Origin of the sequence: Streptomyces sp. NPDC047841 (genome assembly GCF_040704085.1) — a bacterium.
GTDB lineage: Bacteria > Actinomycetota > Actinomycetes > Streptomycetales > Streptomycetaceae > Streptomyces > Streptomyces argyrophylli.
Map to the genome: position 1 here is coordinate 240,686 of NZ_JBEYRP010000011.1, position 54,864 is coordinate 295,549.

Sequence of the window (54,864 nt, forward strand, 5' to 3'; positions counted from 1 at the left end):
GGCTGCTGAAACCCGCCGAGCAGCGGGAGTTGCTGTCGTACGGCCTCGGCATCACCAACGTGGTGGCGCGGGCGACGGCGCGGGCCGACGAGCTGACCGCCGAGGAGTACGTCGAGGGCGGGCGGCTGCTGACCGAGAAGGTGACGCGGCTGCGGCCGGGGTGGCTGGCCGTGGTCGGCGTGACCGCCTACCGGGCCGCCTTCGGTGACCGCACGGCCCGGGTCGGTCCGCAGGAGCGGACGATCGGGGACACCCGGGTGTGGGTGCTGCCCAACCCCAGCGGACTGAACGCGCACTGGACGGCGGCCACGATGGCGGAGGAGTTCGCCCGGCTGCGGGAGGCGGCGGGCGCGCCCGGTCACGGCGGGTCGGTCTCCGTCACTATCCCGAGCAGCTGAAACGGCAGCTCCCTGTCCCACTGGGACACACCGAGGGCGATCCAGCGGCCCGTCTCCGGCGCCCGCCACAGGTGGACGTCGGGGACGTGGCCGCTGAGCCCGGCCCAAGGCTCCGCGATGTCCTCGCCCGCCACCGTCCGTTCGAGCACGCTGTACAGGCTGAACCGCTGTGGCCGGCCCCAGCGCTCCCCCAGCCGCTGCGCGAGGCCGTCCCGGTCGGCCTCGTACTGCGCCTCCGTCTCCTCCCGTGCGCTGCCGTCGCCCTCCCAGAACTCCTCGCTCGTCCGTAAAGCGGCTATGTGGTAGCCGGGCCCGCTCTCACCGTGCTCCGTCCTGCCGTGCGCCGACGGGAACGCCCGGGCGCACAGCAGGTCGATGAGGGTCAGGCACTTCGCGATGTCCATGGGATCCAGTAAAGCGGGGGGCACTGACAATTGGCGGTGCGTCAGTCAGGCGTCCCTGCGCCGCACGCACCACCCGCCCGCCACCAGGGCGGTCACCGCCCACAGCGCGCTCACCGCGAGCCCGCTCCAGGGGCCGAGGGTGCCGTCCCAGGTGCTGTGCAGGGCGACTTGACCGGCCCGGTCGGGGAGGAAGTCCGCGGCGGAGCCGGACAGATCGCCGACGACGAAGGAGACGATCAGCAGGAACGGGATCAGCACGGAGAGGGTCGCGACGGCGCTGCGCAGCACGGCCGCGAGTCCGGCGGCGAACAGGGCCATCAGGGTCAGGTGCAGGCCGCAGCCGACGGCGCCGCGCACGCCCTCGCTCCAGCCGGGAGCGGACGCGCCGAGCACCGCCCGGCCCACCAGGAGCGTGACGAATCCGGTGAGCAGCCCGACGGCCAGCGCCGGCAGCGCGATCGCCACCGCCTTCGCGGCGAACCAGCGCCCCCGGTCGGGCACCGCCGAGAGCGTCAGCCGCAGCGCGTCGCCCCGGAACTCCGACGCGACAGCCGTCGTACCGAAGGCGATGGCGGCGATCTGCCCGAAGTTGACGCCGAAGAACACCGAGAACAGCGGGTCGGCGTCGTCGGTGTCGGTCGCGGCCAGCGCCGAGAACGCGACGGTGGCCACGAGGACCGCGGCGAGGGCCCCCAGCAGCGAGCGCAGGGTACGGATCTTGATCCACTCGGCGTGGAGCGCGGGTACGAAGGACATGCTCAGGTCTCCTGGCGCTGGGCGGTGAACTCGGCCTCGGCCGCCGTCAGATCGAGGTAGGCCTCCTCCAAGGTGGCCTCGTGGGCGGACAGTTCCAGGACGGGGACGCCTGCCTCGGACATCAGCCGGCCCAGGTCGTCCACGCGCGCGTGCCGTACCGTCCAGGTCCCGTGCTCGTCCCTGGAGGCGTCGTGGCCGTGCCGGGCGAGGAGGTCGCCGAGGGCGGCGGGGTCGGTGGTGCGGACGCGGACATGGGGCCGTACGCGCGCGTGGATGAACTCCCGCACCGGTGTGTCGGCGAGCAGGCGGCCCCGGCCGAGGATCAGCAGGTGGTCGGCGAAGGCGGCGGTCTCGCCCATGAGATGGCTGGAGACCAGGACCGTACGGCCCTCGGCGGCGAGCCGGCGCAGCAGCGTGCGGATCCAGACGATGCCCTCGGGGTCGAGTCCGTTGGCGGGCTCGTCGAGCAGGACGACCTCGGGGTCGCCGAGCAGAGCGGCGGCGATGCCGAGCCGCTGGCGCATGCCGAGGGAGTACGTCCGTACCCTGCGCCGCGCCACGGTGGCCAGGCCGGTCTCCTCCAGGACCGCGTCGACCCGGCGGGCCGGGAGGCGGTTGCTCGCGGCGAGGGCCAGCAGGTGGTCACGGGCGCTGCGGGAGCCGTGCGCGGCACCCGCGTCGAGCAGGGCGCCCACCCGGCGCAGGGGTTCACGCAGCCGGGGGTAGGGGTGGCCGCCGATCGTGGCGGTGCCGGCGGTGGGCCGTTCGAGGCCCAGGACGAGGCGGAGGGTGGTGGATTTTCCGGCGCCGTTGGGGCCGAGGAAGCCGGTGACCCGGCCGGGACGCACACGGAAGGTGAGGCGGTCCACCGCCCGCCGGCCGCCGTGCTCCTTGGTGAGGTCCCGTACGTCGATGCTGGTCATGGCAACAGCCTGGCCCGGAGCGGCGATCGGCTCCTCCCCCGCCGGTGGAGACCGTCTCCCCCGTGCGGGGGAGGTCCGTTGTCGGTGCCGCCTGCCACGATGGGGCCATGGTCCGCCTTCTGCGCCCGCTGCTGCGCGGGACGACGTACACGCGCCTGCTGCACCTGTGGGTGCCGATGCTGGTGGTCAGCGTCTGGCTCTTCGTCGTCCCGTCGGCCCCCTGGGTGCCCGCGCTGTTCCTCCTCCCGCTCGGTCTGGTGCCGGCGGTGCGCCGGGGCGAGGGTGTGCAGGCGCGGCTGCTGCTCACGCCCGGCGAGGCGGAGCCGGGCATCTCCGAGGCGCCGGCCGCGACCTGGCGGGACCGGCTGCGCACGGTGCTGTGGCTGGAGCTGCGGATGCTCCTCGGCGCCGTGACCGTGTTCGCCTCGGTGTGGCTGCCCGTCCTCAGCTTCGAACTGGCGCGGTGTGCCTGGGGCGGGGTGCCGGCCGGGGTGCCGCTGCTGGACCGGTTGCCGGCGCACCGCGCCTGGGCGCTGCTGGCGCCGCTGCCGCTGCTCGCCCTGTACGGGCTGGTCGTCGGGTTCGGGAAGCTGGTCACCGCCGGTGCGCGCCGGCTGCTCGGACCGTCGTCGGCCGAGCGGCTGGCCGCGCTGGAGGAGCGCACCGAGCAGTTGCTGGAACGCGCGCGGATCGCGCGGGAGTTGCACGACTCGATCGGGCACGCCCTGACGGTGGCCGTGGTGCAGGCGGGCGCGGCGCGCGCGGCGCGCGATCCGGAGTTCACCGACCGGGCGCTGGGGGCCATCGAGGAGACCGGCCGGGCGGCGCTGGAGGATCTGGAGCGGGTGCTGGGCGTGCTGCGGGAGGCCGAGCGGCCGGTGAGCGCGCGGCCCACGCTGGCCGACGCGGGCCGGCTGCTGGAGTCGGCGCGGGCCTCGGGGGCGAAGGTCGACGCCGAGGTGACGGGTCCGGTGGAGGCCGTGCCGGGCCCGGTCTCCCGCGAGGGCTACCGCATCCTCCAGGAGGCGCTCACCAACGTGCTGCGGCACGCGGGGGCCGTGCCGGTGCGGGTCCGGGTCGCGGTCGGCGACGGGACGCTCGCCCTGGAGGTCCGCAATCCGCTGCCGGGAGCGGTACCCGGCCCCGGCCGGGGCAGCGGCCTGCGGGGCATACGGGAGCGGGCCGCGCTGCTCGGCGGCACCGCCCGGACCGGCCCGGACGAGGGCGACTGGCAGGTTCGCGCGGAGCTGCCGGCCGGCTGATCTACGCTGGCCGGATGCCGGTCACCGTACTCCTCGTCGACGACGAACCCCTGGTCCGCGCGGGTCTGCGGGCCGTGCTGGAGGCGCAGCCCGACATCGAGGTGGTGGGCGAGGCGGCGGACGGCGCGGCCGTCATCCCGCTCGTGCGGCGACTGCGGCCGGACGTGGTCGCCATGGACGTACGGATGCCCCTGATGGACGGTATCGAGGCCACGCGCGCGGTGCTGCGCACCGTTGCGGAGCCACCGAAGATCCTGGTGGTGACCACCTTCGAGGACGACGAGTACGTGTACGAGGCGCTGCGCGCGGGCGCCGACGGGTTCCTGCTGAAGCGGGCCCGCCCGGCCGAGATCGCGCACGCGGTGCGGCTGGTCGCGGAGGGCGAGTCGCTGCTGTTCCCGGCGTCCGTACGACGCCTCGCCGCCCGGTACGGCGACGGCGCCCGGCCGGCGCGGACCGTGCTGGAGCGTGCCCGGCTCACCGAGCGGGAGGCCGAGGTGCTGCGGCTGATGGCCCGGGGGCTGTCGAACGGGGAGATCGCCGCCCGGCTCGTGGTGGGCGCGGAGACGGTGAAGTCTCATGTGAGCGCCGTGCTGGCCAAGCTCGGCGCGCGCGACCGCACCCAGGCGGTGATCGCGGCCTACGAGTCCGGGTTCGTGGAACCGGGGTGACCTGGGGCCTCCGTTTTGGATCACGCCGGGCTCGCGGGCGGGACCGGGCACTCGCCGGGGCGGACCGGGCCGAGTACGATCCGCCCAACACGCCCGCGAGCTGGGAGGACGGACGGTGGGGCAGCTGACCGGTGGCGATCCCTCGCTGCTGCGAAGGATCAATTCCGCGGTGGTGCTGCACGCGCTGCGCGCCACGGACTGCGCGACGCTCACCGAGATCACCCGCGTCACCGGACTGTCCCGGCCGACCGTGGAGGGCGTCGTGGAGGGCCTCATCGAGGGCGGCCTCGTCGTGGAGGCGGCGGCCGAGGACGGCGCGCGGCGACAGGGCCGGCCCGCCCGGCGGTTCCGGTTCCGGGCCGAGGCGGGACACCTGCTGGGCCTGGAGATCGGTCCGCACCGGGTCGCCGCGCTCCTGTCCGACCTGGACGGGCGGGTGCTGGGCGCCCAGGCCAAGGAGGTCGACGAGACGGCCCCGGCGGACGAGCGACTGGACCGGCTGCGCGGCGCGGTCGCGGAGCTGCTGCGCCGGGCCGGTGTCGCGCGCAGCTCGCTGCGCGCGGTGGGCGTGGGCACGCCGGGCATCGTGGAGGCGGGCGGCACGGTCCGGCTGAGCACGGCCCTGCCGCAGTGGACGGGCCTGAAGCTCGGCGAGCGGCTGAGCCGTTCCTTCCGGTGTCCGGTGCTGGTGGAGAACGACGCCAACGCGGCGGCGGTCGCCGAGCACTGGAAGGGCGCGGCGAGCGAGACGGACGACGTGGTGTTCGTGCTGGCGGGGCTGAGCCCGGGGGCCGGTTCGCTGATCGGCGGGCGGCTGCACCGGGGCTACGGCGGGGCGGCCGGGGAGATCGGCGCGCTGCACCTGCTGGGCCGGGAGGCGAAGCCGGAGGCGCTGCTGTCCACCACCGACGAGCCGCTGCACCCGCTGGACGAGCAGGCGGTCGCCGAGGTGTTCGCGCTGGCGCGCAAGGGCGACCAGCGGGCGCGGGCGGCCGTGGAGCGGTTCATCCAGCGGCTGGTGCACGACGTGGCCGCGCTGGTGCTGGCGCTCGATCCGGAGCTGGTCGTGATCGGGGGGTGGGCGGCCGGTCTGGACGGGGTCCTGGAGCCGCTGCGGTGCGAGTTGGCCCGTTACTGCCTGCGGCCGCCCCGGGTCGCGCTCTCCATGCTGGGCGAGGCGGCCGTGGCCACGGGGGCGCTGCGCCTGGCTCTTGACCATGTGGAGGAGCAGCTGTTCGCGGTCGACGGCACGGTGACCGCACGCCGGTGAGCGGAGCGTCCGGTGGGGCGCGCTTGCCCGGTACGGCGGGTGCCGCGCGGCGGTCGTACCGAGTGTGGCGCTCGTGCCGAGTGTGGCTGTCGTACCGGGTGCGGCCCTCGTGCCAAGTGCGGCGGTCGTCCGGGCGCGGCCCTCGTGCCGAGTACAGCGGCCCTGCCGCGTGAGGCGGTCGTGCCGCGTACAGCGGTCGTGTGGCAGCCCTGCCGGATACCGCGGTCCTGCCGCTCCAGCGGTCGCGGTCCTGTCAGGTACGCCGCGGGGCCGCATCTCACCGCGGCCTCCGCCCTCGGGCCGGACGCCCGCCCGGCGTCAGGACGCTCGCTTCTCCGGGTCGTGGTGTATTTCCACCCCGGCCGACTCACCGAAGGTCAGCCGGCAGGTGTCGGCGCGGTAGGTCGCGACCGAGAGCGCCGCGGTACGGCCCTGGACGAAGAAGCGGGTGGTGACGACGAGGACGGGTGAGCCGGGGAGCCGGTCGAGTTCCTTGGCGTCGTCCGCGCGCGCGGAGCCGAGCTCGACGGCGCGGTCCTCCCCCTCCAGCGGCAGGTGCTGGAGCTCGCGCAGCACCGCACGCGCGCGTGCCGCGCCGGACGGGGCGTCGATCGCGGTCAGGCCGGGCACGGAGGCCGCCGGAATGTAGAGCAGTTCGGTGGCGACCTGCTGGCCGTGGGACATGCGGGAGCGGCGCACGGTGTGGACGGGCTCGTCCGCGCCGGTCTCCAGGGCCGCGGCGACGGCGGCGGGCGGTGACGCCTGGACGCTGTCGACGGGCTGCCAGGCGTCTCCGGCGGCGCCGGGCCAGGTGTGCTGCTCGGTGCCGACGGCCACGCCCACGCGCGGGGGCGCGACGGTCGTGCCGACCCCGCGGCGGCGCTGGAGCCGGCCCTCCAGCTCAAGCTGTTCGAGTGCCTGGCGGAGCGTGGCGCGGGCCACGCCGAAGCGGGCCGCGAGATCACGCTCGTTGGGCAGGATCTCGCCGACCGAGAACTCGGAGTCCAGTGCCTCGGTGAGCACGGTCTTCAGATGCCAGTACTTCGGTTCCGGTACCGATTCCAGCTGCGTGGTCCCCACCCTGTCCTCCGCAAGAGCCGTGGTCCGGCGGTTTTTAGCGCCCTTGTTTATTAAAGGTTGTTGCACTTCTCTGCGACGATAGGGCGGCCGTCACCCTTGGTCAAGACCAATCCTCGGTCCCCGCGTGAACAGTCGGGTGGCCCGCACGCGCAGCGTTCACGCGGCGTTCGCGTGCGGCGGTGCGTGTGACATCGCGGCAAAGCTTCCGTCGCACGACGGAGCCCCCGCCGGACGGACGACGGGGGCTCGGGCGCGCGGCGGGCGGTGGCTCAGCCGGTGAGGTGCCGCAGCTTGTCGGGGTTGCGGACGACGTAGACGGCGGTGATGCGGCCGTCGGCGACGTCCACCTGGAGGAGGCTGTCGGGCTTGTCGCCGGTCAGGAGGAGGAGGGCCGGACCGCCGTTGGCCTCCAGGAGGCGGTAGGAGATGTCCGCGGGGGCCGAGCGCGCGGCGCCGACGAGGAAGCGGCCGACCTTGTCGGCGGTGTGCAGGACGCGCACCGGCGCCTTGGCCTTGCCGCCGCTGTCGCCGACCAGCCGGACGTCCGGGGCGAGCAGGGACATCAGCCCCGCCAGGTCGCCCTCGGAGGCGGCGGCGAGGAAACGTTCGGTCAGGTCCCGGCGCCGGACGGGGTCGACCTCGTACCGGGGGCGCCGTTCCGCCACGTGCCGACGGGCGCGCCCGGCGAGCTGCCGTACCGCCGGCTCGGCGCGGTCGAGCAGCTCGGCGATCTCGGCGTACGGGTAGCCGAACGCCTCCCGGAGCACGAACACGGCCCGTTCCAGCGGGGACAGCGACTCCAGGACGACCAGGACGGCCAGGGAGACCGTGTCGGCGAGCACCGCGCGGTCCGCGGTGTCCGGTGCCGTGCCGGCGAACTCGGTGAGGTACGGCTCCGGCAGCCACGGCCCGACGTACGCCTCGCCGCGCGACCGCACCTGGCGCAGCCGGTCGATGGCCAGCCGGGTGGTGACGCGCACCAGGTAGGCGCGCGGTTCGCGGACCGTCGCGCGGTCGGCCTGGTACCAGCGCAGCCACGCCTCCTGAACCACGTCCTCGGCGTCGGCGACCCGGCCGAGCATGCGGTACGCGACCCCCGTGAGCAGGGGCCGGTGCTCTTCGAACACATCGGTCGCGAGGTCGGCGGTCACGGGTTCATCCCAGCCGACACGTCGTGCCCTGTCCACCCGGAATGCCCGGCTCCAGGAGCGGTCCGGATCACAATGACCGCGGGCGCCGGCGGGCGGCGGCCGGTGACCGTGAGGTGGGCGATGCGGTACGGGGTGCTGGGCACGGGCGAGGTGGGCCGCACGCTGGCCGGCCGGCTGCTGGAGCTGGGGCACGAGGTGACCCTCGGGTCCCGCTCCCGGGACAACCCGGTGGCGGCGCAGTGGGCGACGGCCGAGGCCGGCCGGGCGCACGCGGGGACGTTCGCGGACGCCGCCGCGGCGGGCGAGGTGGTCGTCAACGCGGTGGGCGGCCGGGTGGCGCTGGACGCGCTGCGGGCGGCGGGTGCGGAGCACCTGGAGGGCAAGGTGCTGGTGGACGTCTCGAATCCGCTGGCGTTCGAGGACGGTCAGCCACGGCTGGACCCGGTGGAGTCGGACAGCGTGGCCGAGCGGATCCAGCGGGCGTTCCCGCACGCGCGCGTGGTCAAGACGCTGAACACGGTCAACTGCCAGGTGATGGTGGACCCGCGGCGGGTCCCGGGCGACCACCACGTGTTCGTGTGCGGGGCGGACTCCGACGCCAAACAGCAGGTGACGGCGCTGCTCGGGGAGTTCGGCTGGCCGGCCGGGCGGGTGCTGGACCTGGGCGGCATCCGCTCGGCACGCGCGGTGGAGATGTACCTGCCGCTGTGGCTCGCGCTCTTCGGCCGTTTCGGCAGCGCCGACTTCAACGTCGAGGTCCGCCGGACGCGTTGAGGACCGCACGACAGGGCCGTACGACGAGGCCGTAGGGCGAAGGCCGTAGGGCGAAGGCCGTAGGGCGAAGGCCGTACGACAGGGCCGTGCGACGCGTACGAGCCTGGGGGCTACCGGTCGGTAGTAATTGCTGACAAGCTGTCTACGGCGTCTGTCAGCAGCCCAGCCGAGGAGCACCCCCATGTCCGCCACCGTCTCCTTCAAGGTCCCCACTCCGCACGGCACGCGCGATGTGAGCGTCTCCTACGCGCGCGTGGGCCGCGGCGAACCCCTGGTCCTGCTGCACGGGATCGGCCATCACCGGCAGGCCTGGGACCCGGTCGTGGACATCCTGGCCACCGAGCGGGAGGTGGTCGCCGTCGACCTGCCGGGCTTCGGCGCGTCCCCGGGACTCCCGGACGGCCTGGCCTACGACCTGCCCACCACCAACTCCGTGCTCGGCGCCCTGTTCGAGGCGCTGGAGCTGGAGCGTCCGCACGTCGCCGGCAACTCGCTGGGCGGCCTGCTCGCGCTGGAACTCGGCCGGGAGAAGCTCGTACGGTCCGTCACCGCCCTCTCCCCCGCCGGGTTCTGGTCGGAGGCCGAGCGGCGGTACGCCTTCACGGTGCTGCTCGCGATGCGGGGCATCGCCCAGCGGCTCCCGCTCCCGCTGGTGGAGCAGCTGTCCCGCACGGCGGCCGGCCGTACCGCGCTGACCAGCACCATCTACGCCCGCCCCGCGCGCCGTTCGCCGGAGGCGGTGGTCGCCGAGACACTCGCGCTCGTCGGCGCCACCGGCTTCGAGGAGACCCTGCGCGCCGGTGCCGCCGTCCGGTTCACCGACGACCTGTCGGGCCTGCCGGTCACCGTGGCCTGGGGCACCCGGGACCGGATCCTCGTGCGCCGCCAGGGCGTCCGCGCCAAGCAGCTCATCCCGCACGCCCGGCTGGTGCGGCTGCCCGGCTGCGGCCACTGCCCGATGAACGACGACCCGGCGCTGGTCGCGCGGGTCATCCTGGACGGCAGCCGCTGAGCACGGCTGACCTCCCTCCGGCCGGCTGGAGTTCACTTCCGGTTCGTGTGCGCGCCGCGGCGCACCAGTAGGTGTGGCTCTGCACACTGGCCGGATCCCGTCCCTGGAGGCGCAGCCATGTCCCACCATCCGCTCCCCGGTCGCCGCAGCGTTCTGCGCGGCTCCCTCGCCGCGTCCGCGGCCCTGACCCTGCCCGTGGGCCTCGGCGCCGCCCCGGCCTTCGCCCGCTCCGGACGGCCCGCGGCGGGCTGGGGCGTGCAGACCGGTGACGTGACCGCCGACTCCGGTCTGGTGTGGGTGCGTTCGGACCGCCCCGCCCGGATGATCGTGGAGACCTCGGCCACCGAGTCGTTCCGCAGCCCGCGCCGGTGGCACGGCCCGCTGCTGGGCGCCGGCACGGACTTCACCGGCACCACCCGGCTGCACGGCCTGCCCTCCGGGGAGCAGATCCACTACCGGGTGCTGCTCGCCGACCCGGACGACCCGCGCCGCACCGGCGAGCCCGTGACCGGCACCTTCCGCACAGTCTCCCGGCGCCGCCGGGACGGCGTGCGCTTCCTGTGGTCGGGCGACCTGGCCGGCCAGGGCTGGGGCATCAACCCCGACCTCGGCGGCTACCGCATCTACGACGCGATGGCGAAGCTGGACCCGGACTTCTTCCTGTGCAGCGGCGACAACATCTACGCCGACGGCCCCATCACCGCCACCCAGGCGCTGCCCGACGGCAGCACCTGGCGCAACATCACCACCGAGGAGAAGTCCAAGGTCGCCGAGACCCTCGCCGAGTACCGGGGCAACTTCCGCTACAACCTGCTCGACGCCAACCTGCGCCGCTTCAACGCCCAGGTGCCCTCGATCATCCAGTGGGACGACCACGAGGTGCGCAACAACTGGTACCCGGGCGAGGTCATCGCCTCCTCCGACACCCGCTACACCGAGAAGAGCATCGACGTCCTGGCCGCGCGCGCCCGGCGGGCGTTCAGCGAGTACTTCCCCCTGTCCACGCTGCGTCCCGGCGCGAAGGAGGGCCGTGTCCACCGCGTGCTGCGCCAGGGCCCGCTGCTGGACGTGTTCGTGCTCGACATGCGGACCTACCGCAACGCCAACTCCCCCGACGACCAGACCGTGGACCCGCAGGGCATCCTCGGCCGGGAGCAGCTGGAGTGGCTCAAGCGGGAGCTGGCCCGGTCACGCGCGGTGTGGAAGGTGATCGCCGCCGACATGCCGCTCGGCCTCGTCGTCCCCGACCCGGTGGAGAACAGGCCGAACTTCGAGGCGGTGGCCCAGGGCGACCCGGGCGCCCCGCTCGGGCGTGAGCTGCAGATCGCCGAGCTGCTGCGGTTCATCAAGCACCGGCGGATCACCGGGACGCTGTGGCTGACGGCGGACGTGCACCACACCTCCGCCCAGCACTACCAGCCGTCCCGGGCCGCGTTCACCGACTTCGAGCCGTTCTGGGAGTTCGTCTCGGGACCGCTGAACGCCGGGGCGTTCCCGGCCAGCGCGCTGGACGGCACGTTCGGTCCGGAGCGGGTGTTCGTGAAGGCGCCGACCGCGTCGAACGTCTCGCCCGCGGGCGGCTACCAGTTCTTCGGCGAGGTCGACATCGACGGGGACAGCGGCGAGCTGACGGTGCGGCTGCGGGAGCAGGACGGCACCGTCCTGTTCACCCAGACGCTCCAGCCGGGCCGGGTCGGTCAGTAACCGGCGGCATCGGCGGGGCCGCCGCCAGTGGCCGAAATCCGGCAAAGAGGACGGAAGCATGCTTTACCCATAGGTCACAATCAGTTCGTGATCGCGCAACACCCTTCCTTCACAGTGGCTGCATGACTCCAGACATGCCTGATGTGACCCGGGCGAGGCACGGGCGGCCCGTGCACCACTGGCGGCGGGACGTCGTCGAACTCGCCGCGCTGTTCACCGCCGTGGCCGTCGCGGACGCGGTGGCCAACCTGATCGGGCACGGGCCCGACGGCCCGGCCCTGCTGATGATCTCGGCCATCGTGCTGGCCTCGACGGCGGGCTTCCACGTGTGGTGGTCACGCCGCCACGGACACGCCCCGCCGGTGAGCGATACCGGTGCCCGGCCGGCCGCTGGAACGCGGCCGGCCGGGCCTTCCGAGCAGCCCGCCGCCGACGAGGTCGCGGGCGTGCTGTGGCGGATGCGGACGACGGTGAAGGACGAGCCGGGCTCCCTGGCCGCCCTGTGCACGGCGCTCGCCGAGTGGCGGGTGGACATCCTCAGCCTGCAGACGCACCCGCTGGCCGACGGCACCGTGGACGAGTTCCTGCTGCGGGCGCCGGGCGCGCTCGCGGCGGCCGGGATCACCCGGGCGGTCGCCCTGGCCGGCGGCACGGCCACGTGGATCGAGCGGGCCGACGCCCATGATCTGGTCGACGCGCCCACCCGGGTGCTCGGGCTGGCCGCCCGCACCGCCCTGGACTCCGCCGAACTGCCGCTCGCGCTGCGTCAGTTGCTGGGCCGCTGCACGATCCGGACGCTGCCCGGCGCACCGGCCGGGGGCGGCCGGGGCCCCGAGCCGGTGCCGGCCGGAGGGGTCCTGGAGGACACCGTGATGCGGCTGCCGGCGCCCGAGGGCGGGGTGCTCACCGTGGAGCGGCCGCATCTGCCGTTCACCCCGACCGAGTTCGCGCGCGCCCGGGCGCTCGTGGAGCTGGACACCCGGCTCGGGCCTCGGATCCCGCGCGGTCACGATGTGCTGACCCTGCCCGAGGGCGACCACATCACCGTGCGCCGGGTCGACACCGGGGACCTGGCGGCGGCCCGGGCGATGCACGACCGGTGCTCGCCGCACACCCTCGGCCTGCGCTACCACGGCCCCGTCGGCGACGCGGACCGCTATCTGAACCACCTGCTCAGCCCCCGCTTCGGCCGGACGCTGGCCGCGCAGACCGCGTCCGGCCGGATCGTCGGCCTCGGGCATCTGCTGTGGGACGGCGACGAGACCGAGGTCGCGCTGCTGGTCGAGGACGCCTGGCAGCAGCGCGGCGTCGGCGGCGAGCTGCTCGGCCGGCTGGTGGCGATGGCGGCGGAGGCCGGCTGCGAGAGCGTGTACGCCGTGACGAAGGCGTCCAACACCGGCATGGTCGCCGCGATGCGCGGCCTGGGCCTGCCGCTGGACTACCAGGTCGAGGAGGGCACCCTGGTCATCACGGCCCGCCTGGACCCCACTCCCGTCGGCACCGCGCCCGGCCCCCAGCCGCCCCGCCTCGGCTGACGGCCCCCGTCAGGGAGCCGGCTTCAGCGCACCGCCTCCCGCAGCGGCGTCACCCGGTGTGCGGTGGGGGCGCCCAGGGCCTGGTCCAGGTCGGACCACAGGTCGTCGACGTCCTCCAGGCCCACCGACAACCGCAGGAGCCGGTCGCTGACCCCGGCCCCGCGGCGGTCGTCGGCGTCCACGATGCGGTGGCTGATGGAGGCGGGGTGCTGGATGAGCGTGTCGACGCTGCCCAGGCTGACCGCGGGGGTGACGAGCCGGACCCGGGAGATGACCTCGTGCGGGTCGCCGTGCACCTCGAAGGCGATCATCGCGCCGCCGAGCCGTGGATAGCGGACCCGGGCCACGCGCGGGTCGGCGGCGAGCCGGCGGGCCAGTTCGGCGGCGTTCGCGGAGGCGGCCCGCACCCGCACCGGGAGCGTGGACAGCCCCCGCAGCAGCAGGTAGCCCGCGAGCGGATGCAGGACTCCCCCGGTGGCGAACCGTATCTGCCGTAGCCGGCCCGCGAACTCCTCGTCGCAGGCGACCACCCCGGCCAGCACGTCGCCGTGGCCGCCCAGGTACTTGGTGGCGCTGTGCAGCACCAGCCGGGCTCCCTGCTCGGCCGGGCGTTGCAGCACGGGCGTGGCGAAGGTGTTGTCGGCGAGCAGCGGCACCGAACCGCACGCGTGCGCGATGGCCCGCAGGTCGAGTTCGGCGAGGGTCGGATTGGCCGGGGACTCGACCATCACCAGACCGGTGTCCGGGCGCAGCGCGTCCTCGATGCCGGCCGGGTCGGTCCAGGTGACCTCCGTGCCGAGCAGCCCGGCGGTGAGCAGGTGGTCGCTGCAGCCGTACAGGGGCCGTACCGCGACGACGTGGCGCAGGCCCGTGGCGGACCGCGCGAGCAGGACCGCGCTGAGCGCGGCCATGCCGCTGGCGAAGGCGACGGCGGACCCGGTGCCCTCCAGCCGCGCGAGGGCGGTCTCGAAGCGGGTGACGGTCGGGTTGCCGAGGCGGCCGTAGACGGGCGGTCCGACCGGGTCGGCGCCGTCGGCGGCGAAGGCGTCGATGCGGGCGGCCTCGGCACGGCTGTCGTAGGAGGGGTAGGTGGTGGACAGGTCGATCGGCGGGGCGTGCAGGCCCTGGCGGGCGAGGTCGTCGCGGCCGGCGTGCACGGCCTCGGTGGCCAGCGCTCTCGATGCGGTGCGTACGTCGTCGTAGGCACTCGTGCTCGATGTGTCCATGACCGGAAGGGTGAACAGGGAACGGTTCCTGAGAGCCGGACGCCGTGCTACGTTCGGCCGATGGCCGAATCTGTCGTACTGGATCCGGTCGATCTGCATCTGCTGCGGCTGTTGCAGAACGACGCCCGGACCACCTACCGGGACCTCGCCGCGCAGGTGGGCGTGGCGCCGTCGACCTGCCTGGACCGGGTGACCCGGCTGCGCCGCTCGGGTGTGATCCTCGGGCACCGGCTGCGGCTCGACCCGGCGAAGCTCGGGCGCGGCCTCCAGGCACTGCTGTCGGTGCAGGTGCGGCCGCACCGGCGGGAGCTGGTGGGACCGTTCGTGGAGCGGATCCGGGCGCTGCCGGAAGCGCGGTCGGTGTTCCACCTGACGGGGCCCGACGACTACCTGGTGCACGTGGCCGTCGCCGACATGGCCGATCTCCAGCGGCTGGTGCTCGACGAGTTCACGGCGCGGCGCGAGGTGGCCCGGGTGGAGACGCGGCTGATCTTCCAGCAGTGGGAGTGCGGGCCGCTGCTGCCGCCCGGCCACGCCCAGAGCTGAATCCGGGCGAACCCGGATGACGCGGCGATCGTCCTCGTACGAGGATGGACCGCATGTCTGATACCCAGAGCCCGCTGCCCCGTCAGGTCGCCGACGCCTATGTGGACGACCTCGTCTCCCTCGACCCGGTCACCGGTACGTACCTCGGTGTGAAGGAGAGTTCGAGCAGGCTGCCCGACTACTCGCCGGCCGGCCGGGAGGCCCTGGCCGAGCTGGCACGGACCACCCTGGCGAAGCTGGACGAGGCCGAGCGGCGGCCCGGCGCGGACAGAGACGCCGAGCGGCGCTGCGCGCGGCTGCTGCGGGAGCGGCTGACCGCCGAGATCGCCGTGCACGAGGCGGACGAACACCTGCGGGCGATCGGCAACATGAGCACGCCGGGCCACTCGGTGCGGGACATCTTCACGGTCACCCCGGCGGACACGGAGGAGGACTGGGCGGCGATAGCGGAGCGCCTGCGCGCGGTGCCCGGCGCGCTCGCGGGCTACCGCGCATCGCTCGAACTGGGCCTGGAGCGCAAGCTGTTCGCCGCTCCCCGGCCGACCGCCACCCACATCGGCCAGCTCACCGAGTGGACGGACACGGACGGCACGGGCCGCGGCTGGTACGAGGACTTCGCCGCCGCGGGTCCGCAGGCGCTGCGCGCGGAGCTGGACGAGGCCGCGCGTGCGGCGACCGGCGCCCTGGCGGAGCTGCGGGACTGGCTGCGGGACGTGTACGCGCCGGCGATCGAGGGCGCCCCGAACGTGGTCGGCCGGGAGCGGTACGCGCGCATGGCCCGCTACTTCAACGGCACGGACCTGGACCTGGACGAGGCGTACGCCTACGGCTGGGCGGAGTTCCACCGCATCCTCGGCGAGATGAAGGCGGAGGCGGAGAAGATCCTGCCCGGTGCGCGGACGCCCTGGGTGGCGCTCGCGCACCTGGACGAGCACGGCCGGCACATCGAGGGCGTGGACGAGGTCCGGGAGTGGCTCCAGGGCCTGATGGACAGGGCGATCGAGGAGCTGGACGGCACCCACTTCGAACTGGCCGAGCGGGTGCGGAAGGTGGAGTCGCGCATCGCCCCGCCCGGCGGTGCGGCGGCGCCGTACTACACGGCCCCGTCCGAGGACTTCTCTCGCCCCGGCCGCACCTGGCTGCCCACGATGGGCCAGACCCGCTTCCCGGTCTACGACCTGGTCTCGACCTGGTACCACGAGGGCGTGCCCGGCCACCACCTCCAGCTCGCGCAGTGGGCGCACGTGGCCGAGAACCTCTCCCGCTACCAGGCGACGGTCGGCGGGGTCAGCGCCAACGTGGAGGGCTGGGCGCTGTACGCGGAGCGGCTCATGGACGAGCTCGGGTACCTGACGGGCCCGGAGGAGCGGCTCGGCTACCTGGACGCGCAGATGATGCGGGCGGCCCGGGTGATCGTGGACATCGGCATGCACCTGGAGCTCCGGATCCCGGCGGACTCGCCGTTCCACCCCGGGGAGCGGTGGACGCCGGAGCTGGCCGAGGAGTTCTTCGGCGCGCACAGCAGCCGTCCGGCGGACTTCGTGGAGAGCGAGCTGACCCGGTACCTGACGATCCCGGGCCAGGCGATCGGCTACAAGCTCGGGGAGCGGGCGTGGCTGCTGGGCCGGGAGAAGGCGCGCGAGCGGCACGGCGACGCGTTCGACCTGAAGGCCTGGCACATGGCGGCACTGTCGCAGGGCTCCCTCGGCCTGGACGACCTGGTGGACGAACTGTCTCAGCTGTGACGGCCCGGGCCGTCCGGCCGTGACCGCTCGCGTCAGTGCCGGAAGCCGCCTTCCGAGGTGATGACCTGCCCCGTGATCCAGTCCGCCTCGTCCGTGGCCAGCCAGGCGATGAGGCGGGCCGGGTCGTCGGGTGCGCCCCAGCGTCCGGCGGGGAACCGCGCGGCCACGGCCGCGTGGACCTCGCCGGTGGCGTACCCGGTGTCGACCGGGCCGGGGTTCACGGCGTTCACCGTGATCCCCCGTGCCGCGAGCGTCGTGGACAGGGAGCGGGTGACGGAGGCGAGGGCGCCCTTCTGGAGGGCGTAGGCGATCTCGCCCGGCATGCCGCCGCCGAGGTCCTGTCCGGACGTCATCAGCACCACGCGTCCCCCGGGCGTGCCCGGCGGCAGGGCGGCGCGCGAACGGGCGTACGCCTGGACGAGCAGCAGCACGGAGCGGGTGTCCACGGCCCAGTGGGCGTCGAGCATCGCGGCGTCGATGTCGTCCAGGGTGCCGTCGGAGCCGCTGAGGGCGTGGTTGGCGACGAGGATGTCGAGGCGGCCGAACTCCTCGATCACGGTGTCGACCAGCCGGGCCGGTTCCGTCCGGTCCGCCAGGTCGCCGGGACCCCGCACGACCCTCGCCCCGGGGTCGCCGAGCGCCTCGCGCACGGAGGCGGCGACGGCGTCGGGGTCGTCCGCGCCCCAGGGCATCGCGGCGTCGTGCGGCACGTGGTGGTGCAGGTACACACTGGCGCCGTGGGCGGCCAGCCGCCGGGCCACCGCGTGCCCGATCCCGGCCCGCCGGCTCGCGCCGGTGACGAGTGCGGTACGGCCGCGCAGGGGCAGGGGGTCGCGGCGGAGTCCGGCGGGGGCCGGCTGCGGGGGCGTGGTCACGGACGCCGACCCTAGGGAGGGCGGCGCGCACGGCGCGAGTGGTTTTCCGCTCGGCCGTACGGCCGCGTCCCGGGTGGCGCCGGCGGCACCCGGACGGCTAGCTGGTGCCGGGGGCCGACGCGGAAGGCGGGCCGGGCATGCAGGAGATCGGGCCGGGGCAGCGGGTGCTGCGGACACCGCGCTCCGCGGGGCTGGCCGGGGTCGGTTTCGCGCTGCTCCTGGCGGCGGCGATCGTCCTGGTCAGGCTGGGGATCCCGGAAGGGGCCGACGCGGTGACCGCGCCCGGCTTCGCGGACTCCGCGCAGCGCCGGGCGTTGCGGGCGGCCCTCGCGCTGGTGCCGTTCGCCGGCATCTTCTTCCTGTGGTTCATCGGCGTGATCCGCGCGCACGTCGGCGCGGGCGAGGACAAGTTCCTCGCGACGGTCTTCCTCGGCAGCGGACTGGTCTTCACCGCCACGCTGTTCGGCGCGGCAGCGGCGGCGAGTGCCGTGCTCGTGCTGGCCCGGCCGGCCGGCCTGTCACCGCTGCCGGCCACCTGGGACTTCGGCCGCCACCTCGCGTACACGCTGATGACGGAGTACGCGATGCGGATGGCGGCCGTCTTCGTGTCCTCCATGTCGGTCATCGGCCACCGGCTGGGTGTGCTGCCGCGCTGGCTCACCCTCCTCGGCCTCCTCACCGTGATCACGCTGCTGTTCGTGTCGTCCAACGTGCCGTGGGCGGAACTCGCCTTCCCGGCCTGGTCGCTGCTGCTCGGCGTGCACATCCTCATGGCCGGCCGCCGTGAGGGTCCCCGGCCCGCCGTCGCCGGATGACGCCGGGACCGCCGGCCGCTCACTCGATCGGCGTGCCCGGCGCGCGGCCACCCCGCCCGGGCTCGCATGCTGGCGGGCGGGGGACGACCGCCGTCCGGAGCCGCCCGCGCTCGCCGCGCGGTGCGTCCGGGCCTGGCCATGGGAAGGGCGGAGCGTCGATGAGGATCGTCGTCGATCTCAACAAGTGTCAGGGGTACGCCCAGTGCGCGTTCCTCGCGCCCGACGTCTTCGCCATGCACGGCGAGGAGGCGCTGATCTACGACCCGCGCGCGGACGAGGAGCAGCGCGAGCGGGTGGCGCGTGCCGTGGCCGCGTGCCCGGTGCAGGCGATCACGGCCGACGGACTGGAGCGCACGGGTGAGGCGCGGGGGGCGTCCGATGGCCGCTGACTACGTGGAGTGGCTCAGGCGCGAGGGCCGGATCGTGATCGTGGGTGCCTCGCTGGCCGGTCTGCGGGCCGCCGAGACGCTGCGCGCGGAGGGTTTCGCCGGTGAGCTGACCCTGATCGGTGACGAGCCCCACGAGCCGTACGACCGGCCGCCGCTGTCGAAGTCCGTGCTGCTGGGCAGGGCGTCCCCGCACCACACCGAGCTGCCGCACCGCCGGGAGGTCGACGCCACGTGGCGCCTCGGCGTGGCGGCGACCGGCCTGGACCTGACGGCCAAGCGGGTCCGGCTCGCCGACGGTGACGAGGTGGGGTACGACCGGCTGCTGATCGCGACCGGCGTCCGCGCCCGGCCGTGGCCGAAGGAGGAGGAGGCCCGGCTCGACGGGGTCTGCGTGCTGCGCACCCGGGAGGACGCGGCCGACCTGTACCGGCGGCTGAGGGCGGGGCCGCGCCGGGTGTTCGTGCTCGGCGCCGGGTTCGCCGGTTCGGAGGTCGCCTCGGCGTGCCGGGAGATGGATCTCCAGGTGACCGTGGCGGAGCGCGCGGGCGCGCCGCTGGTGGGCGCGCTCGGCGGGGTCGTCGGCGCGGTCGCGGCGGACCTGCAGACCGAGAACGGCGTGGACCTGCGCACCCATGTCACGGTGACCGCGCTGGAGGGCGACGCGGTCGGCAGGGTGCGGGCCGTCCATCTGTCCGACGAGAGCGTGGTCGAGGCGGACGTGGTCGTGGTGTCGCTGGGTTCGCTGCGCAACACCGAGTGGCTGACCGGGTCCGGGCTCGGTGCCGGGCCCCGGGGCATCGCCTGTGACGCGGGCTGCCGTGCCTTCGACTTCCGGGGGATCGTCACGGACGACGTCTTCGTGGCGGGCGACGTGGCGCGGTCCCCGCACGCGCTCTTCGGCTACCAGTTCCTGTCGCTGGAGCACTGGGGCAATGCCGTCGCCCAGGCGGAGACCGCCGCGCACAACATGATCTGCCACGGTGCCGACCGGCGGCCGCACCTGTGGATGCCCGCCTTCTGGTCGTCGATGTTCGGCGTGAACATCAAGTCGGTCGGGGTGCCGCCCATGGGCGACGAGCTCATGATCACGCAGGGCTCGCTGGCCGAGCGCCGGTTCGCCGGCGTCTACGGCCACCAGGGCCGGATCGTGGCCGCCGTGACCTTCGACAACACGCGGTGGCTCGAGTTCTACCAGAGGCAGATCGAGCGGGGGGCGCCGTTCCCGGTGGAGTACCCGACGGTGGACCGGCGTCCCGAGGGCCGGCAGCCGGTGCCGGCCGGGTTCCCGGACCCGTCCCTGCCGACGCACGGCGCCATGGTCACCCTCAGCGGCTACTCGCCTGCCGACCAGCAGCTGGTCTTCCACCCCGCCCGCCACTGACCCCGCCACGGCCCCGACGCCCCGAGGACCCGCCATGCCGCACGCATCGCTCGCACACCGGATCACCGACTACGCCAACCGCGCCGACCCGTACCCCCTCTACGAGGAGCTCCGCAGGACGCCGGTGCTCCACGAGGAGGAGGGAGGGCCGTACCTCATCAGTTCGTACTACGACATCAAAGCCCTCCTCCACGATCCCCGGATCAGCTCCGACGCGGCCAACCTGGCCGCCGCCGGGCGTGACGAGCTGGGCCAGACCGAGGAGACGGGAGGACTGCCGCCGTCGTTCCTGCGTCTGGACCCGCCCGAGCACGACCGGTTGCGGCGCATCGCGAACAGCGCCTTCGGACCGCCGCACCGGCCGCGGCGGATCGAGGACATGCGGGGCGGGATGCGGGAGACCGTCACCGGGCTGATCGACGGTTTCGGCGACGCGCGCCAGGTGGACCTGGTCGACCAGTTCGCCTACCCGTTCCCCGTGACGGTGATCTGCCGGCTGCTCGGGGTGCCCCGGGAGGACGAGCCGCGGTTCCGCGCCTGGGTCGACCCGCTGGTCGCGGGCCTCGATCCGGCGGCCGGCCCGGAGCAGGACGCCGACGCCCAGAGGACGGCGCGGGAGGCCCGGATGCAGCTCGGCATGTACCTGGCCGGACTGGTCGAGGAGCGCACCAAGGAGCCGCGGGACGACCTGCTGTCCGACCTGGTGGCCGGCCGGGGCCCGGACGGCTCCCTGTCGATGATGGAGGTGCTCAGCACCTCGGTGCTGCTGCTGATCGCCGGTCACGAGACGACGGTCAACCTGATCACCAACGGCATGCTCACCCTGCTGCGCCACCCGGAGATCCTGCAGCGGCTGCGGGAGGACCCGGGACTGTCGGTCAGCATCGTGGAGGAGCTGCTGCGGTACGAGCCGCCCGTACAGCTGGTGCCGCAGCGCACCTGCATCGCCGACATCGAGGTGCGCGGGGTCACGATCCCCAAGGGCTCGCGCATCTGGCTGGTGCTCGCCGCGGGCAACCGGGACCCGGAGCGGTTCAAGGACCCGGAGCGGTTCGACCCCGACCGCGGTGACATCCAGCACCTCGGCTTCGGCAGTGGCATCCACAGCTGCTTCGGCGCCCCGCTGGCACGGCTGGAAGCCCAGATCGCGCTGTCCGAGCTGGCCCGGCGGCTGGAGGGACCCCGACTGGTCGAGGACCCGCCGCCGTACCGGCGCAACGCCGTACTGCGCGGCCCCCGGCACCTGGAGGTCGCCTTCGACGCGCTGCGCTGAACACGTCGCCGGCTCAGGTGGGCACCGGGCAGCGGCAGCGGCGACAGGGGGGGCGCGGACTTGGTGACCCGGACCCGGATCGACCCCTCGGCGCGCAGCAGGGCCCGACGCCGTGCCGCGCCGAGCACGTCCCCCCGCTCACCCCGTGACTTCCGCCGGCAGCACCACGCAGACCTCGTAACCACCGTCGCGCGTCGGGCCCGCGGTCATGGTGCCGCCGAGGAGTTCGGCGCGCTGGCGCAGCCCGATCAGGCCGTGGTGGGCACCGGGCAGCGGCAGCGGCGGCTGGGTCGGCGCGGTGTTGGTGACCCGGACCCGGATCGAGCCGTCGGCGTGCAGCAGGTCGATGCGCGCCTTGGCGCCGGGAGCGTGTTTGCGGGTGTTGGTCAGCGCCTCCTGGACCGTGCGGTAGACCGCGCGCTGGACGGTGGCCGGGAGTCCTTCGGGCAGGTCCGTCCTCAGCTCGGTCTCGATGCCGCAGCTGTCGGCCAGCCGCCGGATGTCGGTGAGCGCCGGCTGCGGGGTCAGCTCCGTGGGGTGGCCGCCGGAGGCGCGCAGGACGCCGACCATGTGGCGCAGCTCGTCCAGCGTCTGCACGCTCAGTCGCCGGATCGTCGCCGCGGCCTCCTTGGTGTCCGCGTCCTCCGCGCCGACCTGGAGCGCTCCGGCGCGCACGGCGATCAGGCTGACCTGGTGCGACACGACGTCGTGCATCTCCCGCGCCAGCTGGGCGCGCTCCTTGGCCAGGACGGCCTGGGCCGTCAGCAGCTGCTGGTGGTCGCGCGCCTCGGAGATCTCGGCCAGTCTGAGCGACAGGTCGCGCCGGGTCCGCACGAGCTGCCCGAGGAACACGGCGGCGGCCGCGGTGGCGGCGCTGTAGCCGAACGGGATGAGCTTGCCGAGCTCGGTGAGATTGAAGTTCGGTGACGGCAGGGCCGTCGTGTCGCAGAACGCGAAGGCCAGGACGCACAGGAGGAACAGCGTCCGGGGGCGGCTGAGGGAGGCGAGGGTGTACAGCGCGGCAAGGCAGGCGACGACCGAGTCGGACAGCAGGACGGCCGGGAGGGTCAGCAGGAAGGTGAGCAGCGGCTGGCGCCGGCGCAGCAGCAGGACGACGGCGGCGGCCAGGGCGCACGCCATCCGCAACGGCTCGGCGATGTCCCAGTGGGCCCACACGTCGAGGAGGGCCATGGCGATCGCCACGCCGTCCAGCAGCAGCGGGGACGGGCGCCGCAGCGGGGACGGACGGCGGATCATCCGGTGTCCTCCGTGAGGAGTCCGGCCCGCTGGGCGAAGAGGGCGGCCTGGACCCTGCCGCTGACCTCCAGCTTGGTGAGGATGGCGCTGACGTGGTCCTTGACCGTGCCGGTGCCCAGGTGCATGCGGGCCGCGATCTCGGCGTTCGACAGGCCCTCGGCGACGAGGAGCAGCACCTCGCGCTCCCGGCCGGTGAGCCGTTCGAGGGCCTTGGGCGGGCGCTCCGGCCCTCCGGCGCTCAGATAGCCGTCCACCACCGTGCGCGTGACCTTGGGCGACAGCACCGTGCCGCCGCGGGCCAGGGTCTGCACGGCCAGCGGCAGCGCCTCGGGATCGGTGTCCTTGAGCAGGAATCCGGCGGCGCCCGAGCGCAGTGCCGTCTCCACGTACTCGTCCATGTCGAACGTGGTCAGTATGGCCACCACGGGGGGTTCCCGCAGCCGGCGGATCTCGCCCAGGACGGTGAGCCCGTCCACGTCCGGCATGCGGATGTCCAGCAGGACCACGTCGGGGCGCTGCTCGCGCACCGTCCGCAGCGCCTGGCCGCCGGACACCGCGCCGACGACCTCGATGCCGTCGGCGGCGGCCAGGATGCGCTGGAAGCCCGTGCGTATCAGGGCTTCGTCGTCGACCACCAGTACCCGGATCACGTGCGCTCCAGCCTGTATGGAACCACTGTCCGATTCGTACCACGCCCGGGGCGGCTTCGCCCCTGGGCGCCGTACGGACAGACGTCGACGGCTCCGGTGCCGTGATCAGGTGGTGGCGCGTCCCCCTGCCGGCTCAGGGCCGGCCGGTGAGGCACATGCGGTGTCGCGTGGTGGGCGTGGTCGGCACCGCGACGGTGGGGACGCCGTCGGGCGCCTTGCGGCGCCGGGGGACGGCGATCCGGTCGAACCGGGTGCTCCAGCGGCCCTCGCTCAGCGTCAGCGTGACCGCGGACCCGGGCGGGATGCGGAGGTGAGGGAAGGAGCGGACGGGTACGGACAGGGCGTGCACGAGCGCGGCCCTGATGACGGACACCTCGGTGATGACGAGGACGCGTCCGGTGCCGGCGGGCAGGGCCTCCAGCCAGGCGGCCGTCCGGCGGCACAGCTCGCGGACGGTCTCGCCGCCGTGCGGTGCGGCGTCGGGATCCGTCAGCCAGACGGACAGCCCGTGCGGGTCGACGGCCGCGATGTCCTCGGGGGTACGGCCGTTCCAGGTGCCGTGGTCGAGGTCGCGCAGGCCGGGCTCGGGCACGGCCGCGACGGCGAGGGCCTCGGCGGTCTGCGCGCAGCGGGCGGAGGGCCCGCGCAGGGCCACTGCGTACGGTGGAAGGGTCGCTGTCATGGCTGCCAGTTCACGCCGGCGGCGTTCGCTCACGGCACCGTCCCCGAAGAGCCGGCCGAGGCCGTCTTCCGCGGTGGTCGCGCAGAGCATCGTCAGTCGCACCGTCACTGTCCGACCTCCTTCTCCGATCGGGAGGGCCGCGCGGCCGGCGGACCAGCCGGGGCAGAGCCGTTTCCCTTGGTCACAACGTTCCAGGGAAGGCGCTGCTCCAACCTCCGGCAGGTGGCCGGAACGCCCCCGCCGGTCGGCGGGTCGCGCCGCTGCTTTCCAGGGCCTCTCGGGGGGATCACGCCGGGCTCGCGCCTGATCCCGACGAGAGACCCTGGGCCCGGAGCGTGACCAGGTCGCACTGGTACCAGGTGCCCGGCTTGCCGCCGAGGTCGGCGGGGTCGGCCGGTCCGATCGGGACGAAGCCGGATTTGGTCAGCACCCTGTGGGACGCGACGTTCTGGTGGGAGGTGGCCGCCCGCAGCACGCGCAGTCCGTGCCGGCGGGCGGCCAGGCGGCACAGCTCCCGGACGGTCTCGGTGGCCACGCCGCGGCCGGCGGCGTGCTCGGCGACCCGGTAGCCGAGTTCCGCGGTGCGGTTCTCGATGTTGACCAGGTTGAACCGGCCGAGGACCGACCCGTCCTCGGCGAGGAGCACGTAGAAGGCGCAGCCGCCCGCCTCCTGCTCGGCCAGCAGGGCGTTGTAGCGGTCGGTGAACTGCTCGAAGTAGTCGTCGCCGCGGTCGGAGACGGAGGCGGCGAAGTAGGCGCGGTTCGACAGCTCGAAGTCCAGGACCGCGGGGGCGTGGCTGGCGTGCAGCCGCTTCAGTTCGGGCACCGCCCCGACTGTACCCGGACGGGGCGCCGGGGCCGCCCCGCGCGGGGGCGCGCCGCGTCTCAGCAGCCGCACGCGCCCGCGACGGGTGCCGTCAGCGGATCGGCGTCCCGGCGCGCCGGGCCCTGCCGGGTCTCGTAGGGCAAGCCCTCGCGGGCCCAGTACTCGAAGCCGCCGAGCAGCTCCTTGACCCGGTAGCCGAGTTCGGCGAGGGCGAGTGCGGCGCGGGTGGCGCCGTTGCAGCCGGGGCCCCAGCAGTACGTCACCACCGGCACGTCCGGGTCGAGGAGCTGTGCGGCCTGCCGCGGGACGAGCGCGGTCGGCAGGTGGACGGCGCCGGGGATGTGGCCCTGGTCCCAGGACTCGGTGGAGCGCGAGTCGACGACGACGAAGCCGGGGTCGCCGCCGGCCGCCAGCGCGGCGGCGACGTCGGAGACGTCGGCGTGGAAGGCGAGGTTCGCCCGGAAGTAGGCGGCGGCGTGTGCGGGGGCGGCCGGGGCGACGCGCAGGACGGGGTTTCCGGAAGCGGTGTCGATCATGCGGGAAATCTACGGTCCGGCGGCCGCCTCGCTGAAGGGACGATCCCCGGAGCCGCCCTTGCCGGGCCGGGGATTCCCCTGCTATCCATCCGGGATGACCGCGCATTCCCCGGACGCCACCGACTGGCGCATCCTCGACGTCCTCCAGCGCGACGGACGGGCCAGCTACGCCGAGCTGGCGCGGGCGGTTTCCATGTCACCGAGCGCCGTCACCGAGCGGGTACGGCGGCTGGAGGAGGCCGGCGTGATCCAGGGGTACGCGGCGGTGGTCGACCCCGAGCGGCTGGGCCTGCCGATCCTGGCGTTCGTACGCCTGCGCTATCCGAACGGCAACTACAAGCCGTTCCACGACCTGGTCGCGGTGACGCCGGAGATCCTGGAGGCCCACCACGTCACGGGCGACGACTGCTTCGTCATCAAGGTCGCCGCGCGGTCGATGTCCCATCTGGAGGAGATCTCGGGACGGATCGGCGCGCTGGGCTCCGTGACCACCAGCGTCGTCTACTCCTCCCCGCTGACCCGGCGCCCGCTGGGGGGTCGGGCCGCTCCCTGACGCCCTCCCGTTCACCGGTCGCGTCGTGCGGTTGCGCGGCACCGCCGAGCGAGGTACTTCCCTGCGTCCTACGGTGGAAGTGGGGCCGCTGCCGTGGCCGGCGGGGCCTCGCCCCCCAGTCCGCGCGAACCGCGGGAGACCCGAATGACGTCGGACACCACACCGTTGAACCAGCTGGACCATCTCGTGGTCCTCATGCTGGAGAACCGCTCCTTGGACAACATGCTCGGGTTCCTCTACACCGACCAGGACAACCGCTCGCCCTCCGGTGACGCCTTCGAGGGACTGACCGGCGCGGAGGCCAACCCCGACGGGAACGGCGGCAAGGTCACCGTCTTCCGGATCGACCCGGCCAAACCCGGGGCGTACTTCATGCCGGGCTCCATCCCCGGGGAGGAGTTCGACCGGGTGAACGTCCAGTTGTTCGGCACGGAACATCCGCCCGCACCCGTCCCCGACGCGACCAACGACGGCTTCGTCATCGACTACGCGGAGATCTACCCGACGCGGAGCGGCAACTCCCCGGGCGTCACCGCGAGCGACATCATGGGCTGCTTCACCCCGGAGGGGGTGCCGGTACTGTCCGGACTGGCCCGGGGCTACGCGGTGTGCGACCACTGGTACTGCTCGGTTCCCACCCAGACCCTGCCCAACCGGGCCTTCGCCCTTGCCGGGACGAGCCTGGGCTGCCTGCTGGACAAGACCAGCCTGAATCTCGCGGAACAGACGAAGCGACCCATGTTCGACACGCCGAGCATTTTCGGCCGACTCGGTGACACCGTCGACTGGATGGTCTACGGGTACAACAAGTGGCCGAAGACCATGGCTGATTTCCCCGACACCCAGCAAGCCGATATGCGCCACTTCGGCCAGTTCATGGACTTCACGAAGGCGGCAGCCGACGGCCGGCTGCCCGCCTTCACCTTCCTGGAGCCCTCCTGGGGAACCACGGGAAACAGCCAGCACCCCAACGACGACGTGGCTTTGGGCGAGCGTCTCGTCTACGACACCTATCGGGCTCTGCGCCGCGGACCGGACTGGGCCGGCACCTTGCTGGTCGTCACCTACGACGAGCACGGCGGCTGTTACGACCACGTACCTCCGCCTGCCGGCGCGACGCCACCCGACGGCATCAAGGGAGTGGAGTTCGACTTCGACTTCACCCGGTTCGGGGTACGCGTGCCCACGGTGCTGGTGTCGCCCCTCGTCAAGCCCGGGACCGTCTTCCGCGTCCCCGGCGACAGCGTGCCGCTGGACCACACGTCGCTGCTCAAGACGATCGAACAGAGATGGGGCCTGGAGCCGCTGACGGGTCGCGATGCGGCCGCCCCCGGCATAGGGGACGTCCTGACCCTGGAACGACCACGCGATGACGACGTGCTGTCCGACGTCCTCGTCCCCGTCTCCAAGGGCAGCAACCCCGCCCGGACCGAGACGTCACACCTGGACGCCGCGTACCACAGCCTCGTCGCCGCGGACCTCATTCCGCGTATGTGAAGGACGGCAGGGACCCGGCGACCGGAAGCCCCGACGCATCATCCGACGCCCCGCTGCCGCAGCGTCGAGCCCGAGCGGTCCTTGACGACCTCCAGCTGGGCGTGGACGCGGCGCCGCAGGTCGGCGACGTGGCTGACGATGCCGACGCTGCGGTCGCGTTCGCGCAGGGAGTCCAGGACGTCCAGGACCTCGTCCAGGGTCTGGTCGTCGAGGCTGCCGAAGCCCTCGTCGATGAAGAGGGTGTCCAGGCGGACGCCGCCGGCCTCGTCGGTGACGACGTCGGCGAGGCCGAGCGCGAGTGCGAGCGAGGCGAAGAAGGTCTCGCCGCCGGACAGGGTGGCGGTGTCCCGTTCCCGTCCGGTCCAGGCGTCGACCACGTGCAGCCCCAGCCCGGAGCGCCCGCGCCCGGTGCGGTCGTCGGAGTGGACGAGGGTGTAGCGGCCCGACGACATGCGCTGGAGGCGGACGGTCGCGGCGGCGGCGACCTGTTCGAGACGGGCCGCCAGGACGTACGACTCCAGGCGCATCCGGCGTTCGTTGTCGGCGGAGGTGCCCGCGGTGAGGGCGGCGAGCCGGGCCACCCGGTCGTACTCCTCGCGCAGCGGGCCGAGCCGGCGCACGGCCTGGCCGGCGCGGGCGGACAGGCGGTCCAGCTGCGCGCAGCAGCGGGCGGCGGCGTCGCGCGCGGAGGCCGCCTCGCGCAGCCGCCGTTCCGCGGCGGCCGCGGTCCGCTCGGCCGTGGCCGGGTCGGCGGGCGGCTGCTGGGCGGCCGCCGCGGTGCCGGGCTCGGCGAGGACCTCGCGGACGGCCGCCTCCTCCTGCTGCCAGGCGTCCAGGCGGTGCTGGAGTTCACGGTGGGCGGCCGGGTCCAGGAGGGCCGCCGCGGCGGCCTGCGGCGTGTCGAAGCCGGCCCGGTAGGCGACGTCGGCGAGGCGCGCGTCGGCGTCCTTCAGCCGCTGGGCGGCGTCCTCGGCGGCGCGCACGGCGTCGGCGGCCTCGGTGAGCAGGGCCGCCCGCCGCTCCAGCTGGGCGGCGCGCGCGGCCACGCTGCCGGCGCTGCCCCGGGCCTGCTCCAGCTCCGCCCGGAGCTGGGCCTGTTCCCGCTCCAGGGTGTCGCGGCGGGTGAGCCGGGAGGCGGCCCGTACGGCGGCCTGCTGGCGGTCGGCGAGCCGCTGCTCGCGCTCCCGCTCGGCGCGGCGCAGCTCCTCCTGGGCGGGGTGCAGGGCGGAGGCCGCGCGGCGGGCGCGGGCGTACTCCTGCTCCAGCCGGTCCGCCTCGGCGGCGAGTCGGTCGGCGGGCGTGTCCCCGGCCTCGGCGGTGGCGGCGGCCAGGGCCTCGCGGACCTCGCCGAGACGCCGCTCGTCCCCGGTGTGCTGCTCCTCGGCCCGCCGGCATGCGGCGAGGGCCTGGTCCTCGGCCTCGCGGTCGACGTGTCCGGCGACCTTGCGGGCGGGGGCGGGGTGTTCGGTGGCTCCGCAGACCGCGCAGGGCTCGCCGTCGGTGAGATGGGCGGCCAGTTCGGCGGCGATGCCGTTCAGCCGCTGTTCCTTGAGGTCGAGCCAGTGGGCGCGGGCGTCGAGGGCGCGCTGCCGCGCGGTCTCCGCGCGCTGCTGGGCCTGTTCGAGGTCGGCGGCGAGCCGGTCGCGGGTGCGGGCCGCGTCGAGCCGGCGCCGCATGGGGTCGCGCTGGACGGCGAGCTGTTCGGCGCGGGTCGCGGCCTCCTGGGCGGAGTCGACGCGGGTCTGGAGGGCCGCGCGGACGCCGTCCCAGTCGGCCAGCCAGGTCTCGGCCTCGCGCAGGACGTCCTCGTCGGCGCGCTCCTGCCGGTCGAGTCCGGCCCGCTCCTCGGCGAGTTCGGCGAGCCTGCGTTCGGCGCGCCGGGCCGCGTCCAGGCCGCCCAGTTCCTCGGCGGCCCGGCGGGCGGCGGCGGCGAGTCCGCTCGCGCCGGCGTCGGCGAAGGAGTCGGGCAGCAGTCCGCGCGCGCGTGCCTCGGCCGCGGTGGCCCGGCGGTGTTCCGCCTCGGCGGCGTCCCGCAGCTCCAGAGCGGGGGCGACCGCCTCCGCCTTGCGGCCGCGCTCCATGCGCTGCTGGTTCTCCCGGTGGGCGCCGGACCGCTCCTGGAGGCGCTCGGCGCGCTGCCGGGCCTCGGCGAACCGGGCCTGGAGGCGGGCGAGTTCGCGTATCCCGTCCAGGGCGCGGCGGGCTTCGGCGTGGGCGGACTCGGCGGCGGAGAGCCGGCAGTGGGCCACGGTGAGGCGTTCCCGGGCGGTGCTGCGGGCCACGGCGGCGGCGCCGAGGACGGCCTCGGCCAGTCCCGGGTCGCCGGGGGCCAGGCCGGGCAGCTCCATGGCGTCGCCGGCCTCCTGCTGCATGCGGTGGGCGTCGGCGAGCAGTGCCGTGTCGCCCTCGCGCACGCGTGCCTCGGTGGCGCGGCGGCGTTCGGCGAGGCGCTTCTCGACGTCGGCGAAGCGCTGGGTGTCGAAGAGGCGGCCGAGGAGTCTGCCGCGGGCCTCGGCGTCGGCGCGCAGGAAGCGGGCGAAGTCGCCCTGGGGCAGCAGGACGACCTGGCAGAACTGCTCCCGGCTCATGCCGAGCAGCTGGGTGATCTCCTCGCCGATCTCCTGGTGGGAGCGGCTGCGGTCCTTCCAGGCGCCGGCCGTGCCGTCGTACTCGCGCAGCCAGGTCTGGGCCTTGTCGACGGTCGTGCCCGTGCCCCGCAGCTTGGGGCGCTCCCACGGGGGCTGCCGGGTGATCTCCAGCCGGCGTCCGGCGACGGTCAGTTCGAGACGGACCTCGGTGCGGGTGCCCGGCCGGGCGTGGTCGCTGCGCAGGGTCATGCCCTGGCCGTTCTGCCGGGCGCCGGGGACGGAGCCGTAGAGGGCGTAGCAGACGGCGTCCAGGACGGACGTCTTGCCGGCGCCGGTGGGGCCGTGCAGCAGGAACAGCCCGGCGGCGGAGAGGGCGTCGAAGTCGACGCTCTGGGCGCTCCCGAAGGGCCCGAAGGCGGTGAGGTCGAGCCGGTGCAGCCTCACCGGGCCACCTCCCGCACGGTGTCGTCGGCGCGTACGGCGTCGAACGCCTCGCGCAGCACGGCCGCCTCGTGCTCGTCGGGTCCGGCACCGCGCACGTGGGCGACGAAGTCCTGGGCGATCTGCTGGTCGCTGCGCCCGGCGAGGCGGCGGGCGTACGACACCTGGGGGTCGTCCGGGGTGCGCTCGGGGGCGAAGACCAGGCTGAGGGTGTGCGGGAACCGCTCGGTGAGCCGGGCCATGGGGTCGGCCGGGCGGACGGGGTCGGTGAGGGTGGCCTCGATCCAGGCGTCCTCGTGGCGGGTCAGCTCCGGGTCGGCGAGGAGGGCGTCCAGGGTGCCGCTGATGCGGGCGAGCGGGCGGGGCACCGGGCAGTCGACGCGTTCGGCGGTGAGGGAGCCGTCCGCGTCCAGGTCGATCAGCCACATGCTCTTGCGGTGGCCGGCCTCGGAGAAGGAGTAGGCGAGCGGCGAGCCGGAGTAGCGCACGCGCTCGGTGATGGCCTGGCAGCCGTGCAGGTGTCCGAGCGCCACGTAGTCGACGCCGTCGAAGACACCGGCCGGCACGGCGGCCACTCCGCCGACGGTGATGTCCCGCTCGCTGTCGCTGGCCTCGCCGCCCGTGACGAAGGCGTGGGCGAGGACGACGGAACGCGTGCCCGGCGCGCGGGTGGCGAGGTCGGCGCGTACGCGGTCCATGGCGGCGCCCAGCACGGTCTCGTGGCCGGCCTTGTCGACGCCGAACTCGTCCTTCACCAGGGCCGGTTCCAGGTACGGCAGGCCGTAGAAGGCGACGTCGCCGTGGGCGTCCGGGAGCACCACGGGGGTGCCGGCGGCGGACGGTTCGGTGCGCAGGTGGATGCCCGCGCGGCCGATGAGTCCGGCGCCGACGCCGAGGCGGCGGGCCGAGTCGTGGTTGCCGGAGATCATCACCGTGGGCACGCCGAGGTCCGCCAGGCGGTGCAGGGCGGTGTCGAACAGCTCGATCGCGGCGAGCGGGGGTACCGCGCGGTCGTACACGTCGCCCGACACGACCACCGCGTCCACCTCGTGCTCACGCACGGTGGTGACGAGGTGACCGATGAACTCGGCCTGGGCGCCGAGCAGGTTCACCCGGTGGAAGGCCCGGCCGAGGTGCCAGTCGGACGTGTGCAGGATCCTCATGATCCCCGAGCGTAACGGCCGGGTCCGACAGCACGGGCGGTTACTTCCGTACCAGCCCGTCATGACCCGCACACCACAAGCCCGTTATGCCCGATTCACCCCACTCATCGGGCGTCTCCGTACGCTTCGCCGCCGAGTTCGAAGCCGGCCGTGCCCGCCGTCGCATCGGCGAGCCAGCCGCGGAAGGCGTCCACGTCGGCGTCGGGCAGGCCGATCTCGATGGTGACGGCCTCGCCGTAGCGGACGTCCCGCACCTCGCGTCCGGTGGCGCGCAGGTCGTTCTGGACCTTGCCGGCGCGCTGGTGGTCGACGGTCACCGTGGCCAGCCGGAAGCGGCGCCGGGTGATCGTGCCGAGCGCGTCCAGGGCCTCGCCGACCGAGCCGCCGTAGGCGCGGATGAGTCCGCCGGCGCCGAGCTTCACGCCGCCGTAGTAGCGGGTGACGACGGCCACCACGTACCGCATGTCGCGGCGCAGCAGCATCTGCAGCATGGGCACGCCGGCGGTGCCGCCCGGTTCACCGTCGTCGCTGGCCTTCTGCACGGAGGCGTCGGCGCCGATGACGTACGCCCAGCAGTTGTGGGTGGCGTCGGCGTGCTCCTTGCGCACGGCGGCGATGAAGTCCTGGGCCTCCTGCTCGGTGGCGGCCGGGGCGAGGGCGCACAGGAAGCGGGAGCGGTTGATCTCGGTCTCGTGCACGCCCGCGCGGGCCACTGTGCGGTACTCGTCCTGCATCCGCCCAGCCTATGCGAGCGCCGGACGCCCCCGGTCAGCCCTTCTTCCCGCGCGGGACCGTGAACGACGTGAGCAGGGCCGTGCCCGGGGCCAGGGCCGGCCAGCCGGTGCCATGCCACGCGAGCACGGCGATGGCACTGGTCGGGAACTTCGCCCGCACCCGGTCCAGGTTGTCGTCGAGGCCGTCCGCGGCCAGCGTCAGCAGCAGGTCCTCCAGGCCGGGGTTGTGGCCGATCAGCAGCAGGGTCCGGACCTCCGGCGGCGCCTCGCGCACGACCTCCAGCAGTTCGGGCACGCCGGCCGCGTACAGCCGCCGGTCGTAGCGCACCGGCGGCGGCGTGGCCCACTCGGCGGAGGCCAGCTCCCAGGTGCGGCGGGCGCGTACGGCGGTAGAGCACAGGGCGAGGTCGGGCAGCGTCGCGGCCGCGAGGGCGCGCCCGGCGGCCGGCGCGTCGCGCAGCCCGCGCGGGGCGAGCGGCCTGCGGTGGTCCCCGACACCCTCGGGCCACGCCGACTTCGCATGCCGCAACACCACGAGCCGCCGCAGCGGCCCGCCTCCTGCGGGGGCGCTCACGCGGGGCTCCCTACGCCACTGGGCGCCGGCAACTCGCGGTTGCCCCCGCAGCACCCGGACACGGCCCACCAGAACACCACCGGCCCCCGCAGCCGACCCACAGCCGGGGCGCTCACGCGAGGCTTCCAAAGCCGCAGGCCCCGCGCGGCCCGCCGCAACACCACCGGCCCCCGCAGCCCACCGGCAACCGCCGACGCGTTCACGCGGACCTCCCGACCTCGCTCGGCGCCAGCGACCCGCCGTGACCCCTGGCACCCCGCACCGCCCCCTGACTCGGGCCACCGGAACCCCACCGGCCCCCACAGCCGACCCGCAACCGCCGTGGCGTTCACGCGAGGCTTCCGAGGTCGCGTGCGAGGTCCAGGGCGAGCAGGCGGTCGGCGTAGGCGTACGTCTCGAAGCGGGCTCCGTCGGTGAGGTCCGGGGTGGACGCCACGTCCCGCAGCACGTCCAGCACCCCCGGCAGGTCGAGGTCGTTCTCCCAGGCGGCCCGCAGCCGTTCGCGCACCGGTTCCGGCACCGGTCGTGAGGGTTGCCGCGCCCAGCCGGCCATGGCCCGCCGCCAGTCCGCGAGCTGCTCCGCGGCCCGGTCCAGGGCGCCGCCGTCCAGCCGCGCCGGCTGGTGCCGGGGGACGGAGAGCAGGGCGAGCCGGAGCGCTGCGGGGTCGGCGAGCAGGACCGGGAGCGACGGCTGCGGCCCGGCCCACTCCACCGGGGCGACGGCGGCCAGCGGGCCTCCACCACTCGATTCCGGCACCGGGTCCCCCGTCGGACCGCCGGCCGGCCGGGCCTCCCCGGCCCGTTCACCCCGTGACCCCGCCGCCGACGGGCCTTCGCCCCGCTCCTCCGGTGACGGGTCAGGCGCCGCTCCCTCAGCCCGCTCCCCCGGCCCCGGGTCCCGTCCGCCCGCCGTGGGCTGCCGGGCCACGTGGATCATCTGGGCCTCGCCCAAGCCGGACGCCAGGTCGCGGTCGTCCTCGAAGGGGCGGATGGCGAGGTGGGTGGCGGCTGTGCGCAGTTCCGGCTGGTCGCGGGGGGCGGTGAGGATCGTCCAGACCGGGGTGCCGCCCAGTTCCAGCGCCCGTACCAGCAGATCCGCGGTGAGCATCACCCGAAGGGCCGTCGGGTCGAGGCCGGAGGCGTGGGTCGCGATGCGGGTCAGGCCGCGCCGGGCGGGCGCGGCGGGGACGGGCTCACTGGTTCGGGCGTCGAGAATGCGCAGCACGGGGCGAGCGTAGGCGGGTGGACGGCCGTATGCAGCGGCTTGCGCCGATTCCGGACAGCGTGGCGGGGTACGGCGGGAATCCACACCCGCCGTGGCGATGTTGCACCGGCGCACAGTTCCCCGCAGCCCGAGGAGGCGGCCGAATGTACGGCGACGACGCGACGATCCGCAGGATACTGACCGAGCTGGGCGACACCTGGGCGGTGGTCGGCCTGTCCTCCAACCAGAACCGGCCCGCCTACGGGGTGGCCCGGGTGCTCCAGCGGTTCGGCAAGCGGATCGTGCCGGTGCACCCCAAGGCCGAGACGGTGCACGGGGAACAGGGCTACGCCTCCCTCGCGGACATCCCCTTCGACGTGGACGTGGTCGACGTCTTCGTGAACAGCGACCTGGCCGGCGCGGTGGCGGACGAGGCCGTGGCGAAGGGCGCGCGGGCGGTGTGGTTCCAGCTCGGCGTCGTCGACGAGGCCGCCTACGAGCGGACGCGGGCGGCGGGCACGGAGATGGTGATGGACCGGTGCCCGGCGATCGAAATTCCCCGCCTGAACTAGCCTGTCTCACCTTCTTCTCACAATTCGACGCTGAATATTGACATTCCCAGACCGCGCTGACCTGGGTGAAGCCTTCACCAAGACACCGGAGATCCCCGGTCAAGACTTGGTTATCGGTCTTCTGCCGGCGCGGAGAGCGTCCCTAATCTGTGGCCCCTTGCTCGTCGATCCCGCGTAAAATATTCGAGAGGCCACGCGACATGCCGAAAGTCGACCATCCTGTGCCGGTAGCCACGACGGACTCCGGCGGTCTGCGCCGGGACGTCGGGCTCATCGGTCTGATGTGGGCCTCGGTGGGCTCCATCATCGGATCCGGCTGGCTCTTCGGCGCCGAGAAGGCGGTCGTCGCGGCGGGCCCGGCCGCGATCATCTCGTGGCTGATCGGCACGGTGGCGATCGTGCTGCTCGCGCTGGTGCACGCCGAACTCGGCGGCATGTTCCCGGTGGCGGGCGGCACGGCCCGCTACCCGCACTACGCGTTCGGCGGTCTGGCCGGCATGTCCTTCGGCTGGTTCTCCTGGCTCCAGGCGGCGACGGTGGCCCCGATCGAGGTCGAGGCCATGATCGGCTACGCCAAGCACTGGCAGTGGGCCGACGGCCTGCAGTACCACGACCAGACGCTGACCCCGAGCGGCTTGGCCGTGGCCGTGGTCCTCATGGCGGTGTTCGTCGGCGTCAACTTCTTCGGCGTCCGCGCCCTCGCGCACACCAACAGCGCCGCCACCTGGTGGAAGATCGCCGTCCCGCTCGCGGCGATCTTCATCATCGCGATCGGCAACTTCCACCCCGGCAACTTCACCTCCGAGGGCTTCGCGCCGTTCGGCGCCAAGGGCGTGCTCAGCGCCATCAGCGACAGCGGCATCATCTTCGCCCTGCTCGGCTTCGAGCAGGCGATCCAGCTGGCCGGCGAGAGCCGCAACCCCCAGCGGGACCTGCCGCGCGCGACCCTCGGCTCGGTGGCGATCGGCGCCGTCATCTACATCCTGCTCCAGATCGTCTTCATCGCCGCGCTGCCGCACACCTCCTTCGCGCACGGCTGGGCCCACCTGGACTTCCCGGGCATCAGCGGCCCCTGGGCCGGTCTGGCCACCCTGGTCGGCCTGGGCTGGCTGAGCGTGGTGCTGTACATCGACGCGGTGATCTCGCCCGGCGGCACGGGCCTGATCTACACGACGGCCACCTCCCGGGTGTCGTACGGCCTCGCGATGAACGGCTACGCGCCGAAGCTGTTCACGAAGACCGACAAGCGCGGCGTGCCGTGGTTCGGCCTGATCGTCTCGTTCGTCACCGGCGTGGTCTGCTTCCTGCCGTTCCCGAGCTGGCAGACGCTGGTCGAGTTCATCACCTCGGCGAGCGTGCTGATGTACGCGGGCGCGCCGCTGGCCTACGGGGTGTTCGCCGACCGGCTGCCGCACCGTGAGCGCCCGTACCGGCTGCCCGGCGGCAAGATCATCTCGCCGCTGTCCTTCGTGGTCGCCGACCTCATCATCTACTGGGCCGGCTGGGGCACCCTGTGGCGCCTGGGCTTCGCGATCCTGCTCGGGTACGTGCTGCTCGGCTCGTACGCCTGGTACGCGATCCGCAAGGGGCTGCCGGACGCGCCGCGCCTGGACTTCAGGGCCGCGCAGTGGCTGCCCGGCTACCTGGTGGGCATGGGCGTGATCTCCTGGCTGGGCGGCTTCGGCGGCGGCCGGGGCACCATCGGCCTGTGGTGGGACCTGCTGATCGTGGCGGCTTTCTCCCTGGTCGTCTATTACTGGGCCAAAGCCACCGCGTCGCGGCCCGAGGCGATCGAGCGGAGCATCGACGAGGTCGTGGTGACGGACGCGCCCGCGCACTGACCGCCTCCGTGCGCCCACGTCCGTGCGCCGGCCGCGTCCGCGCACGGACCGCGCCCACCGCCCCCACGGTGTCCCGTCCGCCGGCCGGCTGACGGGACACCGTCATAATGCCCCGCGTGACGCCTCCTTCCCCCCATCCCGAGTCCCCATCCGCCGCGCACTGCCCGGTCGTCGTCATCGGCGCCGGGCCGGCCGGCCTCACGGTCGGCAACATCCTGCGCGCCGCCGGTGTCGACTGCCTGGTCCTGGAGACCGAGAGCAGAGCGTTTATCGAACAGCGGCCGCGCGCCGGTGTGATCGAGGAATGGGCCGTACGCGGCCTGGAACAGCGCGGCCTGGCCGGCGACCTGCCGAAGCGCGCCGAGCGGCACACCGAGTGCGAGTTCCGCTTCGACGGCCGCGGGCACCGCTTCGCCTACACGGAGCTGACGGGGTACCACCACTGGGTCCACCCGCAGCCGCTGCTCGTGACGGACCTCGTGCGCGAGTACGCCGACGTGCGCGGCGGTGAGATCCGCTTCGGCGTGCGGGACGTACGCCTGCACGACCTGGACTCGGACCGGCCCGCCGTCTCCTACACCGACCCGGACAGCGGTGAACGGCACCTGGTGACCTGCGCGTTCGTGGCCGGCTGCGACGGGGCGCGCGGGGCGAGCCGGGCCGCGCTGCCCTCGTGGGCGCGGATCTCGCGGCACGACTACGGCATCGGCTGGCTGGCGCTGCTGGCCGAGGCGCCGCCGTCCTCGGACCGCGTGCTGTTCGGCATGCACGCGGACGGGTTCGCCGGGCACATGCCGCGCGGCCCCGAGCTGACCCGCTACTACCTCCAGTGCCCGCCCGGCGACGACCCGGACTCCTGGTCCCACGAGCGCGTCTGGGCCGAGCTTCAGCGGCGGCTGCGCGCGGCGGACCGGCCGCCGCTGACGGAGGGGCGGCTGCTGGAGAAGCGGGTGCTGGACATGCACAACTACGTGGTCGAGCCGATGGTGTTCGGCCGGCTGTTCCTGGCCGGAGACGCCGCGCACCTCGTCGCGCCGATCGCCGCGAAGGGCATGAACCTGGCCCTGCACGACGCGTTCCTGCTCGGTGACGGACTCGTCGCCCAGCTGACCGAGGGCGACGCCACGGGGCTGGACGGCTACTCGGACGCGTGCCTGCGGCGGGTGTGGGACTACCAGGAGTTCTCGGAGTGGCTGTCCGGGATCTTCCACGGCACCTCCTCCGGCGACCCCTACGTCGCCGGCACCGCGCTGGCCCGGCTGCGCCGGATATGCACCTCACCGGTCGCGGCGGCGGCCTTCGCCGAGCAGTACCTGGGGACGGCCGGCGCGTTCTGAGCCGGTCAGCGCGCCCCGCCGTCCCGTTCGGCGAGGCGGTGGTCGGCCGTCCTGAGGGCCTCCTCCACCAGGCGCCGCACGTGTCCGTGACGCAGTGAGTAGACCACCCGGCGGCCCTCCTTGCGGGTGTCCACCACGCCGGCCAGCCGCAGCCGGGCCAGGTGCTGGCTGACGGCCGGCCGGGCGGCGCCGCACGCCTCGGTGAGCGTGCCGACATCGGCCTCGCCGGCCGCCAGGGTGTGCAGCAGGGCGAGCCGGGTGCGGTCGCCGAGCAGGGCGAGGAGTTCGGCGGCGAGCGCGAACTGCTCCTCGCCCGGGGTGCGCTCGTGCGCATGGTGCGCAGATGACAGGTGCATGCGTGCGCTCATACGCACATAATGGCTCCGTGGGCGCCGTGGCGTCCACTCCCGCCCACCGGAAGGGATCGACGTGAGCGACCGGCACCCTCCTGAGCACGGCCCCCACGAGCACGGCCCGCACCAGCACGACGGCCCGCACGACCACGGCCCCCACGACACCGGCCCGCATGAGCACGGCCCGCATGAGCACGGCGGTTCGCACGGGCACGCGCACGGCTCCCCCCGCCCGCGCCATCGCCTGGCCCATCTCCTCACCCCGCACTCCCACGAGACCGCCGGGAAAGTGGACGCCGCCCTGGAGTCCTCGGTGCGCGGCACGCGCGCGCTGTGGGTGTCGCTGGCCGTGCTGGGGGCGACCGCGCTGGCCCAGGCGGCCGTGGTGGCCGTGTCCGGGTCGGTGGCGCTGCTCGGGGACACGGTGCACAACGCGGCCGACGCGCTGACCGCCGTACCCCTCGGCATCGCCTTCGTGCTGGGCCGCCGGGCGGCGAACCGCCGGTTCACCTACGGGTACGGCCGCGCCGAGGATCTCGCGGGGCTGGTGATCGTGCTGACCATCGCCGCGTCGGCGGCGTTCGCCGCGTGGGCGGCCGTCGGCAGGCTGCTGGACCCGCGCCCGGTCGCGCAGGTGCCGGCGGTCGCGCTGGCCGCGCTGCTCGGCTTCGCGGGCAACGAGTGGGTGGCCCGGTACCGGATCCGGGTGGGCCGGGAGATCGGCTCGGCCGCGCTCGTCGCCGACGGGCTGCACGCGCGTACCGACGGCTTCACCTCGCTGGCCGTGCTGCTGGGCGCCGGCGGGTCGGCGCTGGGATGGGACCTGGCCGACCCGCTCGTGGGGCTGGCGATCACGGCCGCGATCGTGCTGGTGCTGCGGGACGCGGCGCGGGAGGTGTTCCGGCGGGTGCTGGACGCCGTCGACCCGGCCCTGGTGGACCGGGCCGAACACGCGGCCCGCGCGGTTCCGGGAGTGCGTGGGGTGGGCGAGCTGCGCCTGCGCTGGATCGGGCACCGCCTGCGGGCCGAACTCACGGTGGTGGTGGACGGCGAGGCGACACTGCGCCAGGCCCACGCCGTCGCCGTCGAGACCGAACACGCCCTGCTCCACGCGGTGCCCCGGCTGACGGCCGCCCTGGTCCACGCCGACCCCGCTCCGGCCCCCGGGGAGGCGGACCCCCACCTGGCACTGGCCCACCACGTGACGGCGTGAGCCGCGCCCTGCTGGCACCGGGCGGCTGGACGGCCGGGGGTCAGGCGATGCCCAGGCCGTCCAGCACCACCGCGCCGGGCAGCTCGGCCAGGGCCTTGCCGGGGACGAGGAGCTTGCCGCGGCGGCGGCCGCTGCCCACCAGGACGTAGGGCAGGTCGACGACGGCCGAGTCCAGCAGGACCGGCCAGCCCGTGGGCAGGCCGAGGGGGGTGATGCCGCCGTACTCCATGCCGGTTTCGCCGGTCGCCGTCTCCATCGAGGCGAACGACGCCTTTCGGGCGCCCAGTTGGCGCCGGACGATCCCGTTGACGTCGGCCCGCGTGGTGGAGAGGACGACACAGGCGGCGAGCGTCGTCTCGCCGGCCCGCTTGCCCGCGACGACGACACAGTTCGCCGACCGCTCCAGCAGGTCCCGGCCGTAGTGCTCCACGAACACGGCCGTGTCGGCCCACTCCGGCTCGGTGTCGACGTACAGGATCCGGTCGGCCGGGACCACGCCCTGCCAGCCGCGTACGGCGTCGGCGACCGGGGCGGTCAGCTCGTCCAGGCAGTCCGGGGCGGGGGTCGCGGTGTCGAAGTCACCGATGGGTGCGCGCATGGCCGCACGCTAGCAAGGACCGCCCGCCCGCCGTAGAGGTGTCTCAGGGCACGGGCGGCACGGAGACGGCCATCACCATCTCCATCGGCTCCTCGCCCCGATTGCCGTACCGGTGCGGGACGTTGGCCTCGAAGGAGACACTCGCGCCGGCCGGGACGCGGTACTCCTCGCCCTCGACGGTGAGCGTCAGCTCACCCGCGGTGACGTGGACCAGTTCGATGGTGCCGCCGGGGTGCGGCTCGGAGGGGCTGCTCTCCCCGGGCATCAGCCGCCAGTCCCACATCTCCAGCGGTCCGGGCGCCTCGGTGCCGGCGAGGAGCCGGTTGTAGCTGCCGGCCTCGGTGTGCCACAGCCGTACGGCGCGCTCGGCGGGGACCACCCGGACCCTGGGGCCCTGCTCGTAGTCGAGGAGGGTCGTGATGCTGACGCCCAGGGCGTCGCCGATCTTGACGACCGTGCCGATGCTGGGGTTGGTGCGGGCCTGCTCGATCTGGATGAGCATGCCGCGGCTGACACCGGCCCGGGCGGCGAGCACGTCGAGCGTGAAGCCGCGCACCGAGCGCCAGTGCCTGACGTTGCGCGCCAGGGACTGGGTCAGGAGTTCGAGGTCCGACACGTTGCGTCCAATATCCGGGAAGTCCAGTATTTTCGATGGCCTGGTTCAATGAGTTGAACTACGGTGAGGTGCACCTGATCGTTCACCGAACTGTACTGCGAGGCCGGTCGTGACAGCATTCTTCGCCCTGACCACCAGCCTGCTGTGGGGGCTGGCCGACTTCGGCGGCGGACTGCTGACCCGGCGCACCCCGGCGCTCACGGTCGTGGTGGTCTCGCAGGCCGTCGCGGCGGCCGTCCTGGGCGCGATCGTGCTCGCCACGGGCGGCTGGGCCGAGGCCGGACCCCGGCTGTGGTTCGCGTTCGCGGCGGGCCTGGTGGGGCCGGTGGCCCTGCTCTCCTTCTACCAGGCCCTCGCCCTCGGCCCCATGGGCGTGGTCTCGCCCCTCGCCACCCTCAGCGTCGCGGTCCCCCTCGGCGTCGGCCTCGCCCTCGGCGAGCGGCCGGGGCTGCTCCAGGTCGCGGGGATCGCGGTCGCCGTCACCGGGGTCGTCCTCGCCGGCGGCCCACAGCGGGGCGGCGCGGCCGTGCAGCGGCGCGCGGTCCTGCTCACGCTGGTCGCGGCGCTGGGCTTCGGCACGGTGTTCGCGCTGATCACGGAAGCCTCGGAGAACGTCACGGGCCTGTTCCTCGCCCTGTTCGTGCAACGGTTGACGAACGTCGCGGTGGGCGGGGCCGCGCTCGCCGTCTCGGTCCGGCGCGGCGGCACCGCCCTGCCGGAGGGCGGCTTCCCCTGGGCCTCGCTGCCCGCGCTGGCCTTCGTCGGACTCGCCGACGTCGCGGCCAACGGCACGTACGCCGTCGCCGCGCGGAGCGGCCCGGTCACCGTCGCGGCCGTGCTCGCCTCGCTCTATCCGGTGGTGACCGCGCTGGCCGCGCGCGGCTTCCTCAGCGAGCGGCTGCGCGCCGTCCAGGCGGCGGGCGCGGGCCTGGCCCTGCTGGGCACGCTGCTGCTGGCCACGGGCTGAGCCGGCGCTCGTCAGCCCTCCGGCTCCAGCGCGGCGAGCCGGGCCACCGCGTCCTCGTCCAGATCCGCGAGCGCCCGCAGCTGCCCCGGCGTCATGCCGTCCGGGATCGGCACCGGGGCGGGGGTCCGCAGCGGCGGCTGCCAGCCCTCGTCGGGCGTCCAGCGCCGTACGACCCTGGCGGGCGCGCCCGCCACCACCGCGTGGTCGGGCACGGTGCCCCGCACCACCGCGCCGGCCGCCACGACCACGTTCCGGCCGATCCGCGCGCCCGGCAGGATCACCGCGCCGGTGCCGACCCAGCAGCCCGGCCCGATCTCGACGGGCTCCATCCGCGGCCACTGCCTGCCGATGGGCTCGTGCGGGTCGTCATAGGAGTGGTTGGTGGAGGTGACGTAGACGTACGGGCCGAAGTAGCAGTCGCTGCCGATGGTGACGGTGGTGTCCGCGATGACATGGCTGCCGCGGCCGAGGACGACGCCGTCGCCGATGCGCAGGATCGGCTCCGGGCCGAGGTCCAGGTCGGGCATGAGGCCGGCGGTGAGGGTGACCTGCTCGGCGATGATGCAGTGGGAGCCGAGCCGGATCCAGGGTTCGCCGAAGACCGTGCCGAGCGGGAAGGCCAGCCGGGTGGCCTCGCCGATGGAGGCGAAGCGGAAGCCCGCGGGCCGCTCGGCCGTGACGGACCCGTTGCGCTGCATCCAGGACCAGGCCGCGTGTACGGCTCGCTGGGTGAGGCCCTGTCGCCAGGACGAGAACGTGTTCTTGCGCTTCGGCACGGGGTCACGTTACTCACCGGTTGCTCGCGGCGGAGAGTACGGGCCGCTGTGATCTTTGCCCCACCAGGTGTCGTACGGTGCCGTGTACCGCTGACACGAGGAGACGGTGATGACGCACAAGGCGCTGATCGTGGGTATCGGGGGCAAGGAGCCGCGGGTCGACCCGGAGGCGTTCGTGGCGCCCACGGCGTCCGTGATCGGGGACGTCACCCTGCACGCGGGGGCCAGTGTCTGGTACGGGGCCGTGGTGCGCGGCGACGTCGAGAAGATCACCGTGGGGGCGCGGGCCAACGTGCAGGACAACGTCACCCTGCACGCCGATCCCGGGTTCCCCGTCACCGTCGGGGAGCGGGTGTCCATCGGGCACAACGCGGTGGTGCACGGGGCGACCGTCGAGGACGACTGCCTCATCGGGATGGGGGCGACCGTGCTCAACGGGGCGGTGATCGGCGCGGGCTCGCTGGTCGCGGCTCAGGCGCTGGTGCCGCAGGGGATGGTGGTGCCCGCGGGCTCGCTGGTGGCGGGGGTGCCGGCGAAGGTGAAGCGGCCCCTGTCCGAGGAGGAGCGGAAGGGGGTCACCCTCAACGGCACCCTGTACGCCGAGCTGGGCAAGGCCCACAAGGACGTGCACCCTTAGCGGCGTTCGCGGCGGCGGGTGCCTCCCCGCCGGGCGCCTCAGTCGCCGGCGCCGACCGGTTCCGCTTCCCGCTGGTCCGGCTGGGCCTTCTTCGCCTTGCGCCTGATGATCAGCATGGAGGCCAGGCCGATCAGCACCGCCACTCCCAGGCCCACGTACGAGAAGCGCTTCAGCCAGTCCTCGGCGACGATGCCCACGTAGTAGATGACGGCCGTCGTCCCACCGGCCCAGCAGATGCCGCCGAGGACGTTGGCGATCAGGAACTTCCAGTACGGCATGTGCAGGACGCCCGCGAGGGGTCCGGCGAAGATGCGCAGCAGGGCGACGAAGCGGCCGAAGAACACCGCCCACATGCCCCACTTCTCGAAGGAGCGCTCGGCGGTGGCCACATGGCCCGCGCTGAAGTGACGTGGGAACTTCCGGGCGAGCCAGGCCAGCAGCGGGCGTCCGCCCTTGCGGCCGATGGCGTAGCCGACGGAGTCGCCGACCACCGCACCCGCGGTCGCGCAGGCGCCGAGCACCACCGGGTTGACTCCCGAGTGCTGGGAGGACAACAGCGCCGCGGAGACCAGGATGATCTCCCCCGGCAGCGGGATGCCCAGGCTCTCCAGACCGATCACCAGGGCCACCGCGGCGTAGACGGCGATCGCCGGCACCGAGTCGAGCCATTCCTGGACGTGCACCGCCGGTCCTCCCCTGTCGCTGTCCTTGCCCGCCGGGCCGCCGCATGTAAAGCGCGTCCCAAGGGAAGGCTACCTGGTCGGCGGTGAACGGCCGCTCGCCCGCGCCCGGCCCGCGGCACCGTCCCGCCCCCGCCCCTTACGTTTCCGGCCATCCCGGTGTCACGCGGGAGGGGAAGGCTCTCCGCGGTTCCGCCCGGCCCGCCTCCCCAGGCCCCCGCCGAGGGGCCCACCGCGGAAGGACGACGTCCCCGTGTCCTCACTGCCGCCCTCCCGCTCGCTGCCCCCGGCCGCGGCTCCCCGTCCCGGTCCCGCCGCGCCGGCCCCTCCGCTCACCGGCGCGACTCCCGGAACCACGACCGCGGCCACGGTCCGGCCGGCGTCCCGGATGTCCGCCCGGCCGGTCCGGCTGGCCCTGTGCCTGGCACCCCTGCTGCTCGCCGCAGGCTGGGCCGTGGCCAACCGGCCCGTGGTGTACGAGGGGGTACGGCGGCTGGTCGCGGCCGACCCGGGGTGGCTGCTGGCCGGAGCCGGTCTCACCTGTCTGACCTGGGTGGCCGCCTCCTGCGCCCGGCAGGGAGCGCTGCCCGACCGGCTGCCGCCCGGGTTGCTGCTGGCCTCGCAGTTCGCCGCCGGCGCCGCCAACCACGCGCTCCCCGCCGGGCTCGGCGCGCACGCGGTCACCCTGCGCTTCCTGCGCGGGCGGGGCGTACCGCTGGAGCGGGCGACGGCGTCGATCGGGTTGTACTCGCTGGCCCGGTCCACGGCGAAGACGCTGGTCCTGCTGGTGTTCCTCGCGGTCTCCCCGGCCTGGCGGCGCCTCGGGGACCTGGTCCCCGACGGACGGCTGCTGGTGCCGCTCGCCGCCGTCGCGGGCGGCGCGGCCGCCGTGGCCGGGGTGCTGCTGACGGTCGTGCGGCCGTTACGGCGGCCGGTGACCGGGCTGCTGCGCTCCGCCCTGGCCGATGTGCGCGCGGTGCACTCCCGGCCCTGCCGGGTGCTCGCCCTGTGGGGCGGGGCGGTCGCGATGCCGCTGGTGCAGGCGGGCACGCTGGCCTGCGTCGGGGCCTCGCTCGGGCTGGGGCTGCCGTGGGAACAGGTGGTGCTGGCCCACCTGGCGGCGGGCACGGCCGCCGGGGCGGTGCCGGCGCCGGGCGGGCTGGCGGTCGACGCGGCGCTGGTGTGGACGCTGGTCACGTTCGGGGCGGGGCCCGCGGTGGCGACGGCCACGGTGATCGGGTACCGGGTGCTGTCGGACTGGGTGCCGTTGCTGCCGGGGGCGCTGGTGCTGTCGGTGCTGATCCGGGCGAAGGTGCTGTGAGCCGGCCTGCGCGGGCTTGCCCACCCACCCGCTCGGCGCGGGCGCTGACGAGGTGCCCTGGCACCTGCCCGGCACGGAATTGGCTGGGGTACGTCGTATATTCCAGCGCGTACCCGGCGGCAAGGTCGTCAAGAACCGGGTGCGTCTCGACGTGCGGGTCGCCACCGGGCTCGTGGGTGAGGAGCGCCTGGCCGCGCTCGAAGCCGAATGCGCACGGCTGATCGCGCTCGGCGCGGTACGCGAGCGCCTCCTGTACGACGGCACCGACGCGTGCGTCGGGATGCTGGACATCGAGGGCGACGAGTTCTGCCTCGACTGAGCACGCCCCCTCAAGGGCGCGGCCCCAGCGACGCCTTGCACCGTTCCGGCAGTCGCTGGGGTGCGGGGCTCACTTCTGCCGGTCGGCCGGGCGGAGGGTCCACACGACGGTCATCTCGCCGGTCACGGCGCCGTCCGCGCGCCGGATCTCGACGGACACGGGGAACTCGGGGCGCTGTCCGGCGTCCAGTTCGGCGACGACCTCGGCGGCCGGGCGGCCCAGCGTCGCGGTCGCGGTGACGACGCCCATGGCCAGCTTCTTGTAGGCGATCTCGGCGCGCACGGCGAGCGGCACCGCCCGCGTCAACTGGTCCCCGAAGGCGGCCAGCACGATGGCGCCGCTGGCCGACTCCCCGAGGGTGAACATCGCACCGGCGTGCGGGCCGCCCACGTGGTTGTGGTAGGCGCTCTGGTCCGGCAGGGAGACCACGGCCCTGTCGGGCGCGGTTTCGAGGAACTCCAGGCCGAGGGTGCGGGCCATGGGCACGGTGGCGGCGAGCATGTCGCCGATGGACATCTGATCTGCGCTCATGACCCTCATGTTACTCACGAGTAGCAGACCCTGACCAGGGATGCCACTAGGGTTACTGGCCATGTGGCCAGATCAGCAGCCGCCAGGGGGCGCGCCCAACCCGCAGCAGAACCAGCAGAACCAGCGGCCGAACCAGCAGAACAACCCGTATCAGCAGCCTGGTTACCAGCAGCCGAACCCGTACCAGCAGCCCGGCTACCAGCAGTACCCGCAGGCGGGCCCGTACGGACAGCAGCCGCAGACCGGCCCGTACGGACAGCAGCCGCAGTGGGGGCAGCCGGGGCAGCCCCCCGGTGCACCCGTGCCCCAGCCCCCGCGGGGCGGTGACGGCCGCACCAAGCTCGTGGCCATCGTGGCGGCCACGGCGGTCGTCGTCACGGCCGCCGTGACCGGCTATCTGGTGCTGGGCGGTTCGAAGGACGACGAGGCGGACAACGGCAAGGGCGGACGGCACACCAGCCCGTCGCCGACGGCCACCGGGCCCGGCTCGCCCGCGTCGTCCGCGGCCGGTGACCCGCGCGGCAACGAGACCGCGAAGCCGACCGTGGCCGGCTGGAAGGTCGTGGTCAATCCCAAGTACGGCACGGCCTTCGACGTACCCGCCGACTGGGAGGTGGAGCGGCCCGGCGTCTTCTCCTTCTTCGAGGACGAGAAGAAAGGCGACGGCTCCGCGTACATCGGCTTCTCCGGCACCACGTTCCTGAAGCCGGACTACTGCACCTCCGAGGACAAGGGCACCAAGGAGTCGCACGCGCTCGCGGCCGGCGGCACGAAGGGCGAGAACGGCGCCAAGGACACCGCGAGCATCGCCCGCGGCGACTCGGCCACCTTCGCCTTCGGCGGCTACACCGACCAGTCGGAGGCCGCCAAGAAGTACCTGCGGATCGGCAAGGCGAAGTCCTTCACCACGGCGTCGGGCGTGCACGGCAGCGTCGCGACGTCGTACGTGATCGGCGTGCCGAAGAAGAACAAGTGCGACACCGACGGCAAGGCCACCACGTTCGCCTTCAAGAACTCCACGGGCAGCTTCGTCTCCTGGACGTTCTACGGCGCGAAGGGCGTCAAGGACGAAGTGCCCGACGCGACCATGGACAAGATCCTCAGCACCGTGCGGCTGCACGGCGACCCGATCGCGGACTGACCCCAGCGGGGACCGCGCCCCGCCCGTGGCGTCCGCGAAACCGACTTGGCACAGCGGGAGCCGGGCGGGGATAGTCGGCCGGTGACCCAGACCTCCGGCTCCCCCGTCCGCACCCGTGGCCCCGCCTGGGCGGGGCGCAACTACTCCCTGCTGACCGCGGCCGCCATCGTGACGGGCCTCGGCGCGAACGGCTCGCTCATCGCCGCCGCGTTTGCCGTGCTGGAGTCGGGCGGCGACGGCGGGGACGTCGGCCTGGTCGCCGCGTCCCGCACGCTGCCGCTGGTGGTCTTCCTGCTCATCGGCGGTGCGGTCGCGGACCGGCTGCCCCGGCACCGGGTGATGGTCGCCGCCAACACGCTCAACTGCCTGTCGCAGGCGGCGTTCGCGGCCCTCGTCCTCGCCGGTGAGCCCAGGCTGTGGCAGATGATGCTGCTCACCGCGCTCGGCGGCACCGGTCAGGCGTTCTTCGGCCCCGCCGCGGAGGGCATGCTGATGTCCTGTGTGGAGGGCGCACAGGCGGGCCGCGCGTTCGCCGTCTTCCGCATGGCCACCCAGGGCGCGGCGCTCGGCGGCGCGGCACTGGGCGGCGCCCTGGTCGCGGCCGTCGGTCCCGGCTGGGTGCTCGCGCTCGACGCGGCGGCCTTCGCCGTCGCCGCCGCACTGCGCTCCTTCCTCGACGTCGGCCACATCCCGCCGCGCCCGCCGGGCGGGGGCCTGCTGGCCGATCTCCGCGAAGGCTGGCGGGAGTTCATCGGCCGGCCCTGGCTGTGGGGCATCGTCGTGCAGTTCTCCATCGCCAACGCGGTGGTCGGCGCGGCCGACGCGGTCTACGGTCCCCTCGTCGCCCGGGACAGCCTGGGCGGCGCGGGGCCCTGGGGCCTGGCGCTGGCCGCGTTCGGCGCGGGCACGGTGGCCGGCGCGTTGCTGATGACCCGCTGGAAGCCCCGCCGGCTGCTGCTCGCCGGCACGCTGTGCGTCTTCCCGCTGGCCCTGCCGGGGGCCGCGCTGGCCGTGCCGGTGCCGGTGGGCGTGCTGTACGGGGTGATGTTCGTCGCGGGTACGACGGTGGAGGTGTTCGGCGTCTCCTGGATGACCGCGCTGCACCAGGAGATCCCCGAGGACAAGCTCTCCCGGGTCTCGGCCTACGACTGGTTCGGCTCGGTCTCGCTCATGCCGCTCGCCACGGCCCTGGCCGGCCCGGCCGAGGCCGCCGTCGGCCGCACGGCCGCCCTGTGGGGCTGCGCCGGCCTGGTGGTCCTGGTCACCGCCCTGGTGCTGCTGGTCCCGGACGTCCGCCGTCTCACCCGCCGCACACACCCGGTCACCGGCTCCCCGACCCCCTCAGCCGACGCGGAACGAGCTGTCGGGGGGCTCGGCTGACGGCACACCGTGTTCCCCCGCGCCGGCCCGGCGTCACGGGGTCCGCGACCGGCGCGACGCCACGCCGCGTTCCCGAACCACCGCCCACACGGCACGACCAGCCCCGACACCCTCAGCCGATGCCGAACGAGCCGTCGGGGGGCTCGGGTGACGGTACGGCGTCCGCGTCCTCCACCGGCCGCGCCGCACCGATGAACTCCCGCACCGCCGCACCGTGTTCCACCCGCGCCGGAAAGACGTCCGCCGCGGCTCGCCGGGCCGGCGTCGCGGTGTCCAGCGGCCGGTGCGAGGCGACGACCACCGCGTTCCCGAACCGCCGCCCGCGCAGCACGGCCGGCTCCGCGATCAGCGCCAGCTCCTCGAACACGGACGCCAGCGCGGCCAGTTGGGACCGCAGGAACGCGAACGGCGCCGCGTCCGCGAGGTTGGCCAGGTACACCCCGTCGGCCCGCAGCACCCGCTCGGCCTCACGGACGTAGGCGAGCGTGGTCAGGTGCGCCGGCACCCGGGACCCGCCGAAGACATCGGCGACCAGGACGTCGGCGTGGTCGTCCGGCGCGTCCTCCAGCCACGCCCGGGCATCGGCCGCGTGCAGCATGATGCCCGAGCCCGCCGGCAGCGGCAGCCGCTCGGTGACCAGCTCCAGCAGGCCCCGGTCGGCCTCGACGACGTCCTGCCGGGAGCCGGGGCGGGTGGCGGCGAGGTAGCGGGGAAGCGTGAGCGCGCCCCCGCCCAGGTGCACCGCGTCCACCGCCCGCCCGGCCGCGGCCACGGTGTCCAGGACGTACCCCAGCCGCCGCGCGTACTCGAACTCCAGGTACTCCGGATCGTCGAGGTCGACGTACGACTGCGGTGCCCCGTCGACCGTGAGCAGCCAGGCCCGCTCACGGTCGACGTCGGGCATCAGCTTGGCGGTGCCGTGATCGGTGGTGCGGGTGACGGGTATCGATGCGTTCACCTCTCCATTGTCGGCGTCCGCGGCCCCGGCCCTTCACCCCACGGCGACGACCGTCCCCGCTCCCACGGTCCGCCCGCCCTCACGGATCGCGAAGCCGAGCCCCGGCTCCAACGGCACCTCCCGTCCCAGCTCGACGCTCATCTCGACCGTGTCCCCCGGCCGGGCCACGGCCACCTCGCCGAGGTCCACGGAGCCCACGACGTCCGCCGTCCTGATGTAGAACTGCGGCCGGTACCCGCTGACGACCGGCGTCGTACGGCCCCCCTCCCGCGCGGACAGCACGTACACCCGCGCGGTGAACCGCCGGCCCGGCACCACGCTGCCCGGCGCCGCGACCACGTGCCCGCGCCGGACGGCGTCCCGGGGCACCCCGCGCAGCAGCAGCGCCACGTTGTCGCCGGCCTGCGCCTCCTCCATCGGCTTGCCGAAGGTCTCGATGCCGGTGACCACGGTGTCGGTGTCCGCGCCCAGCACCGTCACCCGGTCGCCCAGCCGGAGGGTCCCGCGCTCCACGGCCCCGGTCACGACCGTGCCGCGCCCGGTGATGGTCAGCACGTTCTCGACCGGCAGCAGGAACGGCGCGTCCAGGTACCGCTCCGGCACCGGCACGTAGGTGTCCACGGCGTCGAGCAGCGCCTCGACGGACGCCGTCCAGCGCGGGTCGCCCTCCAGGGCCCGCAGCCCGGAGACGCGGACGACGGGTACGGCGTCGCCCGGGTACCCCTGGGCGGTGAGCAGGTCGCGGACCTCCAGTTCGACCAGGTCGGTCAGCTCCTCGTCGCCCGCGTCGGCCTTGTTCAGCGCGACCACGATGTGGTCGACGCCGACCTGCCTGGCGAGCAGGACGTGTTCGGCGGTCTGCGGCATGATCCCGTCGAGCGCGGAGACGACCAGGACGGCCCCGTCGAGCTGGGCGGCGCCGGTGACCATGTTCTTCACGTAGTCGGCGTGGCCGGGCATGTCGACGTGGGCGTAGTGCCGGGTGTCGGTCTCGTACTCGACGTGGGCGATGTTGATGGTGATGCCGCGGGCGGCCTCCTCCGGGGCGCGGTCGATGCGGTCGAACGGGACGAAGGTGCCGGTGCCGCGCTCCGCGAGGACCTTGGTGATGGCGGCGGTCAGGGTGGTCTTGCCGTGGTCGACGTGACCCATGGTGCCGATGTTCAGGTGCGGCTTGGTGCGCACGTAGGCCGTTTTGGACATGGCTGTACCTCGAAGCCTCTCAGCCGTGACAGAAGACGCGGGACCCCGGGGACCGGCCGACCCTCCCCCTGCGGGGTCCGCCGGACGGTCCGGGGAGGGTCAGCTTCGGGCGCCGTCGACGGCGGCCGCGAGGTGCGGGACGGCAGCCTTCGGAGCATCCGCGACGGCGGATGCTGCGACGTGGAAGGCGTACCGGAACATGCCGTCGATCATCGCCGACGGCACGTCCGGCGTCGAATGGTTTTCCGGCTCCGTTCGCTGCCGCGATGCCGGTGCTGGATACATCGACCTTCCGGACGTGGCTTGCGACGCCTTGCGGACGGGCGTTCCCTGGAAGACAGGGGGTGACGCTCGACGCGGAGGTGACAGACGTGAAAGCCGTCGTCTACGAAGAGCCTTTCAGCGTGGTGGTGAAGGAGGTCCAGGACCCTCACATCCAGCACCCCAACGACGTCCTCGTACGGGTCACGTCGACCGCCATATGCGGGTCGGACCTGCACATGTACGAGGGCCGCACGGCGGCCGAGGCGGGCATCGTCTTCGGGCACGAGAACCTGGGCATCGTCGAGGAGGTCGGCGACGGGGTGACCTCCCTGTCCGAGGGTGACCGCGTCGTGATGCCCTTCAACGTCGCCTGTGGATTCTGCAAGAACTGTCTCGTCGGGAAGACCGGGTTCTGCCTGACGGTCAACCCCGGATTCGCCGGCGGGGCCTACGGTTACGTGGCGATGGGGCCGTTCATCGGCGGGCAGGCCGAGCGGCTGCGGGTGCCGTACGCCGACTTCAACTGCCTGAAGCTGCCCCCGGGCGAGGAGTTCGAGACGGACTTCGTGCTGCTCGCGGACATCTTCCCGACCGGCTATCACGGTTGCGAACTCGCCCAGGTGTCCCCCGGTGAGTCCGTGGCCGTCTACGGCGCCGGACCGGTGGGCCTGATGGCCGCCTACTCGGCGCTGCTGCGCGGTGCGGCGAAGGTCTTCTCCGTCGACCGGGTGCCCGAGCGGCTGGCCAAGGCGGAGGAGATGGGGGCCATCCCCATCGACTTCACCCAGGGCGACCCGGCGGAGCAGATCAAGGAGCAGACCGGAGGTGAGGGCACCGACAAGGGCGTCGACGCCGTCGGCTACCAGGCCCAGAGCCACGACGCCAGCCACGAGGAACCCGCCATCGTCCTCAACGAGTTGGTCGAGACGGTACGCCCGACCGGCATGCTCGGCGTACCGGGTCTGTACGTGCCCTCGGACCCCGGCGGCCCCGACGAGCACGCCAAGAAGGGCCAGCTGCTGGTCTCCATCGGCCGGATGTTCGAGAAGGGCCAGCAGATGGGCACCGGCCAGTGCAACGTCAAGCGGTACAACCGCCAGCTGCGCGACATGATCATCGCCGGGCGGGCCAAGCCCAGTTTCGTGGTCTCCCACGAGCTGCCGCTGGACCAGGCACCGCAGGCGTACGAGAAGTTCGACAAGCGGATCGAGGGCTACACCAAGGTGGTCCTGCACCCCGGTCACGCCCTGGCCGCGTGAGGCACGGGTCCAGGCGCCCTGAACGCCTGGACCCCTTCTCGTCCACCCCCTCCTTCACCGGCGCCCCCAAACGGCGCCGGTGCCGTCCCGTGACGGTCCCGGGACACAGCTGACGGCGATCACACACGTTCGTCGGCTAATGTCATCGGATGCTCGATGCCAACCGCTCTGGCACCGCCACGGCCTCTCCCCGGGCCGCCGCCCAGGAGCTCGTCGTCCCCGTTCTCCCGCTGCGCCCCGCCGGGTTGGCGGCCCGCTGCACGCGTGCGCTGCTCTCCCCGTACGCGCGTCTGTCGCTGCTGGTCGCCCTGCTCGTGGGTGCCGCCGCGTGCGTGCTGCTGTTCGAGCCGCAGCGGCTGCTGACGCACGGCTGGCCGCCACAGCTCGGCGGGACCGCGGCGGCCGTCGTGTTCGCGGCGGCGTACGGGCTGTGCACCGTGGCGTTCGTGCCGCGCCCCTTGCTGAACCTGGCCGCGGGCGCGCTGTTCGGCTCGCAGCTGGGACTGGCCACCGCGCTGACGGGCACGGTGCTCGGGTCCGGGGTGGCCTTCGGGCTGGGCCGGCTGCTCGGGCAGGACGCGCTGCGCCCGCTGCTGCGGGGGCGCTGGCTGCGCGCGGCCGACGGGCAGCTCAGCCGGCACGGGTTCCGGTCCATGCTGGCCCTGCGGCTCTTCCCCGGGGTGCCGTTCTGGGCGGCGAACTACTGCGCGGCCGTCTCCCGCATGGGCTGGCTGCCCTTCCTGCTGGCCACCGGTCTGGGCTCGATCCCCAACACCGCCGCCTACGCCGTCGCCGGCGCCCGCGCCTCGGCACCGACCTCCCCGGCCTTCCTGATCGCGATGGCCTGCATCGCCGTACCGGCGCTGGCGGGCACGGTGGTGGCCTGGCGCAAGCGCCACCAGTTGCGCGGCCGGTGAGCGGCGGCGCCCGTCCACCGGGGAGGGCCTTCCATGTGGTCCAGCGTCATCGCCGTGGCCGGCACGCTGCTCGGCGGCGCGTTCACCGCGCTGCTCCAGTCCCGGCGTGAGCGGGCCGCCCGCGCCGAGCGGAGGGCCGAGGCACTGCGCGTGGCGCTGGGCGAACTGGTGGCGGCCCTGGGTGACCACCGGCGGGCCCTGTGGCACCGCGAGGACCTGCGCCTGAACGGCGCGGGCCAGGACGTCACCGAGGCGGCACGGGCGGCGACCCACGCCACCCGCTCCGCCGTCACCGCCCCCTTGGTCGCGGTGTCCGTTCTCGAACCGTCCCTGGCGCCGGCGGCCCGCCAGGCGGCCCTGGCCGCGTTCGGCCTGCGCGACGCCGCCGACCACACCGTGCCGGCCGCGCGCCGGGAGGCGGCCATCGCCGCGACCGACGAGCTGGTGGCCGCCGCCGGGCGGGCCATGGCCTGGTGACCGGCGGCCCGGCGCTGTCCTGACCGCTCGGCTCCCCTGCCGGGGCCCTGGGCTCAGACGCCTTCCAGGATCATCGCGTTGGCGAGCCCGCCCGCCTCGCACATGGTCTGCAGGGCGTAGCGGGCGCCGCGTTCGCGCATCGCGTGGACCAGGGTCGTGGTCAGGCGGGTGCCGCTGGCGCCGAGGGGGTGGCCGAGGGCGATGGCGCCGCCGTGCACGTTGACCTTGGCGAGGTCGGCGCCGGTCTCCTGCTGCCAGGCGAGCACCACGCTGGAGAAGGCCTCGTTGACCTCGAACAGGTCGATGTCGTCCAGCTTCAGTCCGGCCCGGCGCAGCACCTTCTCGGTGGCCGGGACGACCCCGGTGAGCATGAGCAGCGGGTCGGATCCCGTCACGGCGAAGCTGTGGAGGCGGGCCAGCGGGCGCAGGCCGAGCCGGGCCGCGGTGTCGCTCGAGGTGATCAGGACGGCCGAGGCGCCGTCGTTGACGGGGCTCGCGTTGCCCGCGGTGACGTTCCACTCGATCTGCGGGAAGCGCTCGGCGAAGCCGGGGTCGTAGTAGGCGGGCCTGAGTCCGGCGAGGATCTCGGGGGTGCTGTCCGGGCGGACGCACTCGTCGCGGGCGACGCCGTCGAGGGGGGCGACCTCGGCGTCGAAGAGTCCGGCCCGCCACGCGGCGGCGGCCTTGTGGTGCGAGGAGACGGCGAACTCGTCCATCCGCGCGCGCGTGAGGGACCACTTGGCGGCGATGAGTTCGGCGCTGATCCCCTGCGGGACCAGGCCGTCCGGGTAGCGCTCGGCGACGCCGGGCCCGAACGGGTCCTTGCCGGCGGGCACGTTGGACCACATCGGCACCCGGCTCATCGACTCCACACCGCAGGCGACCACGAGGTCGTACGCGCCGGAGATCACGCCCTGCGCGGCGAAGTGGACGGCCTGCTGGGAGGAGCCGCACTGGCGGTCGACGGTGGTCGCCGGGACGGACTCGGGGAGGCCCGCGGCGAGCACGGCGTACCGGGTGGTGTTCATGGCCTGCTCGCCGACCTGGTCGACGGTGCCGCCGATCACGTCGTCGATCAGCGCCGGGTCGACGCCGGAGCGCTCGACCAGGGTGCGCAGGGTGTGCGCGAGGAGTCGCACGGGGTGGACGTGGGCGAGGGAGCCGTTCGGCTTGCCCTTGCCGACGGGGGTGCGTACGGCTTCGACGATGACCGCGTCTCGCATGGCGCCGGCCTCCAGCTTCATCGGACGAGCTACCGGTGAGTAGGAAATACGAACTCACCATAGCCCCTTGGGTTGGAAATTCAAACCCTCCTCTAGACTGACCGCATGGCCGCCACGAAGGATTCGCGTCCCTGCTCCATCGCCGACGCCCTCGCGGTCGTCGGCGAGAAGTACTCCCTGCTCGTCCTGCGGGAGGTGTGCCTGGGCAACGGCCGCTTCGACCAGCTCGTACGCAACATCGGCGCCCCGCGCGACATCCTGTCCACCCGGCTGCGCCGCCTGGTGGAGGCCGGCATCCTCACCAAGCGCCTCTACAGCGAGCGCCCCCAGCGCTTCGAGTACCGGCCCACGCAGGCCGGGCTGGAGCTGGAGCCCGTCCTGATGAC

General features: G+C 74.0%; 56 protein-coding genes and 1 pseudogene (2 of these 57 only partly in view). 30 read left to right on the plus strand and 27 right to left on the minus strand.

The window, feature by feature from the left end:
* Window positions 1-398 carry the 3' portion of a G/U mismatch-specific DNA glycosylase gene (gene mug, locus AB0947_RS20265; protein WP_366751708.1) on the plus strand. The gene continues 133 nt to the left of window position 1, outside the view, so the window shows 398 of its 531 coding nt (coding positions 134-531); the start codon falls outside the window, past its left edge; its stop codon occupies window positions 396-398.
* Here mug and AB0947_RS20270 read toward each other — a convergent pair.
* From AB0947_RS20270 to AB0947_RS20280, 3 genes are read right to left on the minus strand one after another with little or no spacing between them, the layout of a single operon-like run.
* Complete coding sequence (locus AB0947_RS20270; protein WP_366751709.1) at window positions 359-802, minus strand: hypothetical protein; 444 nt, start codon at window positions 800-802, stop codon at window positions 359-361. The two genes, mug and AB0947_RS20270, sit on opposite strands and share 40 nt — an antisense overlap.
* 45 nt (window positions 803-847) lie before the next feature.
* Window positions 848-1,558 carry an ABC transporter permease gene (locus AB0947_RS20275; RefSeq protein WP_366751710.1) on the minus strand — a complete coding sequence of 237 codons (711 nt, stop codon included), beginning with the start codon at window positions 1,556-1,558 and terminating at the stop codon, window positions 848-850.
* A 2-nt stretch (window positions 1,559-1,560) separates the two neighbouring features.
* Window positions 1,561-2,481 (minus strand): ATP-binding cassette domain-containing protein, encoded by a 921-nt coding sequence (locus tag AB0947_RS20280; protein ID WP_366751711.1) that lies wholly within the window; start codon window positions 2,479-2,481, stop codon window positions 1,561-1,563.
* A 107-nt stretch (window positions 2,482-2,588) separates the two neighbouring features.
* Between AB0947_RS20280 and AB0947_RS20285 the strand changes: the two genes are divergently transcribed.
* The 3 genes from AB0947_RS20285 (at window position 2,589) to AB0947_RS20295 (ending at window position 5,684) form a co-directional block, all read left to right on the plus strand.
* Entirely contained in the window at window positions 2,589-3,743 is a 1,155-nt protein-coding gene (locus AB0947_RS20285; protein WP_366751712.1) for a histidine kinase, read from the plus strand.
* Window positions 3,744-3,757: 14 nt separating this feature from the next.
* Window positions 3,758-4,414, plus strand: coding sequence for a response regulator transcription factor (locus AB0947_RS20290; RefSeq protein WP_366751713.1), 657 nt, complete (start codon window positions 3,758-3,760; stop codon window positions 4,412-4,414).
* Window positions 4,415-4,529: 115 nt separating this feature from the next.
* Window positions 4,530-5,684, plus strand: a complete 1,155-nt coding sequence (locus tag AB0947_RS20295; protein ID WP_366751714.1) for an ROK family transcriptional regulator — start codon at window positions 4,530-4,532, stop codon at window positions 5,682-5,684.
* A gap of 318 nt (window positions 5,685-6,002) precedes the next feature.
* Here AB0947_RS20295 and AB0947_RS20300 read toward each other — a convergent pair whose 3' ends face one another.
* Window positions 6,003-6,764, minus strand: coding sequence for a GntR family transcriptional regulator (locus AB0947_RS20300; protein WP_366751715.1), 762 nt, complete (start codon window positions 6,762-6,764; stop codon window positions 6,003-6,005).
* A 269-nt stretch (window positions 6,765-7,033) separates the two neighbouring features.
* Entirely contained in the window at window positions 7,034-7,915 is an 882-nt protein-coding gene (locus tag AB0947_RS20305) for an RNA polymerase sigma-70 factor (protein ID WP_366751716.1), read from the minus strand.
* Between the two features lie 120 nt (window positions 7,916-8,035).
* On the opposite strand from AB0947_RS20305, the gene AB0947_RS20310 reads away from it, so the two are divergent.
* The 4 genes from AB0947_RS20310 (at window position 8,036) to AB0947_RS20325 (ending at window position 12,940) form a co-directional block, all read left to right on the plus strand.
* Entirely contained in the window at window positions 8,036-8,689 is a 654-nt protein-coding gene (locus AB0947_RS20310; protein ID WP_366751717.1) for an NAD(P)-binding domain-containing protein, read from the plus strand.
* Window positions 8,690-8,870: 181 nt separating this feature from the next.
* On the plus strand, window positions 8,871-9,701 hold the full coding sequence (locus AB0947_RS20315) for an alpha/beta fold hydrolase (RefSeq protein ID WP_366751718.1): 831 nt from the start codon (window positions 8,871-8,873) through the stop codon (window positions 9,699-9,701).
* A gap of 117 nt (window positions 9,702-9,818) precedes the next feature.
* Window positions 9,819-11,405: an alkaline phosphatase D family protein gene (locus AB0947_RS20320; RefSeq protein ID WP_366751719.1), complete on the plus strand. Its 1,587-nt coding sequence runs from the start codon at window positions 9,819-9,821 to the stop codon at window positions 11,403-11,405.
* Window positions 11,406-11,539: 134 nt separating this feature from the next.
* A complete protein-coding gene (locus tag AB0947_RS20325; RefSeq protein WP_366751720.1) occupies window positions 11,540-12,940 on the plus strand; it encodes a GNAT family N-acetyltransferase in 1,401 nt (466 codons plus the stop codon).
* Between the two features lie 23 nt (window positions 12,941-12,963).
* Here the strand turns inward: AB0947_RS20325 and AB0947_RS20330 are convergent, their stop codons facing one another.
* Window positions 12,964-14,166, minus strand: a complete 1,203-nt coding sequence (locus AB0947_RS20330; protein ID WP_366751721.1) for a PLP-dependent transferase — start codon at window positions 14,164-14,166, stop codon at window positions 12,964-12,966.
* 60 nt (window positions 14,167-14,226) lie between these two features.
* Here AB0947_RS20330 and AB0947_RS20335 point away from each other — a divergent pair, with 60 nt between their 5' ends.
* Window positions 14,227-14,712: an Lrp/AsnC family transcriptional regulator gene (locus tag AB0947_RS20335; protein ID WP_030339892.1), complete on the plus strand. Its 486-nt coding sequence runs from the start codon at window positions 14,227-14,229 to the stop codon at window positions 14,710-14,712.
* A 53-nt stretch (window positions 14,713-14,765) separates the two neighbouring features.
* Window positions 14,766-16,457 carry a DUF885 domain-containing protein gene (locus tag AB0947_RS20340; RefSeq protein WP_366751722.1) on the plus strand — a complete coding sequence of 564 codons (1,692 nt, stop codon included), beginning with the start codon at window positions 14,766-14,768 and terminating at the stop codon, window positions 16,455-16,457.
* Window positions 16,458-16,489: 32 nt separating this feature from the next.
* Here AB0947_RS20340 and AB0947_RS20345 read toward each other — a convergent pair whose 3' ends face one another.
* Window positions 16,490-17,332, minus strand: coding sequence for an SDR family oxidoreductase (locus tag AB0947_RS20345; protein WP_366751723.1), 843 nt, complete (start codon window positions 17,330-17,332; stop codon window positions 16,490-16,492).
* A 137-nt stretch (window positions 17,333-17,469) separates the two neighbouring features.
* On the opposite strand from AB0947_RS20345, the gene AB0947_RS20350 reads away from it, so the two are divergent.
* The 4 genes from AB0947_RS20350 (at window position 17,470) to AB0947_RS20365 (ending at window position 21,190) form a co-directional block, all read left to right on the plus strand.
* Window positions 17,470-18,147, plus strand: coding sequence for a hypothetical protein (locus tag AB0947_RS20350; protein ID WP_366751724.1), 678 nt, complete (start codon window positions 17,470-17,472; stop codon window positions 18,145-18,147).
* Between the two features lie 158 nt (window positions 18,148-18,305).
* A complete protein-coding gene (locus AB0947_RS20355) occupies window positions 18,306-18,536 on the plus strand; it encodes a ferredoxin (RefSeq protein WP_366751725.1) in 231 nt (76 codons plus the stop codon).
* Window positions 18,526-19,917 carry an FAD/NAD(P)-binding oxidoreductase gene (locus tag AB0947_RS20360; RefSeq protein WP_366751726.1) on the plus strand — a complete coding sequence of 464 codons (1,392 nt, stop codon included), beginning with the start codon at window positions 18,526-18,528 and terminating at the stop codon, window positions 19,915-19,917. Before AB0947_RS20355 ends, AB0947_RS20360 begins: the two co-directional genes overlap by 11 nt.
* Window positions 19,918-19,951: 34 nt before the next feature.
* Complete coding sequence (locus AB0947_RS20365; protein ID WP_366751727.1) at window positions 19,952-21,190, plus strand: cytochrome P450; 1,239 nt, start codon at window positions 19,952-19,954, stop codon at window positions 21,188-21,190.
* A gap of 138 nt (window positions 21,191-21,328) precedes the next feature.
* Here the strand turns inward: AB0947_RS20365 and AB0947_RS20370 are convergent, their stop codons facing one another.
* The 5 genes from AB0947_RS20370 to AB0947_RS20390 form a co-directional block, all read right to left on the minus strand.
* Window positions 21,329-22,447, minus strand: a complete 1,119-nt coding sequence (locus tag AB0947_RS20370; protein WP_366751728.1) for a histidine kinase — start codon at window positions 22,445-22,447, stop codon at window positions 21,329-21,331.
* A complete protein-coding gene (locus AB0947_RS20375; protein ID WP_366751729.1) occupies window positions 22,444-23,097 on the minus strand; it encodes a response regulator transcription factor in 654 nt (217 codons plus the stop codon). Before AB0947_RS20375 ends, AB0947_RS20370 begins: the two co-directional genes overlap by 4 nt.
* 133 nt (window positions 23,098-23,230) lie before the next feature.
* Window positions 23,231-23,887, minus strand: coding sequence for a histidine phosphatase family protein (locus AB0947_RS20380; protein WP_366751730.1), 657 nt, complete (start codon window positions 23,885-23,887; stop codon window positions 23,231-23,233).
* A gap of 178 nt (window positions 23,888-24,065) precedes the next feature.
* Complete coding sequence (locus AB0947_RS20385; protein ID WP_366751731.1) at window positions 24,066-24,605, minus strand: GNAT family N-acetyltransferase; 540 nt, start codon at window positions 24,603-24,605, stop codon at window positions 24,066-24,068.
* 59 nt (window positions 24,606-24,664) lie between these two features.
* A complete protein-coding gene (locus tag AB0947_RS20390) occupies window positions 24,665-25,141 on the minus strand; it encodes a rhodanese-like domain-containing protein (RefSeq protein ID WP_366751732.1) in 477 nt (158 codons plus the stop codon).
* A gap of 94 nt (window positions 25,142-25,235) precedes the next feature.
* Here AB0947_RS20390 and AB0947_RS20395 point away from each other — a divergent pair, with 94 nt between their 5' ends.
* Window positions 25,236-25,694, plus strand: coding sequence for an Lrp/AsnC family transcriptional regulator (locus AB0947_RS20395; protein ID WP_366751733.1), 459 nt, complete (start codon window positions 25,236-25,238; stop codon window positions 25,692-25,694).
* Window positions 25,695-25,838: 144 nt separating this feature from the next.
* Window positions 25,839-27,191, plus strand: coding sequence for an alkaline phosphatase family protein (locus AB0947_RS20400; protein ID WP_366751734.1), 1,353 nt, complete (start codon window positions 25,839-25,841; stop codon window positions 27,189-27,191).
* Window positions 27,192-27,229: 38 nt separating this feature from the next.
* On the opposite strand, the gene AB0947_RS20405 is transcribed toward AB0947_RS20400, so the two are convergent.
* The 5 genes from AB0947_RS20405 to AB0947_RS20425 all read right to left on the minus strand — a co-directional run bounded on the left by AB0947_RS20405 (window position 27,230) and on the right by AB0947_RS20425 (window position 33,916).
* Window positions 27,230-30,223 (minus strand): SMC family ATPase, encoded by a 2,994-nt coding sequence (locus AB0947_RS20405; RefSeq protein ID WP_366751735.1) that lies wholly within the window; start codon window positions 30,221-30,223, stop codon window positions 27,230-27,232.
* On the minus strand, window positions 30,220-31,383 hold the full coding sequence (locus AB0947_RS20410; protein WP_366751736.1) for an exonuclease SbcCD subunit D: 1,164 nt from the start codon (window positions 31,381-31,383) through the stop codon (window positions 30,220-30,222). Before AB0947_RS20410 ends, AB0947_RS20405 begins: the two co-directional genes overlap by 4 nt.
* A gap of 104 nt (window positions 31,384-31,487) precedes the next feature.
* Window positions 31,488-32,117: a YigZ family protein gene (locus tag AB0947_RS20415; RefSeq protein ID WP_366751737.1), complete on the minus strand. Its 630-nt coding sequence runs from the start codon at window positions 32,115-32,117 to the stop codon at window positions 31,488-31,490.
* Between the two features lie 34 nt (window positions 32,118-32,151).
* Window positions 32,152-32,691 (minus strand): histidine phosphatase family protein, encoded by a 540-nt coding sequence (locus AB0947_RS20420; protein WP_366751738.1) that lies wholly within the window; start codon window positions 32,689-32,691, stop codon window positions 32,152-32,154.
* A 328-nt stretch (window positions 32,692-33,019) separates the two neighbouring features.
* Window positions 33,020-33,916, minus strand: a complete 897-nt coding sequence (locus AB0947_RS20425; RefSeq protein ID WP_366751739.1) for a hypothetical protein — start codon at window positions 33,914-33,916, stop codon at window positions 33,020-33,022.
* Between the two features lie 143 nt (window positions 33,917-34,059).
* On the opposite strand from AB0947_RS20425, the gene AB0947_RS20430 reads away from it, so the two are divergent.
* The 3 genes from AB0947_RS20430 (at window position 34,060) to AB0947_RS20440 (ending at window position 37,645) form a co-directional block, all read left to right on the plus strand.
* Window positions 34,060-34,467 carry a CoA-binding protein gene (locus AB0947_RS20430; protein WP_366751740.1) on the plus strand — a complete coding sequence of 136 codons (408 nt, stop codon included), beginning with the start codon at window positions 34,060-34,062 and terminating at the stop codon, window positions 34,465-34,467.
* Window positions 34,468-34,667: 200 nt separating this feature from the next.
* The gene (locus tag AB0947_RS20435) at window positions 34,668-36,308 is read left to right on the plus strand and encodes an APC family permease (RefSeq protein ID WP_366751741.1); all 1,641 of its coding nucleotides are present in this window, start codon (window positions 34,668-34,670) and stop codon (window positions 36,306-36,308) included.
* 107 nt (window positions 36,309-36,415) lie between these two features.
* Window positions 36,416-37,645, plus strand: a complete 1,230-nt coding sequence (locus AB0947_RS20440; protein ID WP_366751742.1) for a 4-hydroxybenzoate 3-monooxygenase — start codon at window positions 36,416-36,418, stop codon at window positions 37,643-37,645.
* Window positions 37,646-37,650: 5 nt separating this feature from the next.
* On the opposite strand, the gene AB0947_RS20445 is transcribed toward AB0947_RS20440, so the two are convergent.
* Window positions 37,651-38,001 (minus strand): metalloregulator ArsR/SmtB family transcription factor, encoded by a 351-nt coding sequence (locus AB0947_RS20445; RefSeq protein ID WP_366751743.1) that lies wholly within the window; start codon window positions 37,999-38,001, stop codon window positions 37,651-37,653.
* Between the two features lie 73 nt (window positions 38,002-38,074).
* Between AB0947_RS20445 and AB0947_RS20450 the strand changes: the two genes are divergently transcribed.
* On the plus strand, window positions 38,075-39,211 hold the full coding sequence (locus tag AB0947_RS20450; protein WP_366751744.1) for a cation diffusion facilitator family transporter: 1,137 nt from the start codon (window positions 38,075-38,077) through the stop codon (window positions 39,209-39,211).
* Window positions 39,212-39,251: 40 nt separating this feature from the next.
* Here AB0947_RS20450 and AB0947_RS20455 read toward each other — a convergent pair whose 3' ends face one another.
* Both AB0947_RS20455 and AB0947_RS20460 read right to left on the minus strand, forming a co-directional pair.
* Complete coding sequence (locus tag AB0947_RS20455; RefSeq protein WP_366751745.1) at window positions 39,252-39,809, minus strand: YbaK/EbsC family protein; 558 nt, start codon at window positions 39,807-39,809, stop codon at window positions 39,252-39,254.
* Between the two features lie 43 nt (window positions 39,810-39,852).
* A complete protein-coding gene (locus tag AB0947_RS20460) occupies window positions 39,853-40,425 on the minus strand; it encodes an XRE family transcriptional regulator (protein WP_030339850.1) in 573 nt (190 codons plus the stop codon).
* Between the two features lie 109 nt (window positions 40,426-40,534).
* On the opposite strand from AB0947_RS20460, the gene AB0947_RS20465 reads away from it, so the two are divergent.
* Window positions 40,535-41,392, plus strand: coding sequence for an EamA family transporter (locus tag AB0947_RS20465; protein WP_366751746.1), 858 nt, complete (start codon window positions 40,535-40,537; stop codon window positions 41,390-41,392).
* A gap of 11 nt (window positions 41,393-41,403) precedes the next feature.
* Here the strand turns inward: AB0947_RS20465 and AB0947_RS20470 are convergent, their stop codons facing one another.
* Window positions 41,404-42,168 carry an acyltransferase gene (locus AB0947_RS20470; RefSeq protein WP_366751747.1) on the minus strand — a complete coding sequence of 255 codons (765 nt, stop codon included), beginning with the start codon at window positions 42,166-42,168 and terminating at the stop codon, window positions 41,404-41,406.
* Between the two features lie 109 nt (window positions 42,169-42,277).
* On the opposite strand from AB0947_RS20470, the gene AB0947_RS20475 reads away from it, so the two are divergent.
* Window positions 42,278-42,805, plus strand: a complete 528-nt coding sequence (locus AB0947_RS20475) for a gamma carbonic anhydrase family protein (RefSeq protein WP_366751749.1) — start codon at window positions 42,278-42,280, stop codon at window positions 42,803-42,805.
* A 38-nt stretch (window positions 42,806-42,843) separates the two neighbouring features.
* Here the strand turns inward: AB0947_RS20475 and AB0947_RS20480 are convergent, their stop codons facing one another.
* Window positions 42,844-43,488 (minus strand): DedA family protein, encoded by a 645-nt coding sequence (locus AB0947_RS20480; protein WP_366751750.1) that lies wholly within the window; start codon window positions 43,486-43,488, stop codon window positions 42,844-42,846.
* Window positions 43,489-43,738: 250 nt separating this feature from the next.
* Between AB0947_RS20480 and AB0947_RS20485 the strand changes: the two genes are divergently transcribed.
* A complete protein-coding gene (locus tag AB0947_RS20485; protein WP_366751751.1) occupies window positions 43,739-44,806 on the plus strand; it encodes a lysylphosphatidylglycerol synthase transmembrane domain-containing protein in 1,068 nt (355 codons plus the stop codon).
* Window positions 44,807-44,906: 100 nt separating this feature from the next.
* A pseudogene (locus tag AB0947_RS20490) lies at window positions 44,907-45,125 on the plus strand (VOC family protein); the annotation flags it as partial.
* Between the two features lie 69 nt (window positions 45,126-45,194).
* Here the strand turns inward: AB0947_RS20490 and AB0947_RS20495 are convergent.
* Window positions 45,195-45,656, minus strand: a complete 462-nt coding sequence (locus AB0947_RS20495; RefSeq protein ID WP_366751752.1) for a DUF4442 domain-containing protein — start codon at window positions 45,654-45,656, stop codon at window positions 45,195-45,197.
* Window positions 45,657-45,717: 61 nt separating this feature from the next.
* Here AB0947_RS20495 and AB0947_RS20500 point away from each other — a divergent pair, with 61 nt between their 5' ends.
* Window positions 45,718-46,797, plus strand: coding sequence for a hypothetical protein (locus AB0947_RS20500; protein WP_366751753.1), 1,080 nt, complete (start codon window positions 45,718-45,720; stop codon window positions 46,795-46,797).
* Between the two features lie 81 nt (window positions 46,798-46,878).
* The gene (locus tag AB0947_RS20505; protein WP_366751754.1) at window positions 46,879-48,177 is read left to right on the plus strand and encodes an MFS transporter; all 1,299 of its coding nucleotides are present in this window, start codon (window positions 46,879-46,881) and stop codon (window positions 48,175-48,177) included.
* Window positions 48,178-48,289: 112 nt separating this feature from the next.
* Here AB0947_RS20505 and AB0947_RS20510 read toward each other — a convergent pair whose 3' ends face one another.
* The 3 genes from AB0947_RS20510 to AB0947_RS20520 all read right to left on the minus strand — a co-directional run bounded on the left by AB0947_RS20510 (window position 48,290) and on the right by AB0947_RS20520 (window position 50,623).
* The gene (locus tag AB0947_RS20510; RefSeq protein WP_366751755.1) at window positions 48,290-49,135 is read right to left on the minus strand and encodes a fused MFS/spermidine synthase; all 846 of its coding nucleotides are present in this window, start codon (window positions 49,133-49,135) and stop codon (window positions 48,290-48,292) included.
* A gap of 33 nt (window positions 49,136-49,168) precedes the next feature.
* Window positions 49,169-50,338 carry an elongation factor Tu gene (gene tuf, locus AB0947_RS20515; protein ID WP_366751756.1) on the minus strand — a complete coding sequence of 390 codons (1,170 nt, stop codon included), beginning with the start codon at window positions 50,336-50,338 and terminating at the stop codon, window positions 49,169-49,171.
* Window positions 50,339-50,437: 99 nt separating this feature from the next.
* A complete protein-coding gene (locus tag AB0947_RS20520; protein ID WP_366751810.1) occupies window positions 50,438-50,623 on the minus strand; it encodes a hypothetical protein in 186 nt (61 codons plus the stop codon).
* Between the two features lie 86 nt (window positions 50,624-50,709).
* On the opposite strand from AB0947_RS20520, the gene AB0947_RS20525 reads away from it, so the two are divergent.
* The 3 genes from AB0947_RS20525 to AB0947_RS20535 all read left to right on the plus strand — a co-directional run bounded on the left by AB0947_RS20525 (window position 50,710) and on the right by AB0947_RS20535 (window position 53,255).
* On the plus strand, window positions 50,710-51,861 hold the full coding sequence (locus tag AB0947_RS20525; protein ID WP_366751757.1) for a glutathione-independent formaldehyde dehydrogenase: 1,152 nt from the start codon (window positions 50,710-50,712) through the stop codon (window positions 51,859-51,861).
* A gap of 149 nt (window positions 51,862-52,010) precedes the next feature.
* Window positions 52,011-52,778: a VTT domain-containing protein gene (locus tag AB0947_RS20530; RefSeq protein WP_366751758.1), complete on the plus strand. Its 768-nt coding sequence runs from the start codon at window positions 52,011-52,013 to the stop codon at window positions 52,776-52,778.
* A 33-nt stretch (window positions 52,779-52,811) separates the two neighbouring features.
* Window positions 52,812-53,255, plus strand: coding sequence for a protein kilB (locus AB0947_RS20535; protein WP_366751759.1), 444 nt, complete (start codon window positions 52,812-52,814; stop codon window positions 53,253-53,255).
* A gap of 53 nt (window positions 53,256-53,308) precedes the next feature.
* On the opposite strand, the gene AB0947_RS20540 is transcribed toward AB0947_RS20535, so the two are convergent.
* A complete protein-coding gene (locus AB0947_RS20540; protein WP_366751760.1) occupies window positions 53,309-54,478 on the minus strand; it encodes a thiolase family protein in 1,170 nt (389 codons plus the stop codon).
* A gap of 105 nt (window positions 54,479-54,583) precedes the next feature.
* Here AB0947_RS20540 and AB0947_RS20545 point away from each other — a divergent pair, with 105 nt between their 5' ends.
* Window positions 54,584-54,864 carry the 5' portion of a helix-turn-helix domain-containing protein gene (locus tag AB0947_RS20545; RefSeq protein ID WP_171158398.1) on the plus strand. It continues 190 nt past the right edge of the window, so the window shows 281 of its 471 coding nt (coding positions 1-281); it begins with the start codon at window positions 54,584-54,586; its stop codon lies beyond the right edge, outside the window.

Coding starts and splice junctions, on each gene's coding strand:
- AB0947_RS20270 (WP_366751709.1), bottom strand. CDS start 802: ATGGACATCGCGAAGTGCCTGACCCTCATCGACCTGCTGTGCGCCCGG.
- AB0947_RS20275 (WP_366751710.1), bottom strand. CDS start 1,558: ATGTCCTTCGTACCCGCGCTCCACGCCGAGTGGATCAAGATCCGTACC.
- AB0947_RS20280 (WP_366751711.1), bottom strand. CDS start 2,481: ATGACCAGCATCGACGTACGGGACCTCACCAAGGAGCACGGCGGCCGG.
- AB0947_RS20285 (WP_366751712.1), top strand. CDS start 2,589: ATGGTCCGCCTTCTGCGCCCGCTGCTGCGCGGGACGACGTACACGCGC.
- AB0947_RS20290 (WP_366751713.1), top strand. CDS start 3,758: ATGCCGGTCACCGTACTCCTCGTCGACGACGAACCCCTGGTCCGCGCG.
- AB0947_RS20310 (WP_366751717.1), top strand. CDS start 8,036: ATGCGGTACGGGGTGCTGGGCACGGGCGAGGTGGGCCGCACGCTGGCC.
- AB0947_RS20315 (WP_366751718.1), top strand. CDS start 8,871: ATGTCCGCCACCGTCTCCTTCAAGGTCCCCACTCCGCACGGCACGCGC.
- AB0947_RS20320 (WP_366751719.1), top strand. CDS start 9,819: ATGTCCCACCATCCGCTCCCCGGTCGCCGCAGCGTTCTGCGCGGCTCC.
- AB0947_RS20325 (WP_366751720.1), top strand. CDS start 11,540: ATGCCTGATGTGACCCGGGCGAGGCACGGGCGGCCCGTGCACCACTGG.
- AB0947_RS20330 (WP_366751721.1), bottom strand. CDS start 14,166: ATGGACACATCGAGCACGAGTGCCTACGACGACGTACGCACCGCATCG.
- AB0947_RS20335 (WP_030339892.1), top strand. CDS start 14,227: ATGGCCGAATCTGTCGTACTGGATCCGGTCGATCTGCATCTGCTGCGG.
- AB0947_RS20340 (WP_366751722.1), top strand. CDS start 14,766: ATGTCTGATACCCAGAGCCCGCTGCCCCGTCAGGTCGCCGACGCCTAT.
- AB0947_RS20350 (WP_366751724.1), top strand. CDS start 17,470: ATGCAGGAGATCGGGCCGGGGCAGCGGGTGCTGCGGACACCGCGCTCC.
- AB0947_RS20355 (WP_366751725.1), top strand. CDS start 18,306: ATGAGGATCGTCGTCGATCTCAACAAGTGTCAGGGGTACGCCCAGTGC.
- AB0947_RS20360 (WP_366751726.1), top strand. CDS start 18,526: ATGGCCGCTGACTACGTGGAGTGGCTCAGGCGCGAGGGCCGGATCGTG.
- AB0947_RS20365 (WP_366751727.1), top strand. CDS start 19,952: ATGCCGCACGCATCGCTCGCACACCGGATCACCGACTACGCCAACCGC.
- AB0947_RS20370 (WP_366751728.1), bottom strand. CDS start 22,447: ATGATCCGCCGTCCGTCCCCGCTGCGGCGCCCGTCCCCGCTGCTGCTG.
- AB0947_RS20390 (WP_366751732.1), bottom strand. CDS start 25,141: ATGATCGACACCGCTTCCGGAAACCCCGTCCTGCGCGTCGCCCCGGCC.
- AB0947_RS20395 (WP_366751733.1), top strand. CDS start 25,236: ATGACCGCGCATTCCCCGGACGCCACCGACTGGCGCATCCTCGACGTC.
- AB0947_RS20400 (WP_366751734.1), top strand. CDS start 25,839: ATGACGTCGGACACCACACCGTTGAACCAGCTGGACCATCTCGTGGTC.
- AB0947_RS20410 (WP_366751736.1), bottom strand. CDS start 31,383: ATGAGGATCCTGCACACGTCCGACTGGCACCTCGGCCGGGCCTTCCAC.
- AB0947_RS20415 (WP_366751737.1), bottom strand. CDS start 32,117: ATGCAGGACGAGTACCGCACAGTGGCCCGCGCGGGCGTGCACGAGACC.
- AB0947_RS20430 (WP_366751740.1), top strand. CDS start 34,060: ATGTACGGCGACGACGCGACGATCCGCAGGATACTGACCGAGCTGGGC.
- AB0947_RS20435 (WP_366751741.1), top strand. CDS start 34,668: ATGCCGAAAGTCGACCATCCTGTGCCGGTAGCCACGACGGACTCCGGC.
- AB0947_RS20440 (WP_366751742.1), top strand. CDS start 36,416: ATGCCCCGCGTGACGCCTCCTTCCCCCCATCCCGAGTCCCCATCCGCC.
- AB0947_RS20445 (WP_366751743.1), bottom strand. CDS start 38,001: ATGCACCTGTCATCTGCGCACCATGCGCACGAGCGCACCCCGGGCGAG.
- AB0947_RS20455 (WP_366751745.1), bottom strand. CDS start 39,809: ATGCGCGCACCCATCGGTGACTTCGACACCGCGACCCCCGCCCCGGAC.
- AB0947_RS20475 (WP_366751749.1), top strand. CDS start 42,278: ATGACGCACAAGGCGCTGATCGTGGGTATCGGGGGCAAGGAGCCGCGG.
- AB0947_RS20495 (WP_366751752.1), bottom strand. CDS start 45,656: ATGAGCGCAGATCAGATGTCCATCGGCGACATGCTCGCCGCCACCGTG.
- AB0947_RS20500 (WP_366751753.1), top strand. CDS start 45,718: ATGTGGCCAGATCAGCAGCCGCCAGGGGGCGCGCCCAACCCGCAGCAG.
- tuf (WP_366751756.1), bottom strand. CDS start 50,338: ATGTCCAAAACGGCCTACGTGCGCACCAAGCCGCACCTGAACATCGGC.
- AB0947_RS20520 (WP_366751810.1), bottom strand. CDS start 50,623: ATGTATCCAGCACCGGCATCGCGGCAGCGAACGGAGCCGGAAAACCAT.
- AB0947_RS20530 (WP_366751758.1), top strand. CDS start 52,011: ATGCTCGATGCCAACCGCTCTGGCACCGCCACGGCCTCTCCCCGGGCC.
- AB0947_RS20535 (WP_366751759.1), top strand. CDS start 52,812: ATGTGGTCCAGCGTCATCGCCGTGGCCGGCACGCTGCTCGGCGGCGCG.
- AB0947_RS20540 (WP_366751760.1), bottom strand. CDS start 54,478: ATGCGAGACGCGGTCATCGTCGAAGCCGTACGCACCCCCGTCGGCAAG.